The 57,671-nt window shown below is 72.7% G+C and carries 47 protein-coding genes (2 of these 47 only partly in view); 26 read left to right on the top strand and 21 right to left on the bottom strand.

From position 1 onward, the window contains the following. Nucleotides 1–36, bottom strand: partial view of an allantoicase gene (gene alc / locus ACQ9ZG_RS28215; protein WP_109915027.1) — the start only. 1,086 nt of this gene lie to the left of the window's left edge; the window shows 36 of its 1,122 coding nt (coding positions 1–36); it begins with the start codon at nt 34–36; its stop codon lies off the left edge, out of view. Nucleotides 37–101: 65 nt separating this feature from the next. Further along, a complete protein-coding gene (gene allB, locus ACQ9ZG_RS28210) occupies nt 102–1,445 on the bottom strand; it encodes an allantoinase AllB (RefSeq protein WP_109915026.1) in 1,344 nt (447 codons plus the stop codon). A 359-nt stretch (nt 1,446–1,804) separates the two neighbouring features. Here allB and ACQ9ZG_RS28205 point away from each other — a divergent pair, with 359 nt between their 5' ends. After that, the gene (locus ACQ9ZG_RS28205) at nt 1,805–2,605 is read left to right on the top strand and encodes an IclR family transcriptional regulator (protein WP_109915025.1); all 801 of its coding nucleotides are present in this window, start codon (nt 1,805–1,807) and stop codon (nt 2,603–2,605) included. A gap of 25 nt (nt 2,606–2,630) precedes the next feature. Here ACQ9ZG_RS28205 and ACQ9ZG_RS28200 read toward each other — a convergent pair whose 3' ends face one another. Then, complete coding sequence (locus tag ACQ9ZG_RS28200) at nt 2,631–3,311, bottom strand: ABC transporter ATP-binding protein (RefSeq protein ID WP_084991244.1); 681 nt, start codon at nt 3,309–3,311, stop codon at nt 2,631–2,633. After that, nucleotides 3,308–4,390 carry an ABC transporter permease gene (locus ACQ9ZG_RS28195; protein WP_109915024.1) on the bottom strand — a complete coding sequence of 361 codons (1,083 nt, stop codon included), beginning with the start codon at nt 4,388–4,390 and terminating at the stop codon, nt 3,308–3,310. Before ACQ9ZG_RS28195 ends, ACQ9ZG_RS28200 begins: the two co-directional genes overlap by 4 nt. A gap of 110 nt (nt 4,391–4,500) precedes the next feature. Between ACQ9ZG_RS28195 and ACQ9ZG_RS28190 the strand changes: the two genes are divergently transcribed. Beyond that, complete coding sequence (locus ACQ9ZG_RS28190) at nt 4,501–5,934, top strand: sensor histidine kinase (RefSeq protein WP_499281352.1); 1,434 nt, start codon at nt 4,501–4,503, stop codon at nt 5,932–5,934. Next, complete coding sequence (locus ACQ9ZG_RS28185) at nt 5,931–6,569, top strand: response regulator (protein WP_499281351.1); 639 nt, start codon at nt 5,931–5,933, stop codon at nt 6,567–6,569. Before ACQ9ZG_RS28190 ends, ACQ9ZG_RS28185 begins: the two co-directional genes overlap by 4 nt. Nucleotides 6,570–6,742: 173 nt before the next feature. On the opposite strand, the gene ACQ9ZG_RS28180 is transcribed toward ACQ9ZG_RS28185, so the two are convergent. Next, a complete protein-coding gene (locus ACQ9ZG_RS28180; RefSeq protein ID WP_019766325.1) occupies nt 6,743–7,057 on the bottom strand; it encodes a DUF5955 family protein in 315 nt (104 codons plus the stop codon). Between the two features lie 191 nt (nt 7,058–7,248). Between ACQ9ZG_RS28180 and ACQ9ZG_RS28175 the strand changes: the two genes are divergently transcribed. The 3 genes from ACQ9ZG_RS28175 to ACQ9ZG_RS28165 all read left to right on the top strand — a co-directional run bounded on the left by ACQ9ZG_RS28175 (nt 7,249) and on the right by ACQ9ZG_RS28165 (nt 15,012). Further along, nucleotides 7,249–7,854, top strand: a complete 606-nt coding sequence (locus ACQ9ZG_RS28175) for a nucleotidyltransferase family protein (protein WP_109915536.1) — start codon at nt 7,249–7,251, stop codon at nt 7,852–7,854. A gap of 267 nt (nt 7,855–8,121) precedes the next feature. Next, nucleotides 8,122–9,741 carry a malate synthase A gene (aceB, locus tag ACQ9ZG_RS28170; protein ID WP_018491508.1) on the top strand — a complete coding sequence of 540 codons (1,620 nt, stop codon included), beginning with the start codon at nt 8,122–8,124 and terminating at the stop codon, nt 9,739–9,741. Nucleotides 9,742–9,933: 192 nt separating this feature from the next. After that, nucleotides 9,934–15,012: a CHAT domain-containing protein gene (locus ACQ9ZG_RS28165; protein WP_499281350.1), complete on the top strand. Its 5,079-nt coding sequence runs from the start codon at nt 9,934–9,936 to the stop codon at nt 15,010–15,012. 105 nt (nt 15,013–15,117) lie between these two features. Here ACQ9ZG_RS28165 and ACQ9ZG_RS28160 read toward each other — a convergent pair whose 3' ends face one another. The 3 genes from ACQ9ZG_RS28160 to ACQ9ZG_RS28150 all read right to left on the bottom strand — a co-directional run bounded on the left by ACQ9ZG_RS28160 (nt 15,118) and on the right by ACQ9ZG_RS28150 (nt 17,105). Next, on the bottom strand, nt 15,118–15,339 hold the full coding sequence (locus tag ACQ9ZG_RS28160) for a hypothetical protein (RefSeq protein WP_084991252.1): 222 nt from the start codon (nt 15,337–15,339) through the stop codon (nt 15,118–15,120). Beyond that, nucleotides 15,336–15,971 (bottom strand): DUF6338 family protein, encoded by a 636-nt coding sequence (locus tag ACQ9ZG_RS28155; RefSeq protein WP_234018041.1) that lies wholly within the window; start codon nt 15,969–15,971, stop codon nt 15,336–15,338. The genes ACQ9ZG_RS28160 and ACQ9ZG_RS28155 overlap by 4 nt, the downstream gene beginning before the upstream one ends. A gap of 138 nt (nt 15,972–16,109) precedes the next feature. Continuing rightward, nucleotides 16,110–17,105, bottom strand: coding sequence for a fibronectin type III domain-containing protein (locus tag ACQ9ZG_RS28150; RefSeq protein WP_050451455.1), 996 nt, complete (start codon nt 17,103–17,105; stop codon nt 16,110–16,112). 161 nt (nt 17,106–17,266) lie between these two features. Here ACQ9ZG_RS28150 and ACQ9ZG_RS28145 point away from each other — a divergent pair, with 161 nt between their 5' ends. Next, nucleotides 17,267–17,884, top strand: a complete 618-nt coding sequence (locus ACQ9ZG_RS28145) for a TIGR03086 family metal-binding protein (protein ID WP_109917246.1) — start codon at nt 17,267–17,269, stop codon at nt 17,882–17,884. A gap of 129 nt (nt 17,885–18,013) precedes the next feature. Beyond that, entirely contained in the window at nt 18,014–18,391 is a 378-nt protein-coding gene (locus ACQ9ZG_RS28140; protein WP_109917245.1) for a VOC family protein, read from the top strand. On the opposite strand, the gene ACQ9ZG_RS28135 is transcribed toward ACQ9ZG_RS28140, so the two are convergent. The 12 genes from ACQ9ZG_RS28135 to ACQ9ZG_RS28080 all read right to left on the bottom strand — a co-directional run bounded on the left by ACQ9ZG_RS28135 (nt 18,378) and on the right by ACQ9ZG_RS28080 (nt 31,311). Continuing rightward, a complete protein-coding gene (locus ACQ9ZG_RS28135; RefSeq protein WP_499281349.1) occupies nt 18,378–20,807 on the bottom strand; it encodes a HEAT repeat domain-containing protein in 2,430 nt (809 codons plus the stop codon). The two genes, ACQ9ZG_RS28140 and ACQ9ZG_RS28135, sit on opposite strands and share 14 nt — an antisense overlap. A gap of 60 nt (nt 20,808–20,867) precedes the next feature. Then, nucleotides 20,868–21,551, bottom strand: coding sequence for an alpha/beta fold hydrolase (locus ACQ9ZG_RS28130; RefSeq protein WP_109914507.1), 684 nt, complete (start codon nt 21,549–21,551; stop codon nt 20,868–20,870). Nucleotides 21,552–21,734: 183 nt separating this feature from the next. Beyond that, on the bottom strand, nt 21,735–23,195 hold the full coding sequence (locus ACQ9ZG_RS28125; protein WP_109915037.1) for a nucleobase:cation symporter-2 family protein: 1,461 nt from the start codon (nt 23,193–23,195) through the stop codon (nt 21,735–21,737). A gap of 320 nt (nt 23,196–23,515) precedes the next feature. Next, nucleotides 23,516–24,904: an 8-oxoguanine deaminase gene (locus tag ACQ9ZG_RS28120; RefSeq protein WP_109915038.1), complete on the bottom strand. Its 1,389-nt coding sequence runs from the start codon at nt 24,902–24,904 to the stop codon at nt 23,516–23,518. Between the two features lie 45 nt (nt 24,905–24,949). After that, nucleotides 24,950–26,338 carry a nucleobase:cation symporter-2 family protein gene (locus ACQ9ZG_RS28115; protein ID WP_109915039.1) on the bottom strand — a complete coding sequence of 463 codons (1,389 nt, stop codon included), beginning with the start codon at nt 26,336–26,338 and terminating at the stop codon, nt 24,950–24,952. A 68-nt stretch (nt 26,339–26,406) separates the two neighbouring features. Further along, complete coding sequence (gene pucL / locus ACQ9ZG_RS28110) at nt 26,407–27,330, bottom strand: factor-independent urate hydroxylase (protein ID WP_109915040.1); 924 nt, start codon at nt 27,328–27,330, stop codon at nt 26,407–26,409. Nucleotides 27,331–27,337: 7 nt separating this feature from the next. After that, entirely contained in the window at nt 27,338–27,727 is a 390-nt protein-coding gene (uraH, locus tag ACQ9ZG_RS28105; protein ID WP_026238133.1) for a hydroxyisourate hydrolase, read from the bottom strand. A gap of 20 nt (nt 27,728–27,747) precedes the next feature. Then, the gene (gene uraD / locus ACQ9ZG_RS28100; RefSeq protein ID WP_109915041.1) at nt 27,748–28,284 is read right to left on the bottom strand and encodes a 2-oxo-4-hydroxy-4-carboxy-5-ureidoimidazoline decarboxylase; all 537 of its coding nucleotides are present in this window, start codon (nt 28,282–28,284) and stop codon (nt 27,748–27,750) included. Between the two features lie 155 nt (nt 28,285–28,439). Beyond that, entirely contained in the window at nt 28,440–28,838 is a 399-nt protein-coding gene (locus ACQ9ZG_RS28095; protein ID WP_028418223.1) for a helix-turn-helix domain-containing protein, read from the bottom strand. Beyond that, a complete protein-coding gene (locus ACQ9ZG_RS28090) occupies nt 28,835–29,074 on the bottom strand; it encodes a YkoF family thiamine-binding protein (RefSeq protein WP_070204543.1) in 240 nt (79 codons plus the stop codon). The genes ACQ9ZG_RS28095 and ACQ9ZG_RS28090 overlap by 4 nt, the downstream gene beginning before the upstream one ends. A gap of 96 nt (nt 29,075–29,170) precedes the next feature. Continuing rightward, on the bottom strand, nt 29,171–30,349 hold the full coding sequence (locus tag ACQ9ZG_RS28085; protein ID WP_499281348.1) for a lactonase family protein: 1,179 nt from the start codon (nt 30,347–30,349) through the stop codon (nt 29,171–29,173). Nucleotides 30,350–30,471: 122 nt separating this feature from the next. Beyond that, nucleotides 30,472–31,311, bottom strand: coding sequence for a GntR family transcriptional regulator (locus tag ACQ9ZG_RS28080; RefSeq protein WP_109916232.1), 840 nt, complete (start codon nt 31,309–31,311; stop codon nt 30,472–30,474). A gap of 279 nt (nt 31,312–31,590) precedes the next feature. Here ACQ9ZG_RS28080 and ACQ9ZG_RS28075 point away from each other — a divergent pair, with 279 nt between their 5' ends. The 17 genes from ACQ9ZG_RS28075 to ACQ9ZG_RS27995 all read left to right on the top strand — a co-directional run bounded on the left by ACQ9ZG_RS28075 (nt 31,591) and on the right by ACQ9ZG_RS27995 (nt 55,139). After that, nucleotides 31,591–32,853 (top strand): extracellular solute-binding protein, encoded by a 1,263-nt coding sequence (locus ACQ9ZG_RS28075; RefSeq protein ID WP_109916231.1) that lies wholly within the window; start codon nt 31,591–31,593, stop codon nt 32,851–32,853. A gap of 43 nt (nt 32,854–32,896) precedes the next feature. Next, nucleotides 32,897–33,877 (top strand): carbohydrate ABC transporter permease, encoded by a 981-nt coding sequence (locus ACQ9ZG_RS28070; RefSeq protein ID WP_499281347.1) that lies wholly within the window; start codon nt 32,897–32,899, stop codon nt 33,875–33,877. Continuing rightward, entirely contained in the window at nt 33,874–34,719 is an 846-nt protein-coding gene (locus ACQ9ZG_RS28065) for a carbohydrate ABC transporter permease (protein ID WP_109914556.1), read from the top strand. Before ACQ9ZG_RS28070 ends, ACQ9ZG_RS28065 begins: the two co-directional genes overlap by 4 nt. A gap of 51 nt (nt 34,720–34,770) precedes the next feature. After that, the gene (locus ACQ9ZG_RS28060; protein WP_499281346.1) at nt 34,771–36,357 is read left to right on the top strand and encodes a beta-N-acetylhexosaminidase; all 1,587 of its coding nucleotides are present in this window, start codon (nt 34,771–34,773) and stop codon (nt 36,355–36,357) included. 62 nt (nt 36,358–36,419) lie between these two features. After that, nucleotides 36,420–37,862 (top strand): cellulose binding domain-containing protein, encoded by a 1,443-nt coding sequence (locus ACQ9ZG_RS28055; RefSeq protein WP_499281345.1) that lies wholly within the window; start codon nt 36,420–36,422, stop codon nt 37,860–37,862. Nucleotides 37,863–38,078: 216 nt separating this feature from the next. Beyond that, entirely contained in the window at nt 38,079–38,918 is an 840-nt protein-coding gene (locus ACQ9ZG_RS28050; protein WP_109916897.1) for a TIM barrel protein, read from the top strand. Nucleotides 38,919–38,985: 67 nt separating this feature from the next. Beyond that, nucleotides 38,986–39,879 carry a 2-hydroxy-3-oxopropionate reductase gene (locus ACQ9ZG_RS28045; RefSeq protein ID WP_084991278.1) on the top strand — a complete coding sequence of 298 codons (894 nt, stop codon included), beginning with the start codon at nt 38,986–38,988 and terminating at the stop codon, nt 39,877–39,879. A gap of 211 nt (nt 39,880–40,090) precedes the next feature. Beyond that, nucleotides 40,091–41,548, top strand: a complete 1,458-nt coding sequence (locus ACQ9ZG_RS28040; protein WP_109916898.1) for a catalase — start codon at nt 40,091–40,093, stop codon at nt 41,546–41,548. A 561-nt stretch (nt 41,549–42,109) separates the two neighbouring features. Further along, nucleotides 42,110–43,156: an iron-containing redox enzyme family protein gene (locus tag ACQ9ZG_RS28035; protein WP_028418211.1), complete on the top strand. Its 1,047-nt coding sequence runs from the start codon at nt 42,110–42,112 to the stop codon at nt 43,154–43,156. 51 nt (nt 43,157–43,207) lie between these two features. Then, nucleotides 43,208–43,900, top strand: a complete 693-nt coding sequence (locus tag ACQ9ZG_RS28030; RefSeq protein ID WP_109916899.1) for a 2OG-Fe dioxygenase family protein — start codon at nt 43,208–43,210, stop codon at nt 43,898–43,900. Between the two features lie 74 nt (nt 43,901–43,974). Next, nucleotides 43,975–44,877: a diaminopimelate epimerase gene (dapF, locus tag ACQ9ZG_RS28025; protein WP_258312332.1), complete on the top strand. Its 903-nt coding sequence runs from the start codon at nt 43,975–43,977 to the stop codon at nt 44,875–44,877. After that, nucleotides 44,874–46,007 (top strand): pyridoxal phosphate-dependent aminotransferase, encoded by a 1,134-nt coding sequence (locus ACQ9ZG_RS28020; RefSeq protein WP_109916901.1) that lies wholly within the window; start codon nt 44,874–44,876, stop codon nt 46,005–46,007. Before dapF ends, ACQ9ZG_RS28020 begins: the two co-directional genes overlap by 4 nt. A gap of 2 nt (nt 46,008–46,009) precedes the next feature. Further along, entirely contained in the window at nt 46,010–49,189 is a 3,180-nt protein-coding gene (locus tag ACQ9ZG_RS28015) for a non-ribosomal peptide synthetase (protein WP_109916902.1), read from the top strand. Further along, complete coding sequence (glyA, locus tag ACQ9ZG_RS28010) at nt 49,182–50,630, top strand: serine hydroxymethyltransferase (protein ID WP_386698333.1); 1,449 nt, start codon at nt 49,182–49,184, stop codon at nt 50,628–50,630. The genes ACQ9ZG_RS28015 and glyA overlap by 8 nt, the downstream gene beginning before the upstream one ends. After that, nucleotides 50,627–53,011, top strand: coding sequence for a non-ribosomal peptide synthetase (locus ACQ9ZG_RS28005; protein WP_499281344.1), 2,385 nt, complete (start codon nt 50,627–50,629; stop codon nt 53,009–53,011). Before glyA ends, ACQ9ZG_RS28005 begins: the two co-directional genes overlap by 4 nt. Then, on the top strand, nt 53,008–53,823 hold the full coding sequence (locus tag ACQ9ZG_RS28000; RefSeq protein ID WP_028418204.1) for a thioesterase domain-containing protein: 816 nt from the start codon (nt 53,008–53,010) through the stop codon (nt 53,821–53,823). Before ACQ9ZG_RS28005 ends, ACQ9ZG_RS28000 begins: the two co-directional genes overlap by 4 nt. Continuing rightward, on the top strand, nt 53,820–55,139 hold the full coding sequence (locus ACQ9ZG_RS27995) for an MFS transporter (RefSeq protein ID WP_028418203.1): 1,320 nt from the start codon (nt 53,820–53,822) through the stop codon (nt 55,137–55,139). The genes ACQ9ZG_RS28000 and ACQ9ZG_RS27995 overlap by 4 nt, the downstream gene beginning before the upstream one ends. Before the next feature lie 71 nt (nt 55,140–55,210). On the opposite strand, the gene ACQ9ZG_RS27990 is transcribed toward ACQ9ZG_RS27995, so the two are convergent. Continuing rightward, a complete protein-coding gene (locus ACQ9ZG_RS27990) occupies nt 55,211–56,830 on the bottom strand; it encodes an AfsR/SARP family transcriptional regulator (RefSeq protein WP_499281343.1) in 1,620 nt (539 codons plus the stop codon). Between the two features lie 820 nt (nt 56,831–57,650). Between ACQ9ZG_RS27990 and ACQ9ZG_RS27985 the strand changes: the two genes are divergently transcribed. Next, a protein-coding gene (locus ACQ9ZG_RS27985; RefSeq protein WP_028418201.1) for a TetR/AcrR family transcriptional regulator crosses the window boundary here: on the top strand, nt 57,651–57,671 show its start. The gene runs 720 nt beyond the window's last position; the window shows 21 of its 741 coding nt (coding positions 1–21); its start codon is at nt 57,651–57,653; its stop codon lies beyond the right edge, outside the window.

The following is a 57,671-nucleotide window of genomic DNA, read 5'->3' as shown; positions in this document are numbered from 1 at the left end:
GTCACCGGTGAAGCGGGGTATCGCGGCGTCCGTCATGGGTGAGGGGTCCTTTCCGGGACGGTCGGTGGCCGCGTACGGGAGCGGGCGGCCGGATGACGCGGTCAGTGGTCGCGTTCGAGGAGACGGCCGGTGGGCTCGGTGAGTTCGCCGTCGGCGGCGATGCGGACCCCGCGCAGCCAGCTGGAGCGCACCACGCCGTGCAGGGTCTTCCCGGCGTAGGCGGTGACCTGGTTGCGGTGGAAGAGTTCGGCGGGGTCGACCGTGAAGGTCGCCTCGGGGGCGAGCACCGCGAAGTCCGCGTCCCGCCCGGCCTCGATGGCGCCCTTGCGGCTCAGCCCGGCCAGCTCCGCCGGGGCGGCGGACATCCAGCGGGCGACGTCGTCGAGCGAGTGGCCGCGCCTGCGGGCCTCGGTCCAGATGGCGGGCAGGCCGAGCTGGAGGGAGGAGATCCCGCCCCAGGCGGAGGCGAAGTCCGGGGTCTTGAGGTCGGTGGTGCACGGCGAGTGGTCGCTGACGATGCAGTCGATCGTGCCGTCCGCGAGCCCGGCCCACAGGGCGTCCTGGTTGGCGGCCTCGCGGATGGGCGGGCAGCATTTGAACTCCGTTGCCCCGTCCGGGACTTCCTCGGCGGTGAGGGTGAGGAAGTGCGGGCAGGACTCGACGGTGACGCGGACCCCCTCGCGCTTGGCGGCGGCGATCAGCGGCAGGGCGTCGGAGGACGACAGATGCAGGACGTGGACGCGGGCGTTCAGCCGCTTGGCGTGGGCGATGAGCCCCTCGATCGCGGTGTTCTCGGCGTCGCGCGGACGGGAGGCGAGGAAGTCGGCGTAGGCGGGGCCGGAGCGCTGCGGGGCGTCGGCCAGATGGTGCGGGTCCTCGGCGTGGACGATGAGCAGCCCGCCGAATCCGGCGATCTCCGCCATGGAGCGGGCCAGTTGCTCCTGGTCCAGCTCGGGGAACTCCTCCACCCCGGAGGGCGAGAGGAAGCACTTGAAGCCGAAGACCCCGGCCTCGTACAGCGGGCGCAGATCCTTGACGTTGGCGGGGATCGCCCCGCCCCAGAAGCCCGTGTCGACATGCGCCTTGGGGGCGGCTACCTGCTGCTTGATCCGCAGGTGCTCGACGGTGGTGGTGGGCGGGAGGGAGTTGAGCGGCATGTCCAGGAGCGTGGTGATCCCGCCGGCCGCCGCGGCGCGGGTGGCGGTCCAGAAGCCCTCCCACTCGGTGCGGCCGGGGTCGTTGACATGGACGTGGGTGTCGACCAGGCCCGGGAGCAGGACGTCGTCGCCCAGGTCCTCCAGGCGGGCGCCCGCGGGCACCTCGGTGTCGTACGGCAGGACCGCCTCGATGGTGCCGCCCGCGACGGCGACCGTCGCGGGGCGGGTGCCCTCGGGGGTGACGACGCGCGTCGAGCGCAGTACCAGGTTCACGGCCGGACCGGACACCCCATGCTCCTTCACTCCAGGAATCACTCCAGGAATTCAACGAACTGTTGAATCTTCCCAGGAGTCTTCACTCGGGAACCACCCTCGTCAAGACCCCACCTTCCTCCACGGAGGCCGGGCGGGCAGCCGGGGCGGGCCGACTGGAGATTTCCACAAAGTAAAAGTTCAATTTCGGAGCGCGGAACGTAGCATGGGCCAGGAGAGGCCGCACCGCACCCCCGCACCGACCGCCGCCACACCGTCGGCACCGGGACAAAACAGCCCCTGACCGGCACGGACGCCGGGCGGACAGCTGTGGGCCGATCGGGCGGCGCCCGGTAGGCTGCTGCCTTGCCTTCCGCTTCGAAAGGACCGTTGACGTGCCGCCGTCCCACGCCAGCACAGCCGACTCCAAGCCCTCCGGTGCCAGCGGCGGGGTGCAGTCGCTCGAGCGCGCCTTCGACCTCCTGGAGCGGATGGCCGACGCCGGGGGCGAGGTCGGGCTGAGCGAGCTGTCCGCCAGCAGCGGTCTGCCCCTGCCGACCATCCACCGGCTGATGCGCACGCTCGTCGTCTGCGGTTACGTACGCCAGCAGCCCAACCGCCGCTACGCCCTCGGCCCCCGCCTGATCCGGCTGGGCGAGTCCGCCTCCCGGCTGCTCGGCACCTGGGCCCGCCCCTACCTCCAGCGGCTGGTCGAGGAGACCGGCGAGACCGCCAACATGGCGCTGCTGGACGGCGACGAGATCGTGTACGTGGCCCAGGTACCGTCCAAGCACTCCATGCGGATGTTCACCGAGGTGGGGCGCCGGGTCCTCCCGCACTCCACCGGCGTGGGCAAGGCGCTCCTGGCCGACACCCCGGCCGACGAGGTCCGCGCGCTCCTCGCCCGGACCGGGATGCCGGCCGCCACCGAGAAGACGATCACCACCCCGGAAGGCTTCCTGGAGGCGCTGGAGCAGGTGCGCCGGGCCGGGTACGCGGTGGACGACAACGAGCAGGAGATCGGCGTCCGCTGCCTGGCGGTCTCCGTGCCCGACTCCCCCACCTCGGCCGCGCTCTCCATCTCGGGCCCGGCGGGCCGGGTCACGGAACAGGCGACGGAGCGGATCGTGCCGATCCTCCAGCAGGTCGCCAAGGAGCTGTCGGACGCGCTGGCCAGCAACGGCAGCGCGGGCTGACCTCCGGGGGATCCGGCCGCGGGGGTCAGACCTCCGCCGGTACGGTCAGCCGTCCGTCGTCCATCGTCACCGTGCGGTCCATCCGGTCCAGGTGCGCCAGGTCGTGCGTGACCAGCACCGTGGCGGTGGCGCGCTCCCGGGTCAGGGTGACCAGCAGGTCCAGCACGGCGGCCCCGCGCTCGTGGTCGAGGGCGCTGGTCGGCTCGTCGACGAGGAGCACCTCGGGCTCGTTCATCAGGGCGCGGGCGATGTTGATCCGCTGGCGCTGACCGCCCGAGAGCTGGTGCGGCCGCCGGTCCGCCCGGTCGGCCAGACCCACCGCGTCCAGCAGCTCCAGCGCCCGGCGGCGGGCCTCGCGGGTGCGCCCGCCCGCCAGATGGGCCATCACCTGGAGCTGCTCGGCGGCGGTGAGCGAGGGCAGCAGGTTGGGCTGCTGGAACACGATCCCCAGGTGCTCCCGGCGCAGGGCCGCCCGCGCCGCCGGGGAGAGTGGGCCCGTCCGCGTACCGGCCACGACGACCTCGCCGGAGTCCGGGGTGACCAGGGTCGCGGCGGCGGCGAGCAGGCTGGACTTGCCCGAGCCCGACGGTCCGACGACGGCGGTGAGCGTGCCCGCCGGGACCTCCAGCGAGACCCGGTCCAGGGCGGTGAGCCGTCCCTCGCCGTCCGGGTAGGTGAGGGTCACGTCGGTGAGGGTGAGCGTCATCGGGCACTCCCGAGTGCGGTGAGCGGGTCGACGGCGGTGATCCGCCGGATGGACAGGGCGGCGCCCAGGGCCCCCAGGGCGATCATGATCACGGCCGGGACCAGGACGGTGGCCGGCTCCAGCACGAACGGCACCGGCCCCCCGTCGATCAGGACCCCGGCCCCGGCGGCGAGCGCGGTGCCGAGCCCCGTACCGGTCACGAGCATCACCACGGCCTGCCCGAGCGCGTCCCGCAGGAGGTACGGGGTGGACGCGCCGAGCGCCTTGAGGACGGCGACGTCACCGCTGCGCTGGATGGTCCAGACGGTGAAGAAGGCGCCGATGACGAGGGCGGAGATGGCGAAGAGGAAGCCGCGCATGAGCTGCAGCGAGCCGTTCTCGGCCTGGTAGGAGCCGATCGCGGTGAGGGAGTCGTCGAGGGAGAGCGTCCGGGTCTCCGCCGCCTCGTCCCCGGCCGCCAGATCGGCGCCCGCGCTGGTGGTCAGGGCGATCACGGTGGCCTGCTCGGCGGGTCCGGCGCCGTCGTGGCCGATCTGCTGCCAGTCGTCGAGCGTCGTCCAGACGACGGGCGTGTGGCTGTACGAGGCGTCTCCCGCCACGGCGGCGACCTCGCGCTCCACCCGGCCGAGCGCGATCCTGTCGCCGGGCGCCGCGCCCAGCTCCTCGGCCGCCTTCCCGGAGAGCACGACGCGACCGGGGCCGATGCCCGGGGGCGCGAGCGTGCCGTCCGGTTCGGCGCCGAAGACGGAGACCGGGGCGCTACGTTCACCGGCGGCGGTGGCGTTCAGGGTCCGGATGCCCAGCGGCTGGGCGGCCTCGATCCCGGGGCGGTCGGCCCAGGCCCGCCAGTCGTCCTCGCGGACGGTGGAGTTGGTGAAGGACACCTCCTGGTCCCCGCGCGGGGCGGCGAACGCGAGGTGGTCGGCGTCGAGCCCGGTGACGGCCGAGATGTTCTCCCGGGCCAGACCGGCGGTCAGCCCGGACAACAGGCCCACGAGCAGCGTGATCAGGACCACGACCGACCCCATGAGCGCGAACCGGCCCTTGGCGAACCGGAGGTCTCTCCATGCGACGAACATGGCTCCATCGTCGGCTGTCCGGGGCGGGCGGACATCGCACGGGGGACGGTAACCGGATCAAACTTTCGATTGACCGCGGCCGCGGGGCCCGCGGCTACGCTGGACGGACCATGGATTCGCGTTCGCACACCCCTGTCACCGCCGCCCTGCGGCTCTGCCTGCACGCCCTGCTGACGGGGCTGCTGGCCCTGGTGGGGGTACGCGCGGTGGGCGGGGCCGCACCGCACGCCGGGGCGGTGGTGGCGCTGGTGGTGGTGATGGCGGCGGTGTACGCGGCGGGAGCGGTGGCGGGCACCCGCGGGGGTGCGCCCGCGGGCTCGGAAACGCGCGACGCCGCCGTACGGCCGGAAGGCGGGGCGGGAGCTCAGGCCCGGCCGGAAACAGGGGCGGGGGCTCAGGCGCGGCCGGCAACAGGGGCGGGGGCTCAGGCGCGGCCGGAGACGGAAACGGAGACTGAAGCGGAGGCCGAGGCGGGGGCGGAGGCGGAGCCCGTACGGTCTCGGGTCCGGGCGGGCTCCCCGTCCCTGCGCCCCGGCACCCGGGCCGCCGCCGTCTGGCTCGGCGGGCTCTGCGCGCTCTGGATCGTGCTGCTCGTCCTCTCCCCCGACGCCCTGTGGGTGGCCTTCCCGCTCTACTTCCTCCAGCTGCATCTGCTGCCCACCCGCTCGGGTGTGGCCGCCGTTCTCGTCACCGCCGCGGCCGCGATCACCAGCTTCGTCGCGCACCGGCAGGAGATCGCCCCCGGCGCGTTCATCGGCCCGCTGCTCGGCGCGGCCGTCGCCATCGCCACCGTCCTCGGGTACGACGCCCTGTTCCGGGAGAGCGAGCGGCGCCGGGAGCTGATCGTGGAGCTGGTCGCCACCCGGGCGGAGCTGGCCGAGGCGGAGCGGACGGCCGGCACCCTCGCCGAGCGGGAACGCCTCGCGCGGGAGATCCACGACACCCTCGCCCAGGGTCTGTCCAGCATCCAGCTCCTGCTGCGCGCGGCCGAGCGCACCCTGCCCGGCAACGCCCCGGCCACCGCCCACGTCCGCGCCGCCCGGGAGGCCGCCCAGGCCAACCTGGCCGAGGCGCGTTCCTTCGTACGGGCGCTGACGCCGCCGGACCTGGAGCGGGGTTCGCTGGCGGCCGCGCTGGAGCGGCTCTGCGCCCGGACGACCGGGCCGGGGCTCACCGTGCGGTTCGCGGTCAGCGGTACGCCGGTGGAGCTGCCGACGCCGTACGAGGTGGCGCTGCTGCGGACCGCCCAGTCGGCGCTGGCCAACACCGTGCGCCACGCGGGGGCGGGCCGGGCGGAGATCACGCTGAGCTTCATGGACACCTCCGTGGCGCTGGACGTCGTGGACGACGGCCGAGGATTCGACCCGGCGGCGGTGCCGGTGGACGAGCGGGGCGACGGCGGTTTCGGGCTGCCCGCGATGCGGTCGCGCGCCGCCACCCTGGGCGGCACGCTGAGCGTGGAGTCGGCGCCGGGCCAGGGCACGGCGCTGGCGGTCACGCTGCCCGTGGCGGGACCGGCCCTCGGAGCGGAGCGTGCCGCGTGAGCGAGGCCATCCGGCTGCTGCTGGCGGACGACCACCCCGTGGTGCGGGCGGGGCTGCGCGCGGTCCTGGACACCGAGCCGGACTTCCGGGTCGCGGGCGAGGCGGCCACCGCGGAGGAGGGCGTGGCGCTGGCGGCGGCGGGCGGCTTCGATGTCGTCCTGATGGACCTCCAGTTCGGCCCGGGCCCCGGAATGCACGGCTCCGAGGCCACGGCGGCGATCACCGCCGTCCCCGGCGGCCCCCGGGTCCTGATCCTGACCACGTACGACTCCGACGCGGACATCCTGGCGGCGGTGGAGGCGGGGGCCAGCGGCTATCTGCTCAAGGACGCGCCCCCGCAGGAGCTGGCGTCGGCGGTGCGGACGGCCGCGGCGGGCCGCTCGGCGCTGGCGCCCTCGGTGGCGCACCGGCTGATGGACCGGATGCGGACACCCGCCGAGGCGCTGACCCGGCGCGAGCTGGAGGTGCTGCAACTGGTCGGGGAGGGGCTGTCGAACCTGAGCATCAGCAAGGAGCTGTTCCTGAGCCAGGCCACGGTCAAGTCCCACCTGGTGCACATCTACGCGAAGCTGGGCGTCGACTCCCGTACGGCCGCGGTCGCGGCGGCGACGGCCCGCAGGCTGATCCGCCGCTGAGCCGAGGCGACCGACCGGGTCCGGCCGACCCGTTGAGCAGAACCTCTGAGGAGAACCTCTGAGCCGAGCCGAGCCGCCGAGCCGACCCGCCTGGTCCGGCCGGTCCGCTGCCGGACCGTGTGCCTCTGCTGCCGTGAGCCCCGGACCGGGCCGTCAACCGCCCGTGCTCCGCCTCACCCGCGTGGCGGCTCCCCGAAGAGGTCCACCGCGTTGCGTACGTCGCGCAGGGCGGCGGCGAGCGCGCTGACCGAGCCGATCGACCCCGCGATCAGCAGTAACGAGCTGCGCATACGGGGGATCTCGACGTCCCCGCCGATGGCCATGGCATCGAGTGCCGCGAGCTCCTCCTCGGCGATGGGGCGGTCGGAGAATTCGTAGGAGAGGGAGGCCAGTTCGCGGCGGAGCCGGGAGACGGCCGTACGCAGTTCCTCGACCCGTGGGTCCTCGCCGCTGCCGGTGACCCGCTTCTGCCCGACGCTTCGCAACACAGCACTCCCCCTCGCACGTCCTTGTGCCGGTGTGACCCCCCGAACCCCGGGCCGTGGCCAAGTACCCGGGTTCGCCCGCAAGTTAACGCCATGACAGGCAGTACGCGCCACTCCACGGACAGAAATCAGGGTGCCCCCTGAGAGTGACATGCGTGTCGCGTGTGCGAACGGCTCGGTGGTATCCAGGGCCCATGGCTTCTCAAGCGAAGAATCCCAAGGTGGCGGGGGTGCTGCTCGCCGCGGGCGGCGGCCGGCGGCTCGGCGGTCGCCCCAAGGCCCTGCTGGAGCACCGCGGCCGCCCCTTGGTCGAGCACGCCCTGCGGGCGCTGCGCAACGGCGGCTGCGGGCCGCTGCATGTGGTGCTGGGCGCGGCGGCCTCCGAGGTGCGGATCCGGGCCGATCTCTCGGGGGCGGCGGTCACCGTCAATCCGGGGTGGGAGGAGGGCATGGGCTCCTCGCTCCGGCTGGGCCTGGCCGCCCTGAGCGGTACGGGGGCGGACGCGGCGCTGGTCCTGCTGGTGGACCAGCCGGGGATCGGCGCGGAGGCGGTGGCGCGGGTACGGGGCGCGTACCGGTCGCGGACGAGCCTGGCGGCGGCCTCGTACGACGGGGAGCGCGGCCATCCGGTGCTGTTCGGGGCGGAGCTGTGGGGGGACATCGCGGCGGGGGCGGTGGGCGACCAGGGGGCCCGGGCGTATCTGCGGGAGCACCGCGCCGCGATCACACTGGTGGAGTGTGCGGATGTGGCACAGGCGTACGACATCGACACGGCACGGGATCTGGGCCATCTGGAGTGACCCGGGCGGCCGCCGCACGCCGTAGCGAACCCTCCGTGGCCGCCCTGGCACGGTGCGCCGCCACCGGCCCGTTTCTGTCGACCCGGAGAATCTCGACATCAACAAACCATTGAACTTCCACTATGAGGAAACTACTATCCACTGGTCAGAAGCCCTCTGAACCTCAGACGGCATCCACGGCCGTATCTCGGAGCCATGGCACGCCGTGCCGTCTCAGGCGACCCGGCGGCCCGGAGAGGCCGCCGCCCGCTGAAGGAGTGACAGCTCATGTCCGCACCAGCGCCGTCCACGCTGGCCATCGTCGATGCCGAGCCCCTGCCCCGGCAGGAGGAGGTCCTGACCGACGCGGCCCTCGCGTTCGTGGCCGAGCTGCACCGGCAGTTCACCCCGCGCCGCAATGAGCTGCTCGCCCGGCGCGGTGAGCGCCGCGCCGAGATCGCCCGCACCTCCACGCTGGACTTCCTGCCGGAGACGGCGGCGGTCCGCGCGGACGACTCCTGGAAGGTCGCCCCGGCCCCGGCCGCGCTGAACGACCGCCGGGTGGAGATCACCGGTCCGACCGACCGCAAGATGACCATCAACGCGCTGAACTCGGGCGCGAAGGTCTGGCTCGCCGACTTCGAGGACGCCTCCGCCCCCACCTGGGAGAACGTCGTCCTCGGCCAGCTCAACCTGACCGACGCCTACGAGCGCCGCATCGACTTCACCGACCCGAGGTCCGGCAAGTCGTACGCGCTCAAGCCCGCCGACGAGCTGGCCACCGTCGTCATGCGCCCGCGCGGCTGGCACCTGGAGGAGCGCCACCTCCAGCTGGACGGCGTCTCCGTCCCCGGCGCGCTGGTCGACTTCGGCCTCTACTTCTTCCACAACGCCCAGCGTCTGATCGACCTCGGCAAGGGCCCGTACTTCTACCTCCCGAAGACGGAGTCGCACCTGGAGGCCCGCCTCTGGAACGACGTCTTCGTCTTCGCCCAGGACTACGTGGGCATCCCGCAGGGCACGGTCCGCGCGACCGTCCTGATCGAGACGATCACCGCCGCGTACGAGATGGAGGAGATCCTGTACGAGCTGCGCGACCACGCCGCCGGGCTGAACGCGGGCCGCTGGGACTACCTCTTCTCCATCGTCAAGAACTTCCGTGACGGCGGCGCCAAGTTCGTCCTGCCGGACCGCAACGCGGTGACGATGACCGCCCCGTTCATGCGGGCGTACACCGAACTCCTGGTCCGCACCTGCCACAAGCGCGGCGCGCACGCGATCGGCGGCATGGCGGCCTTCATCCCCTCGCGCCGTGACGCCGAGGTCAACAAGGTGGCCTTCGAGAAGGTCAAGGCGGACAAGGACCGCGAGGCGACCGACGGCTTCGACGGCTCCTGGGTCGCCCACCCGGACCTGGTCCCGATCGCGCTGGCCTCCTTCGACGCGGTCCTCGGCGAGAAGCCCAACCAGAAGGACCGGCTGCGCGAGGACGTCTCGGTGGCGGCGGGCGACCTGATCGCCATCGACACGCTCGACGCCAAGCCCACGTACGAGGGTCTGCGCAACGCCGTCGCGGTCGGCATCCGCTACATCGAGGCCTGGCTGCGCGGCCTGGGCGCGGTCGCCATCTTCAACCTGATGGAGGACGCGGCCACCGCCGAGATCTCCCGCTCCCAGATCTGGCAGTGGATCAACGCCGACGTCGTCTTCGAGAACGGCGAGCACGCGACCGCGGAGCTGGCCCGCAAGGTCGCCGCCGAGGAACTGGCCGCGATCCGCGCGGAGATCGGCGAGGAGGCCTTCGCCGCCGGCACCTGGCAGCAGGCCCACGACCTGCTGCTCCAGGTCTCCCTGGACCAGGACTACGCGGACTTCCTGACCCTGCCCGCGTACGAGCAGCTGCGCTGACCCGGTCCGGGTGGACGCACCCGACCGCCCCGCTCCCGGTACCGCACAGCACCGGGAGCGGGGCAGTGGCGCTGCCCGAAGCCCGACGACCACGCCAACGCACCCCCCATGGCCGGAAATTGACGGGTCGGCAGATCGACCGTGCGTCACTAGGGTGATCCCGGTACCGGCGGCCGACACGACGGGGAAGCGATGACGCAGGCGGGGGCCGAGGAGGCGGCGCACCGCATCCTGCGGCAGGTCGAACGCGCGGCGGCGGAGGGGGACGCCCAGGAGCGGGACGCCCTGGAGTGGTTCGCCGGACCGGAGGCCGCGCGGGCGGCGGACGAGGTGCTCGGTGCCGTCGCCCTGCCCGACGGCACCGTGTGGCGCCTCGGCGCGCTGGCCCTCGGGTACGCCGATCTGTTCCGCTACGCCGCCCGGGGCGCGGCCGACCGGGGCGCGCTCGCCGGGGCCGTACTCCGGTTCGGCACGCTCCACGAGGAGGACCCCGGGCAGGTGCCGCCCGTGCTGCTCCCGCTCTACGCCACGCTGGCCGGCGCGCCGGAGGGTGCCGACACCCCGCCCGCGCTCGCGTACGACGCCGCCGTCGGGATGACGACGGTGTTCCAGCAGAGCCGCGACCCCGAGGTCCTGCGCCCGGCCGAGATCCTGCTGCGGCACGCCGTGGCGGCCGTCGGTGAGGGCAGCGCCGAGCAGGGCATCTGCCTGTCGGACCTCGGGCTCGTCCTCTTCTACGGATTCCAGGACGGCGCCGGGCTCCCGGCGCTCTCCGAAGCCGTCGCCATGGGCCGCGCGGCCGTGGCCTGCGCCCCCGGCGTCCCGGACGAACAGGCCCGCAGACACGGCAACTTCGGGCACACACTCCGGAACTGGGCCGAGGTGGCCGAGGACCCGGGCGCGCTGCGGGAGGCGGTCACCGCGCTGCGTACGGCGGCCGGACTCTCCACCGCCGCCGATCCGCTCCGCGTCCAGCACAGCGCCACCCTCGGTTCGGCGCTCTGCGGCGCCGCCGAGCCGCTGGAGGAGCCCGCGCTGCGCTCCGAGGGCATCGCCCTGCTGCGCGCGGCGCTCTCGGAACCGGGCGCCGCCCTGCCCGGCCGGGCCGCGCTCCTCTCCGACCTGGGGGTCGCCCTCTTCGCGGAAGCCGGGACGGGAGGGGGCGGCGGCGGACTCACCGAGGAGGGCGCCGCCGCCTGCCGCCGGGCAGCCGACCTGGCCCCGAACGACTTCGAGCGCGCCGCGTACCTCGCCAACTACGCCCTGCTGCTCACCGGTTCGGCCGCCCGCACCGGCCGTGCGGCGGCCCTCGACGACGCGTACGAGGCGGTGAACAAGGCCCTCGACTGCGCCCCGCCGGGACATCCGGTGCGCGCCCAGGTCCACTTCACCCTCGCCCAGGTGCTGGACGGGCGGCACGCGGCGACGGGCTCCCCGGCCGACCTGGACGGGGCGGTCGCCCAGGCCCACCGGGCGGCGGAGTGCGTCCAGCCCCACGACGTGGCCCGGCGCGTGCTGTACGCCACCTCGCTCGCGGAGCTGCTGTGGAAGCGCGCCGCCCGTCGGCCGCCGGGCGCCGGGGAGTCCGGGGATCCCGGCGAACTCGGCGCCCCCGTGGCCCTGTTGCGAAAGCTCGCGTCGGAGCTGCCGGCCCGCTCAGCGCAGCGCGCCCGGGTCCTGCTCGCGCTCGGGCGCTGCCTGCGGGTCCCGGGGGACGCCGAGGGGATCGACGAGGCCGTCGACTGCTTCCGCAAGTGCCTGGTCCTGCCCGCTCCCGCCACCGGCTTCACGGCGACCGTGCGCTTCGCCCTCGGGGCGGCGCTGGCCCAGCGCGCCGGGGCGGACGGAGCGGGCCGGCGGGAGGCCGCCGACGAGATGGCCCGGGCGCTCGGCATGTTCCGGGCGGACGACCCGGAACGCTGGGAGTGCCACGCGGAGTACACGCAGGCCGTCATGGAGCAGGCCGACGCGACCGACGACATCGCGCTCTTCGAGGAGGCGGTGAGGCTGCTCCGCGAGGAGGTGCGGGGGGCTCCGCTCTCCCGTACCGAGAGCGCCGTGCGCCGGTCGAACATCGGTTTCGGCCTGATGGGCGTCGCCCTGCGCTCCGGCCGCACCGAGACCCTGGCCGAGGCCGTGGCCGCCCACCGGGAGGCCGTCGCCCTGGCGGGGCCGGGCACCCCCTTCACCGCCCATCTGCTCCTGGGGCTCGGGGAAAGCCTGATGGTCCTGGCCGAGTTCGGCGCGGACCGTGCGGCGCCCGCGGAGGGCATCGAGGTGCTGCGTACGGCCGTGGCGGCGTCCGGCACGGCCACGTACAGCGGGGCCGACTGCCGTACGGCCCTGGGGGACGCCCTGCGCAACCTCGCCCGGCTCACCGCCGACCCCGCCCCGCTGGAGGAGTCCGTACGGTGGCACCGGGAGGCGGTCGCCATGGCGGCCGGACCGCCCCCGCCGACCGCCCTGCTCGGCCTGGCCAACGCTCTGGGCGCCCTCTACCAGCACACCCGTGACGTGGCCCAGAGCGACGAGGCCGTGCGCCATTACGAGGCGGCCCTGGCCTCCCCGCAGGCCGCCAGGCCCGGCCTGCGGGGCTCCCTCCTCACCGGTCTCGGCTACCTCCAGTGGACCCGGGCCATGGAGAGCGGCGACGAGACGCTCATGGACCGGGCCGTCGCCACGCTGCGCGAGGCCGTGGCCCAACTGCCCGCGCTGCGGCGCGGGATGGGGCTCACCAACCTGGGCAGCGCCCTGATGAACCGCGGCCTGGCCACCGGCAACCGCGTCTGGCTGGCCGAGGCGGTGACGGTGCTGCGCCGCGCGCTGGAGGGCAGCCCGCCGACGGCGATGGAACGGTCCCTGCATCTGAACAACCTGGCCGAGTCGCTGCGTTGCTGGTACGAGACGGTCGGCGACGCGGCCGCCGCGGACGAGGCGGCCGGGCTGCTGCGCGAGGCGATGGCCCTGGGGCACGGCGACCGCGCGGGGGCCGACCTGGCGGCCGTCGGCCTGGGCTCCCTCCTGCTCGACCGGGCCCAGGGCGAACGGGATCCGCGACTGGCCGAGGAGTCCCGGCGGGTGCTGGAGGAGGTGGTCGCCGGGTTCGGGGAACGCCATCCGTCGCGGCCCTACGCCCTGCAGAAGCTCGCGACCGCCTGTCTGCTCGCCGCCCGCGCGGCGGCGGAGACCGCCGGGGCCCCGGCGCGGCAGGCGCTGCACCGGGCGGAGAGCGCCGCCCGGGACTCCCTCGCGGCCATGCCCACCAGCCACGCCCTGTACGGGTCCTGCCAAGTGATCCTGGTCAACGCGCAGTTGGACCGGGCCCGGCTGGGCGAGCCGGTCGATCTGCCGGCGACGGCCCGTACCGCCCGCGACTGCGCGCGCAATCCGGTCGCCCACATCGGCGCCCGGATCCGGGCCGCCCGGGTCTGGGGGATGGCCTCGGCATGGGCGGGGCGTGACGCCGAGGCCCTGGAGGGATACGCGTACGCCGTCGGCCTGTTGCCGCGCATCGCACCGCGCAGCCTCGCCCGCGCGGACCAGGAGGCGCGGCTGCTGGTCAGCGAGGGCCTGGCGAGCGACGCCGCCGCGCTGGCGATCGGCCGGGGGGAGGTCGACCGCGCCCTGGCCCTCCTCGAACAGGGCCGGGGCGTCCTGCTGGCCCAGGGCGTGGAGAACCGCACCGATGTGTCACGGCTGCAGGCCCTCGCCCCGGACCTCGCCGCCGAGTTCGAGCGGATACGCGACCGGCTGGACGGACCGCCCGGCCCCTCCCCCGCGCCGGACCTCACCCCGGGCGGCCCGGGGGTGGCGTTCCGGGGTGCCCATGAGGCGGCGGCGGTGGCGGAGGAACGGCTCACCCTCGCCCGGCGCTGGGACGAACTCCTCGAAGAGATAAGGGTGTTGCCCGGTCTGGAGGGTTTCCTGCGCCCGCCCTCCGTACCGGAGCTGACGGCCGCCGCGACCGGGGGTCCGGTCGTGGTCGTCAACGTGAGCCCCTACCGCTGTGACGCGCTCGTCGTGACGGCCGGGGCCGGGATCGACGTGGTCCCGCTGCCCCGTCTCACCCTGGACGACACGGTGGCCCGGGCGGCGGAGTTCGTCGAGGGCGTGGGCACGGCGTACGGGGAGAACGGCGTCGACGACGCCGTGGCCATGATGCGGACGCTCTCCGGCACGCTGGCCTGGCTCTGGGACACGGTGGCCGCGCGGGTCCTGGAGCACCTGGGGCTGGACGCCGTACCGGGCGACGGTGGCGGGGCGGGCTCGGTGACGGGTGACGGTGGCCGGACGGGATCGGTAACAGGTGACGGTCGTCGGACGGGATCCGTAACGGGTGGCAGTGGCCTGGCGGGATCCGTAACAGGTGGCAGTGGCCGGGCGGGCGCCGCACCGGGTGACGGGGGCCTGGCGGACTCCGCAGCGAGTGGCGGTGGCCGGGTGCGTTCTGTGGCCCGTGACGGTGGTCCGGTGGACTCCGTGGCGGGGGCGGGCGATGGCCTGCCCCGGCTGTGGTGGTGCCCCACCGGGAGGCTGTCGTTCCTGCCGCTGCACGCGGCGGGGCGGGGGGCCGCGGATTCCGGCACCTGGGTGGTCGACCGAGCCGTCTCCTCGTACACCCCGACCCTGCGGGCGCTGGTGCGGGCCCGCGACGGCCTGGCTGCCGGACCCAGCGCCCGGCCCGGCCCGCTGGTCGTCGCCCTCGCCGAGACACCGGGGGCCGCCCCGCTGGCCGGGGTCGCGCGGGAGGTGGAGGTGATCACGGAGCTGTTCCCGGAGAGGCGGCTGCTGAGCGGTCCCGATGCCACGGTGGCGGCGGTCGGCCGGGCGCTGGAGGACCACCCCTGGGTCCACTTCAGCTGCCACGGCGTCAGCGAGCCGCTGAACCCCTCACGGAGCGGGCTGATCCTGTACGACGGCCGGCTCACCGCCTCCGACGCGGCGACCCGGCGTCCGAGGAACCCGCAGCTCGCCGTGGTCTCCGCCTGCTCCACGGCCCAGGGCGGCACCACGCTGTCGGACGAGGCGGTCCAGCTGGTCGCCTCCCTCCAACTGGCCGGGTACCCCCATGTGATCGGCACCCTGTGGCCGGTGGCGGACAGACTGGCGACCCATCTCACCGAGGAGTTCTACCGGGCGCTCTCCGAGGACATCGCGCGGGGCCGCCCCATCGATCCGGCGATGGCCCTGCACCTGACGGTCAGGTCCCTGCGCGACCGCTACGCACGGGCGCCGCATCTGTGGGCCGCGCACATCCACACGGGCCCGTAAGGGGGTTCGGGCGGTTTCCGGAGGCGTCCCCCTCCACAGGTTCGGGCCGGCCTCCCCACCGGCTCGGGTCGCCCCCCACTGGCTCGGGCCGGCCTCCTCGCCGGCTCAGGGGGCGTCCGGGGCCGCCGATCCGTGGACCGGGGACGGGCCGTCGCCGATCGCCGTGCCCGAAGGACCGTGCGGCATCTCGTCCGGCTCGGCCAGCTCGTCGGTGGGCCGGTAGGTCCTGCGGAAGGAGAACTCCTCGACCAGAGCCGCCAACTCGGCGTCATCGGGCGTTCCTCGGTCCCCGCTCCCGCTCTCTCCCGTGCCCGGCTTCCTCGTCATCCGTCGCTCCTTCCGGCCGCTCCCGCGGGCGGCGGGAGCAGCACCTCCAGGACGTCCATGTCCTCCGCCCGGATGTACACCCCCGCGGTGCCCGGCACCCGGCCGAGGAACGCGCCGTCGGGCCCCATCCGGTACTGGGCCTGCAAGTAGAGGTCGCCCGGCTGCGGGTACGCCGAGACGGCCGACCGGGAGCCGAGCCAACCCCCCACCCACAGACCGCTCTTGAGCCGCACCCGGACGAAGCAGGAGCCCCGGTCCCTGAAGAGGGCGTCCCAGGCGGTCGGCGTCGGCTCGTACCGCGCCCGGGCCCGCCGCCTGCCCCACGCCGCCTCCGCCCAGGCCAGCGCGGACGGCACGGCGACGATCAGCAGCAGCGCGGCCAGACCCGCCTGGCGCGGCTGGCGCAGCACACCGGCGACGGGTCCCTCCCCGCCCCCGGCCAGCAGCCGCACCAGCCACGGTCCGGCGGCCACCGCGTACAGGGTGTCGAGCAGGGCGCCCGCCGCGAGGGCCCGCACGAGCCGGTTCTGCGGCTCCTGCTCGCTGGCGAGGGCGCCGCGCAGCCGTTCCCGTACCGCCTGGTAGAAGACGCCGGGCAGCACGAGGATCAGCAGGATGGTCAGCTGCTCCACCGTCCCCGGAACCATCGCGGTGCCGCACCCCCGTACGCGTCAGTCCGTGCCTGTGGTCCGGGCCCGCAGCCGGTCGACCGTGGCCGGCGGCCCGTACGCAAGGATGGCGTACGGCGGCGTCCGCGTCAGGGGATCGGCTCAGTCCGCCAGGACGATCGTGGGCTGGGCCGAGAAGTCACCCCACTTGCCGTCCGGGAGCTTGGCCCTGAGCTTGACCGAGTAACGGGTCCCCTCCGGGTCGGAGAGGTTCAGCCGGTAGGTGGCCCTCCCCTGGGGAGGCGTGCCGCCCCAGACGATGGTGGTGGTCAGCTTGCCGTTCAGATAGAGCTCGTAGGCGGGGATCTCGCCGCCCGTGTCGGGCTGGTCCCAGGAGAGGTCGACGGTGAACTCGCCGCCCTCCCTGCCGATCTCGGAGCGCAGCCCGGTGGGGGCGGTGCTCGCGGGGGCGCCGGGGGCGGACGCGGTGGTGAGGTCGAGGGCGTTGCTGTCGGGCGAGGACTTGTCGGAGGCGTCCCGGGCCCGGACGGTGAACGTGTACACGGTCCCCGGGCGCAGGCCGGTGAGCTTCGCCGTGGTCTCGGAGGCGGGGACGCTGTGGATCCGGGAGTCCTCCTGGTAGATGTCGTACGAGGTCACGCCGACGTCGTCCGTGGACTTGCCCCAGCTGAGGGTGGCGGCCCGACCGCCGTCGGCGGTGCCGGTGAGCTTGGTGGGGGCGGTGGGGGGCTTGTCGTCCTTGGCCGGGGTGGCCTGGGTGGTGACGGGGACGGCCTTGCTGGGCGCGGAGAGGTTCCCGGCCGTGTCCTTGGAGCGGACGGTGAAGGTGTAGTCCGTCGAGGCGGTCAGCCCGTCGACGTCGATCATGGTCTTGGTCGCCGGAACGCTCCTGACCTTCTCCTTCCCCCGGTAGACCTCGTAGCCGGCGACCGTCTTGTTGTCGGAGGCCGCCTCCCACATGACGTGCACCGAGGTGGAGCTGCTGGCCTGGGCGGTCACCCCGGCGGGGACGCTGGGGGGCTGGGTGTCGGCCTCGGCCGTGCCGCCGCAGCCGGCGAGGAGGGGCGCGAGGAGCAGGGCGGCGGAACAGGTCAACGCGGCAGATATGTGGGGGCGTTGCACGGTGGTGCCTTCCATCCGGACAGCATTGGTCCAGACCTGTATGACATGGCGTGGGGGTTGCCGACAAGAGGACGGCGGGGAACCTTCCGCTATGTGGCGGTGTGTGCGCCCGGCCGGGGGCGGGAACGGGGGCGCCGCGACCGATGAGTTCCCGGGCGCCGGGCGGTCTGCCCTGTATGGACACCGACGCCACGCCCACCCCTGCCTCCGCTCCCGCCCTCGGTCTGGAGCCGGCCGCCCGGCGGATCGCGGCGCTGCTCGACGGGGTCGACGACTCCTCTCTGGGCGGCCCCACCCCCTGCCCCGACTACGCCGTACGGGAGCTGCTCGGCCATCTCGCTATGCTCGCCGCCGCCTTCCGCGACGCGGCCCGCAAGGACCTCGGGCCGGGCACGGCCACCGCCCCGGACGCCGCCCCTCCCGTCCTGGACGACGACTGGCGCGAGACCCTGCCCCGGCGGCTGGAGGAGCTGACCGCGGCCTGGCGCTCCCCCGACGCCTGGACCGGGATGACCCGGGCGGGTGGGGTGGAGCTGCCCGGCGAGGCGGCGGGGGCCGTCGCGCTGGACGAACTCGTCGTCCACGGCTGGGACCTGGCCCGCTCGACCGGTCGGCCCTACGCGGCCGGGGAGGACGAACTGCGCGCCTGTGCGGCCCTGCTCGCCCCGGACGAGGTCGATCCGGACCGCGGAGGCATCTTCGGCCCGCCCGTCCCGGTGAAGGACGGCGCCCCGCTGCTGGACCGCGTGATCGGCCTCAGCGGCCGCCGCCCGGACTGGCGGCCGGAGGGCTGAGGAGAGCACCGGCATGTGCCGCCCGGTTCCGTCGCGGTGCCTTTCTCACCAGAAAGTGCGTTCTTCCGCGTCGGCGCCCTGCCCGCCTACGGTCTTCCCGTATCCACGAGAGACCACGGGAGCACCGTCATGGCCGTCCTCAAGACCTACGCACGCCTCTGGACCGACGATCTCGACCGGGCACTGCCCCTGCTGGAGGAGCTGACCGGCGAGCAGCCCCATCTGCGGCTGGCGTTCGAGCAGGTCGCCCTCGCGGCCATCGGGAACTTCCTGGTCATCGCGGGACCGGCCGGGGAGCGCGCACGCTACAGCCACGCCTCGGCCACCGTGGTCGTCGACGACCTCGACGCCCTGCTGGCCACGCTGACCTCCGCCGGGGCCACCGTGACCACGCCCACGACCGGCGGCCCGACGGGGCGGTTCCTCTACGCACGCCACGCCGACGGGGCGGAGATCGAGTACGTCGAGTGGACCCCGGAGCTGGTCCGCCGGATCATCCCCGGCTGACCTCCGCCGTACGGATCCGGGCGCGGAGCCGCTCGTCGGCGGCCTCGATCGTGCCGCTCAGCCCGAACCGCACCACCCGCGGATCCCGCTCCCCCAGTGCCGTCAGCCGCGCTCGGTGCTCGTCGGACAGCGTGTCCACGCCGAGCGCCACCAGCCCGTCCACGGCTTCGGCGGGGGCGGCGCCCGCCTCCGCCGCGTCCAGCAGGAGTCCGGCCGACCGGTCGGTGTCCAGCGCGTCGGGGGCGACGGCCCGCAGGGCGAGGACCGCCGACGGTACCTGCTCCGGGTCGGTCAGCAGCGCCGTCAGCACAGGGACGAGCGGGCGTCCCGCCGGGCCCAGGCCCGCCGCCGCCTCGGCAGCCCGTACGAGCGTCCAGCGCCGCCAGAGCCCGTGGCCGTCACCGAGCACCCCGGCCAGCACCGGGACAGCCTCCGCCGCATCGCCGGTGACGCGGTGCAGGGCGACGGCGATCGCGATGTCGGCGTCCATCTGCGGGTTGTTCCGGTCGGCGCCGGGGGTGTTGAGCGCGGCGCGCAGGGCGGGTACGAGCGGCTCGGCGGCCGGGCCGAGCGCGGCGGCGGCCGTCGCCGACTCCCGTAGCGCGCCGTCCCCTCCCCCGGCGCCCGCAGCGAGCCGTTCGGCCAGCAGGGAGAGCAACGGGCCGTGGTCACCGGTCAGTCGGTGGAGGGCGCGGGCGGCCTCGAACCGGTCGTCCGCCGGTGCGGTCCGGACCAGGGAGCCGAGCGCCTGGGCCACCTCGGCACGCTGCTCGGGCGCGCAGACGGCGGCCAGCACCTTCGGCAGCAGACAGGCGTACGCGGGGAGCGCGGCGAGCAGTTCGGGCACGGCGGGGCCCGCGTCCGGACCCCAGGAGAGAAGCAGCGCCGCCAGCCGGGGCACGGTGGTGACCGGGCCGGGCTCCGCCAGGGCGAGCCGCCGCCGGGCCGCCGCCAGCAACTCGGGGTCGTACGGCAGGGTCGGGAGGACTCCGGCGGGCCCGCCGCACGCCGTCGCGAACGCCCTGGGCCGGTTCTCCAGGTCCCGGGCGAGCAGCGGTGCCGCCCGCACCGGGTCGACGGCCACCAGCGCCTCGAGGGCCCGGTCCGCCGTCTCCCCCGCCCCCGCCGCGCGGGACGCCAGCAGATCGGCCGCGGGCTCCCCGTACGGACCGAGCCTCCCGAGCGCCGACAACGCACCGGACACATCACCGGAAGCCGGACCCGAACCCGCAGTCGCAGTCGCAGTCGCAGTCGCAGTCGCAGTCGCAGTAGCAACACCGTCGCCACCCGAACCGGAAGAGGCACCGGCACCCCCACCGTCCGCCTCAGCCGCCGCCATCAGCGCTCCGACCAGCCGCGCGGGCGCACCGCGCGACAGCTCGCACGCCGTCAGGGCCGCCCACACCGCCTCGGTCCGGGCCTCGGGGTCCGGGTGGCGCAGCGCTCCGTCGAGCAGCGCGTACACCGCCTCCCGGTCCGGACCGGCGTCCCGGAGCAGGAGGGTGACGGTGAGATGGTGCAGAGGCTCGTTGCGGACCTGGTCGAACCGGTCGGCGACCAGCCGGTCCAGGGGCAGCAGGGCGAGCGCCGCTTCGTGGTGGGCCGGGGTCCAGGGCAGCCCGATGTCCGCGGAGGCGAGCAGGGCCGCGATCCGCAGCTCCGGCGGGCTGCCGTCCGGGCCGATGGCCTCCGTCACCGCCCGCGCCGCACCCTCGGGGTCCAACTGGGCCAGGGACGACAGCAGTTCGGCGCGGACGAGCGGGTCCGTCTCGACGGCCGCCCGGTCGCGCAGCGCCGGAGCGGCCGTGTCCGCCCCGGCCGCTCCCGTCCACCCCGCAGCCCAGACCGCGGCCTGGCGCACCGCGCGATCCTGGTGGTCCAGCGCCCCCAGGAGCAGGGGCAGTTGGGCGACGGCGGCGCGGCGGCAGGCGACTTCGTCGCTCTCCCCCGCTTCGCCGCTCCCCCTTGCCGGAACCTCGTCGCCCGCTTCCGCCGGAGGTCCGCCACCCTCTTCCGCCGGAGGTCCGTCACCCGCCTCCGCCGGGGACCCGTCGCCCCCTTCCGCCGGGGATTCGTGACCCGCCTCGGCCGGAGGTCCGTCGACCGCCTCCGTGGACGGGTCCTCGCCGCCCTCGGCTATGCCGCCGATGAGCAGGAGCACGTCTGCCGTGCGGATGTCCGCGGCGGCGATCCGGGCCAGGAACGGCACGGCCTTCGCGGACGCCTCGTACACCGAGCCCTGGTGCAGGATGCTCCCGTACAGCTCGCTCTGCGCCTCCTCGGCGGCCGCGTCGTCGTCCCCGGCGAGGGCGCGCAGGCAGCCGGGGACGTCCTCGGCGCTGCCGTAGGCGTGGCCGTAGGACGCCCAGGGCAGGGCGTCCAGGTCGGCGCGGAACAGGGCGTGGTCGAAGTCCATGCTCCCGATCATGGCAGCCACCACTGACAACGCCCCGAGCCCCGTCCGTGGAGCGGCCCGTCAGCTGGTGAAGAACTCCGTGATGTGGCCGGCCACCTGGTCGGCCCGGGTCTCGTGCGGGCGGTGGCCGCCCGGGACCGTGATCAGCCGGCAGTCCGGGACCAGGGCCGCCACGTCGGCCTGGCGGTGCTGCTCCATCGCGCTCTCCGGGCCGCCGGTGATGATCAGCGTCGGGGCGACGATCTCGCCCAGGCCGTCGGCCGCCTCCGGCCCCGGGTCGGCGAGCTGGTCCCGTACGGCGGGGACCGCGTGCTCGTCGTAGTCCACCGGGCCCTCGGGGGCCCCGGCCGGTCCCGGGTCACCGGGGAACGGCGCCGGGGTCTCCACCAGCACCAGCCGCTCCACCCGGTCGGCGTGCTCCTGGGCCAGCAGCCGGGCGACGGCCCCTCCCATGCCGTGGCCGACGAGGCCCACCCGGTCCAGCTCCAGTTCGTCGAGGAAGCCCGCGACGTCCTCGGCCATCAGTTCCAGGTCGTACGCGTCGGGCCAGTCGCTCTCGCCGTGGCCGCGCAGGTCCAGGGCGTAGACCCGCCACTCCTGGCCCAGCAGGGCGCCGGCCGCCTCCCAGTCCCCGGCGGACCCGCCGAGGCCGTGCAGCAGCACGACGGGGGAGCCGAACGCGTCGCCCCAGGCCCGGTACGCGAGGCGCACATCACCGACATCCACAACCGACCGATCTTCCATACCCCTGACGCTACAGCCGCCCGACCGCCACCCGCGCCACGGCCCCCGGCCCGCCCGCGCCACGGCCCGGATCCGGGCCCCGCCCCCGTACGCCCCGAAACGCGCGCCGGCCCGGCGGGACCGTGCGGGGTCCCACCGGGCCGCAGAAGGAGCGGGGTCGGTGCACGCCGGAAGCGGCGGGGATCAGTGCACGCCCACCCCGGCGGCAGCCGGCACCACGTGTTCGCCGTCCCGCCGCTCCTCGTCCTCCGCGTCCGGCCCGCGGCCGATGTGGTTGAAGGCGAGGTTCAGCACGATGGCCACGACACAGCCGGTCGAGATGCCGGAGTCGAGGACGACCAGCAGGCTCTCCGGGAAGGCGTGGTAGAACTGCGGCGCCGCGATCGGGATCAGGCCGATGCCGAGGGCCGCCGCCACGATCAGCGCGTTCTCGCCCTTCTCCAGGGCGGCGGTGGCCAGGGTCTGGATGCCGCTGGAGGCGACCGTGCCGAAGAGGACGATGCCCGCGCCGCCCAGCACCGGCAGCGGTACGAGGGCGATGACGGAGGCGGCCACGGGGACCAGGCCGAGCACGATGAGGATGCCGCCGCCCGCCGCGACGACGAAGCGGCTGCGGATCTTCGTCATGGCGACCAGGCCGACGTTCTGGGCGAAGGCGCTGCACATGAACCCGTTGAAGACCGGGCTGATGGCGCTGCCCAGGGTGTCGGCGCGCAGCCCGCCCTCGATGATCTTCTCGTCGGCCGGGCGGCCGACGATCTTCCCGAGGGCGAGCATGTCGGCGGTGGACTCGGTCATGCAGACGAGCATCACGATGCACATGGAGATGATCGCGGCGATCTCGAACTGCGGGCCGCCGAAGGCGAACGGGGTGGGGAAGCCGACCACGTCGGCGTTCTTGATGGCGCTGAAGTCGGTGATGCCCGCCGGGATGGCGATCAGGGTGCCGATCACCAGGCCGAGCAGGATCGCGATCTGCTGGAGGAAGCCGCGCAGCAGTTTGCGCAGGGCCAGCACGATCACCAGGGTGACGGCGGCCATGGTGATGTTGGTCATCGAACCGTAGTCGTCCGCCGCCGCGTTGCCGCCCTGGGACCAGTTGAAGGCGACCGGCAGGAGCGAGGCGCCGATCAGGGTGATCACGGTGCCGGTGACGACCGGCGGGAAGAAGCGGACCAGCTTGCAGAAGTACGGGGCGAGGACGAAGCCGAGGAGGCTCGCGACGATGATCGCGCCGAAGATCACGGCTATCCCGTCGTGTCCCCGGTCCTTGCCTATCGCGATCATCGGGGCGACACCGGCGAAGGAGACGCCGTTGACGAAGGGCAGCCGGGCGCCGACCTTCCAGAAGCCGATGGTCTGGAGCAGGGTGGCGATACCCGCGGTGAAGAGGCTCGCCCCCATCAGGAAGGCGGTCTCCTTGGCGGTGAGGCCGACGGCCGGCCCCACGATGAGCGGCGGGGCCACCACGCCCGCGTACATGGCGGCCACGTGCTGCAGGCCGCTGGTGAACATCTTCAGTGGGGGAAGGGTCTCGTCGACCGGATGTTTCCGGTCCTCTGCCGCGCTCTCGGCGACGGTGTCGTCCGTCGTCCCGGGGGCGGCTGGGTCTGCGTCTTTGCGAAACCTGGGCTTAGCGGCCACGGCGGTTCCTCCGGTCGGTTACACGTCGTCGGCGACGCGGGTGTCAGGGAGGTGATGCGGAAGTGGTGCGGTGGTGCTTGCGGCTCTCTCAGGTGGTGCAGGTCGTGCAGAGGGGGGTGCGGGGGGCGCGCACGGTGGGTGTGCGGGCAGGGTTCGTCACCGGTCCGGCGGACGCCCACCATCGGGTGCGCGTCCGCCGGACCGGCTGCCGTGGACCCCGCTCGGGCCCACGGCGGCCGGTCTCGGGCCGTCCCCCTCGACCGGCCGGTCGGGGATTCCGCCGGGTCAGTGGCTGACCGGCGGCCGGGATGCCTCCGGGGTCAGGCCCCGGCGGCGATCTGCGCGAGGCGGCGGGCCTCGTCGCGGGTGGTGCGGGCGATGGCGTCCTCGTCCACCGTGGTGAGGTGGTTGCCCTCGACGACCGTCTTGCCGTCGACGAGGGAGAGGGTCACCGGGGCGGCCGCGCCGAAGATGAGCGCGGTCACCGGGTCGGCGATCGAGGAGTGGGCCAGGGTGTCGAGCTTCCACAGGACGAGGTCGGCGAGCTTGCCGGCCTCCAGGGAGCCGATCTGGTCGGCGCGGCCCAGCACCTGGGCCCCGCCGAAGGTCCCGAGGCGCAGGGCCTGACGGGCGTTCAGGGCGGCCTCGCGGTGGGCTCCGAGGCGGTTGATGAGCAGGGCGTTGCGCAGCTCGGTGTGGAGTTCGCCGGACTCGTTGGAGGCGGTGCCGTCCACGCCGAGGCCGACCGGGACACCGGCGGCGAGCATGTCGGGGACCCGGGCGATGCCTGCCGCCAGGCGGGCGTTGGAGGAGGGGCAGTGGGCGACGCCGGTTCCGGTGCGGGCGAAGGCGGCGATGTCGGAGTCGTTCATGTGGACGCAGTGGGCCATCCACACATCGCTGCCGAGCCAGCCGGTGGACTCGAAGTAGTCGGTCGGGCCCATCCCGAACAGCTCCTTGCAGAACTGCTCCTCCTCGACGGTCTCCGAGCCGTGGGTGTGCAGCCGTACGTTCTTGCGCCGGGCCAGCTCGGCGCCCTGGCGCATCAGTTCGGTGGAGACCGAGAACGGCGAGCAGGGGGCGACGGCGACCTGGGTCATGGCGTCGAAGGAGGCGTCGTGGTGGGCGTCGATGGTGGCCTCGGTGGCGGCGAGCGCGCCTTCGAGGGTCTCGACGGCGAAGTCCGGGGGCAGGCCGCCGTCCTTCTCGCTGCGGTCCATGGAGCCCCGGGCGAGGGTGAACCGTACGCCCATCTCGCGGGCGGCCCCGATGATGGCCCCGGAGAGGTCGCCGGAGTCCTTGGGGAAGACGTAGTGGTGGTCCATGGCGGTGGTGACACCGCCGCGGGCCATCATGGCGAGCGAGCCCTGCGCGGCGGCGCGGGCCATCGGCTCGTCGATGCGCGCCCAGGTCGGGTAGAGGGCGACCAGCCAGTTGAAGAGGTTGTGGTCGGTGGCCAGGCCCCGGGTGATCCACTGGTAGAAGTGGTGGTGGGTGTTGACCAGGCCCGGCGTGGCGAGGTGCCCGGTGGCGTCGATGCGCCGCACGACACCGGTGAGGCCCTCCGGGGCCTTGCCCGCGCCGACGGACTCGATGCGGTTGTCCGCCACGACGATGTACCCGGACGCGTACTCCGTGTCCTGGGCGTCGACCGTGGCGATCGAACAGTTCTCGATGACGGTGCGCTGAGGGTCTGCCGAAGCTGCCATGGCGCTTCCTTCTTCTCTCTGTGGCGATGTGGGCACGGCAGGACCCTAGGAGGATTTGAGTGCCACAGCGGGGCGGCTGTGGGTGCCGAGATGGTGGAAGAACAGGTTGAGCACGACCGCGACCAGTGCTCCCGCGCTGATTCCGGAGCCGAGGACGGTCTGCGCCCAGGCCGGGAATCCGGCGTAGAAGGTGGGCGCGGCGAGCGGGATGATGCCCGCGCCGAGTGCGACGGCGACCAGGATGATGTTGGAGCTGTCGTCGAGCCCGGCCTCGGAGAGCGTACGGATGCCGCTCACCGCGATGGAGCCGAAGAGGACGATCCCGGCGCCGCCGAGGACGGGCATGGGCACGAGCGAGACGACCGCACCGAGCACCGGGAAGGCGCCCAGGATCAGCAGGGCGCCGCCCGCCGCCGCGACGACGTACCGGCTGCGCACCCGGGTCAGCGAGACGACGCCGACGTTCTGGGCGAAGGCGCTGGTGGGGAAGCCCCCGAAGACCGGGCCGACGAGCGTGGCGATGCCGTCCGTACGGAGCCCGCGGGTGATCGTACGGCCGTCGGTGCGGCGGTCGCAGATCTCGCCCAGGGCCAGCATCCCGGCCGAGGACTCGGTCATCAGGACGAGCATGACGATGCAGAGGGAGAGGATCGCGGCCGGGTGGAACTCCGGTGCGCCGAAGGCGAAGGGGGTCGGCAGGGCGGCGAGGGGCGCGGACTTCAGCGCGGAGAAGTCCGCGAGTCCGAACGGGATCGCTGCCAGCGTGCCGACGAACATCCCCACCAGCAGGGCGACCTGCTTGAGGAAACCGCGGCCGAACCGCTGGATGAGCAGGATGACGACGAGCGTGAAGGCGGCCAGTGCCAGGTACTTCATGGCGCCGAAGTCGGCGGCGGTGGCGTCGCCGCCCTGCGCCCAGGCGACCGGCACGGGCATGAGGGTGACGCCGATGAGGGTGATGACCACCCCGGTGACCAGCGGTGGGAAGAAGCGCAGCAGCCGGCCGAAGAACGGTCCGACGGTCAGGCAGAAGGCTCCGGCGACGAGCACCGCCCCGTAGATCGCGGGGAGTTGGTGGCCGGGCGCGCTGGTCTCGGCGATGGCGAGCATCGGGGCGATGCCGGCGGAGGAGGCGGCGTTGACGAAGGGGAGCCGGTTTCCGGCGAACGCGCCGATGCCGATGGTCTGGAGGAGGGTGGCGAGTCCGGCGATCAGGAGACTCGCGGCGATGAGCCGGGTCATCCCGGCGGTGTCCAGGCCGACGGCCTGGCCGATGATCAGCGGAGGGGTGACGACGCCCGCGTACATGGCGGCGATGTGCTGGAGGGCCGCGGGGACGAGCCGCGCGGCGGGGAGCTTCTCGTCGACCGGGTGAACTGCCGTGGTGGTGACGGGTTTCGGGGCCTCGGCCGGCCCCGTTGCAGGCTGTGCCATGGGTGTTTCCTCCGGGATGACCGGCCCCCGCCCGACGGTGGGCGGACGGGGGCCGGTTCAGTTCCGCGTCAGAGGTTGGTCATGTCGACCGGGATCTTCGGCTCGACGCCGTCCCGGAGCACGGTGGCCTCGATCAGACCGTAGGGACGGTCCGCGGCGAAGTAGACCTCGTTGTCGTTCTTGAGGCCGAACGGTTCGAGGTCCACCAGGAAGTGGTGGTTGTTCGGCAGCGAGAAGCGGATCTCGTCGATCTCGCTGCGGCTGTTGATGATGCGCGAACCCATCTGGTACAGGGTCTGCTGGAGCGAGAGGGAGTACGTCTCGGCGAAGGCCTGGAGCATGTGCTTGCGCGCCTGCTCGTAGGACTTCTCCCAGTTCGGCATGCGCTGCTCGTCGCTGGTCCAGTTGTACCGCCAGCGGGCGGAGACGTCGGTCGCCAGGATGCGGTCGTACGCCTCCTTCAGCGTCGTGTACCTGTCCTTGACGTAGCCCCAGAACTCGGAGTTGGTCGAGTTCATCACGGTGAGGTCCTTGAGGCCCGAGATGACCTCCCAGTTCTCACCGTCGTAGGTGATCTGGGTGACCCGGGTCTCCATGCCCTTGCGGGCGAAGGAGTGCTTGACCTCGTCGGCGCCGATGAACCTGGAGTTGCCGTCGGAGGTCGCGATGCGCTCCCAGGCGTACTCCTCGATCCGGATCCGGGCCCGGTGGATCGGCTCCTGCGAGGAGACGAAGTGGCGGGCGAGGTGGATGCCGAACTGCTCGGCGGACTCGATCCCGTGCTCCTTGGCGAACGCGAACACCGTGTTCTTGGTGGTGTCGGTCGGCAGGACGTTGGCGTTGGAGCCGGAGTAGTGGACGTCGTCCATGTCGCCGGAGAGGGCGACCGAGACGTTGAGGTCCTTGATGTGGTGGGTGTCGCCGTCCCGCGTGATCTTTACGACGCGGTTCTCTGCTTTGCCGTACTGGTTCTGGCCGAGAATCGTGGGCATGTCGGTGCTAGCTCCCTCGGTAAACGGAGTAGCCGAACGGGTTGAGCAGCAGCGGTACGTGGTAGTGCTCGCCCGGCACGACCGCGAAGGCGATCGTCACTTCCGGGAAGAACGCGCCGCTGTCCCTTACGCGGGGGGCGTCCTGCTGCGCCTCGGCTTGCTTCTTGGAAAAGTACGTCTCGGTGTCGAAGGCGAGACGCACATGGCTTGTTCCTTCCGGCAGCGCCGGCAGGTCCTTGCAGCGCCCGTCCGCATCGGTCGCGGAGGCCCCGAGCGTCACGTACGGCGCGTCGCCGCCGCTGCGGGCGGCGAGCGAGACGGTGACGGACGCGGCGGGGCGGCCGATGCTGGTGTCCAGGATGTGCGTGGACACCGATGCGGTCGTGTCGGTACTCAAGACCGTCACTCTCCTTGCTCTCAAGAGTCCTGTACGGGAGCTTCCTCTGCGAGGGTCTCCCGTACGAGACGGGTCAGCCGGATGCGGTTGATCTTGCCCAGTTCGGTGCGCACGATCTCCCGCTCCTGCTCGGGCGAGTTCCCGATGCGGGACTTCACCGCGTCGCGCATCTGCTCACCGGTGGCCCCGGTGGCGCAGATCAGGAAGACATGTCCGAACCGCTCCTGGTAGGCCAGGTTCAGTTCGAGCATCTCGGTCTTGAGCTCCTCGGAGGCACCGGCCATCCCCCGCTGCTCGCGGGCGGAGGTCGGGTCACCGGGCTTCGGGCGTCCGATCGGCGGGTGTCCCGCCATCGCGTCGGCCAGGTCCGCCGCGGTCAGCTCCGCCATGGCGGCGTCGCTCGCGGCGAGCAGGGCTTCCTCGGTGGCGTACGGACGACCGGCGAGGACGGTCTCGCCCCAGGCCGCACTGGCACAGACCTCGTGCAGTGCGGGGGCGGCCTCGCCGTCCGCCAGGGTGTTGAACCGGGTGAGGCCCGGTGTGAAGCTCGAAGTCACGGGAGCCTCCGTGGCTGTTTTTCGCTGTGCGTTGTTCGGGCTGCGGATAGCTAACGCCCTCCGCAACACGACGTCAACACTTTGTTGAAATCTCGCGAACGAAGAAAGCCGCCGTCCCGGCATACGGACGGCGGCTTTCCTGCGTGTTCGGCCAACTACTCACCCTTGGCCGAATGTTCCCGGTTCAGGTAGTTGTAAACGGTGAACCGGGAGACGCCCAGGGCGCCGGCCACGGTCTCCACCCCGTGCCGTACGGAGAAGGCACCGCGTGCCTCCAGGGTCCGGACGACGGACTGCTTGGTCTTCCGGTCCAGGTCGGCGAGCGGCATCCCGTGCCGTCTCTCCAGCGCGGCGAGGATGTGGTCCAGCGAGTCGGAGAGCTGGGGCAGCCGTACGGCTATGACGTCCCGGCCCTCCCAGGCGAGCACGACGTCGTCGGGCTGGGCCTGCTCGGGGCCGAGCAGCTCGGCGCCCATCGCGTCGACGAGCGGTTTGACGGCCGATACGAAGGGGTGGTCGACGGTGACCGGAGAGTGATCGGCGGATTCGGTCACCGTACCTCCTCCCCGATCACATTGACCTGGAGCGAGACCCGGGTGGCACCCGAGGCCAGGGCCCGGCGCAGCAGGGAGTCCACGGCGGTGAGCACCTGGTCCGCGCCCCCTTCCGCCGTGTTGCCGAACGGGCCGACGTCCACGGCGTCGAGTTCGGCGCTCTGGATGACCTCGCGGGCCACCACCGCGTGGGCGGGCGCCTCGTCGAGATCGAAGGGCTCGGTGGTGAATTCCACCCTCAAGCGCACTGTGCCTCCCTGATGTCCTCGCCGCGGGTGCGGGCGCGCGGCCGGGGCACGACTGTAACCGCTGGAACGGGCCCGCCCCGGGCGTCACGGCAGCGGCAGGACGCAGACCGCGACCGGCGCCGGGAGCGCGTCGCCCGCCGGGGCCAGGGAGCCGTCGTCGCCCACCCGGAAGGCGGTGACGGTGGCGGAGCGCTGGTTGGCGGCGAAGAGCAGGGAGCTGTCCGGGGAGAGGGCGAGCTGGCGCGGCCAGTCCCCGCCGACGGGCACGGTGTCCAGCAGTCGCAGGGCCGCTCCGCCGTCCTCCACCGCGTAACGGGTGAGGCAGTCGGGGCCCCGGTTGGCGAGGTACGCGTACGAGCCGTCGCCGGTGACGACCAGCTGGGCCGGGTAGCCGGTCTCCGACCCGGTGGACCGGCCGGGGCCGGGCGTGAGGGTTCCGCTCCCGGGGTCGTACGCGCAGACGACCGTGGTGTTGTCCAGCTCGCAGGCCAGATAGGCGGAGCGCCCGCCGGGGTGGAAGGTGAGGTGGCGCGGGCCGGAGCCGGGGGCCAGGGCGGCGCGGGAGACCTCGGTGAGCGTTCCGGCGGAGGTGTCGAGTCGGTACGTGTACACCGTGTCGGTGCCGAGGTCGACGGCGAGGACGTGGCCGCCGTCGGGCGAGGTGACGACCTGGTGGGCGTGCGGCCCGCTCTGGCCGGGACCGGGCGGCGGGGAGCTGTGCGTGACCAGGTCGGTGCGCTCGCCGAGCGAGCCGTCCGCCGCGATGGGGTGCACGGCCACGCTGCCGGAGGTGTAGTTCGCGCTGAGGAGCCAGTCCCCGGACGGGTGGACGGAGAGGTGGGTGGGGCCGGAGCCGCCGGTGGGGCGGGTGCCGAGCACGTCGTACGTCCCGTCCGGCGCGAGCGCCACGGCGGTGACCGCGCCCGCGTCCTGCTCGGCGACGGCGTAGACGGTGGAGCCGGAAGGGTGGAGGGCCAGGTAGGAGGGGTTCTCGACGCCGGTGATCACGGCCCCTGGGGTCATCGCTCCGGTGGCGGTGTCGTACGTGGCGGTGCCGATGCCGGTGCCGCCGCCCTCGGCGGAGGTGTAGGTGCCGAGCAGGAGGCGGCGGGTGGCGGTGGGGGCAGGCCGGGCGGCGGCGTGGGCCGATGCGGAGAGGGCGGGGGCGGCCACCAGGGCGGCGGTTCCCGCCAGCAGGCCGCCGAGGAGGCTTCGGCGGCCGACGCTCGGGCGCCCGGAGGCAGGGCTGGGTACGGCGTTCATGCGAGGCACCTCGTGGGGGGATCGGTCGCTTCGGATGTGCCGCCACCTTGGCCCGCCGAGCCGCCAACGGCAAGAGGCGCAACCGGAGTTGCACTCTGCGCAACGCTGTCCGGGGGTGCGGCTCAGGCCCCCGTCTGGATGTCCCCCCTGGTGGAGGAGGTGATCGTGTCGCCGTGGGCGAAGTCGCCGGGCGGGATGCCGGGGTGGTGGCCCTCCCGGTCCGGGGCGACCTCGGCGGCCGGGCCGAGGGCGAGGCGGGAGACGATCCGGTAGCGGTCGCCCCGGTAGAGCGAGTGGACGTACTCCACCGGGCGGCCGGTCGTGTCGGAGGTCAGCCGCTCGAAGAGCAGGGCCGGGGAGAGCTCGGGGACATCGAGCAGCTTCGCCTCGGCGCGGGTGACGACGGTGGGTTCGATCGCCTGGACCGCCTCGTGGACGTGCACGTCATGGGTGGTGCGCAGGTGCTCGTAGAGATCCCCGCTCTCCAGCTCCTGCGCGCTGAGGCCGGGCACCAGCTCGGCCCGGATGTGCAGGTGCTCGATGGCCATCGGCGCCCCGTCGACCAGCCGCAGCCGGGCCACGTAGACGATCTCGGCGGCGGGTGACATCCGCAGCTTGCGGCCGACCCGGGCCCCCGCCTGGAGGGTGGTGAACTCCAGCAGCCGGCTCGACCAGGCGCCCGCCGCCTGCGGCACGGCCAGCGACCGGTCCCCCGCCACCAGCTCCTGGGTGATCTTGGCGGGGGCGACGAACATCCCCCGGCCGTGCTCGCGCACCAGGAGCCCGGCGGCGACCAGCTCGTCGACCGCCGCGCGCACGGTGGGCCGCGACACACCCAGCAGGGAGCACAGGGCCCGCTCCGAGGGAATCGCGTCGCCGGGGCTGCGCGACTCGATCAGCTCCAGGACCGCATCGCGCGTCCGCTCCCGTTTGAGCACCGTCCCCGGCACATCCGCGTCCATGCGCTCCCCTCCCGACGGATTCACCTTCCTTACCAGTTGACCGGACTGCCGGACCAACTGGCCTGCTGGTCAGGCGAAGTGTAGCGCCTACTGCGGTCAGCAAGGGCGAGCATGTTACGCACCGATCACCAAATCGCCTTTGTACGCAGGGGGTTGACGACCTCATTGGTCTATGCCACCTTCAACCCCCATCGAGAGGTGAGCTGTCCAGTGGACATCACTGGTCAGGTGGTCAGGTCGGACTCAGGTCGGGCTCAGTTCTGCTTTCCGAGGTGAACCGTGAAGTACCGCTTGCTTGCCGGTGGGTCCGTGCTCGTTCTGGCCGCCGCGCTCAGTTCCTGTAGTTCGCCGTCCGGCTCCGCGAGCGGGGACGGGCGGACGAGGGTGGACGTCTGGCTGATGCGCGACAGCGTGTCGGAGACCTTTCAGAAGGAGTTCACGGCCGACTTCGCGAAGCGCCACCCGGAGATCGATGTGAAGATCCAGATCCAGGAGTGGGACGGCATCGGCCAGAAGATCACCGCCGCCCTGGCCAGCAACGACGCCCCGGACATCATCGAGGCGGGCAACACCCAGGTGGCGCAGTACGCCGAGAGCGGCGGGCTTCTCGACCTCAGCGACCGCAAGGACGAGCTGAACGGCGCGGACTGGCTGAGCGGCCTGGCCGAGCCGGGGGCGTACGAGGGGAAGCAGTACGGCATCCCGTACTACGCGGCCAACCGGGTGGTCATCCACCGCACCGACCTCTTCGAGAAGGCGGGCGTCGACGCGAAGGCGATCAAGACCCGCGAGCAGTGGATCGACGCCACGACCAAGCTCAACACCGGCGGTACACAGGGCATCTACCTGCCCGGCCAGATGTGGTACGCGCTGGCCGGCTTCATCTGGGACGAGGGCGGCGACCTCGCCACCGAGTCCGGGGAGAAGTGGTCCGGCGCGCTGGACACCCCCGAGGCCCTGCGCGGTATGGCGTTCTACGAGGAGCTCCAGGCGCTCGGCAAGGGGCCCAAGGACTCCGACGAGGACGACCCGCCGCAGGCCGAGGTGATGGCGCAGGGGCAGGTGGCCCAGATCATCTCCACCCCCGGCGGGGCCAACGTCATCGTGGAGAAGAACCCCGGACTCAAGGGCAAGCTCGCCTTCTTCCCCATCCCGGGCAAGACAGCCGACACCCCCGGTGCGGTCTTCACCGGCGGCTCGGACCTCGTCGTACCGGCCGCCGCCGCCCACCCCGAGGAGGCGGTCACCTTCATCAAGGAGCTGACCGGCAACGCCTGGCAGAAGAAGCTCGCCGTCGCCATGAGCTACGTACCGAACCGCACCTCGCTCGCCTCCGCCGTGGCCGGTGACCCGGGGGCGGCGGCGATGGCGGTCGGCGCCGCCAACGGCCACGCCACGCCCAACACCCCGGGGTGGGCGGCGGTCGAGGCGGAGAACCCGATCAAGGACTACATGACCGCCGTGCTCACCGGGCGCGACCCGGCCAAGGAGGCGGCGAAGGCCTCGCAGGACATCAGCCGGGCCATGAACGCCGGTTCCTGACCCGGCCCGCACCCGATCACCAGCCACAGGAAGGAGGCGTACCGTGCCGGTCGTCGCCGAACGGACCCCCGTACCCCGCACCCCCCGGCGGCGGCCGGTCCCGCCCCCCGCCCCACGCACCGGGCCGACGGGCCGGGCACACGGCCTCTGGCCGTACGCGCTGATCGCCCCCGCCGTCGGCGGCATGCTCTGTCTGCTGGTCTATCCGCTGGCGCGGGCCGTCCTGATCTCCTTCCAGGACTTCCGGCTGCGCCAGCTGATCAGCGGTGACGCGGAGTTCGTCGGGTTGCGGAACTACCGGACACTGCTGTCGGACCCGCGGTTCTGGGAGGTGGTCCGCCGCACCTTCCTGTTCATGGCCGTCAACGTCGTCCTGATCATGGTGATCGCCACGCTGGTCGCCCTGATGGTGGAGCGGCTGCGACGGGTGGGCCGGACGGTGGTGCTCTGCTCGCTGGTGCTGGCCTGGGCGATGCCGGTGGTGGCGGCGACCACGGTGTTCCAGTGGCTGTTCCACTCGGAGTTCGGCATCGTCAACTGGGCGCTGACCTCGATCGGCCTCGACTCCTTCGACCGCTACCCGTGGTTCGCCAACGGGAGCGCCGCCTTCGCCATCCTGGTGACGCTGATCGTCTGGCAGTCGGTGCCGTTCGCCGCGATCACCCTGTACTCCGCCCTGACCACCGTGCCGCCGGAGCTGTACGAGTCGGCGCGGCTGGACGGGGCGGGGGCGGGGCGGATCTTCCGCTCGGTGACCTTCCCGATGCTCCGGCCGATCTTCCTGCTGGTCTTCTCGCTGGAGGTGATCTGGACGTTCAAGGCCTTCGTCCAGATCTGGGTGATGACCCGGGGCGGGCCGGGCGACGCCACCACGATCCTGCCGGTCTACGCGGTGCAGACGGCCCTCTCCAGCCAGCGGTACGACCTGGGTTCGGCCGCCTCGATGATCACCGTGGTCCTGATGTCCGGGGTGCTCGTCCTCTACTTCCGCCAGATGTTCCGCCAGGAGGACGAGACCCGGTGAACGCCCGTACCGTACGCCCCCGACTGCGCCGCCAGCCGCTGAACATCGCCGCCGCCGTGACCGTCGTCGTCTGCCTCTTCCCCGTGTACTGGATGATCTCCACGGCGTTCAAGCCGTCCAAGGACATCCAGTCGGCCGACCCGCAGCTCCTCCCGCACACCTGGACCCTCACCCACTTCCAACGGGCCGTGGACGCCGACGGGTTCGCGCTGTTCTGGCGCAACAGCATCCTCGTCACGCTGGGCGCGGTCCTGCTCGCGCTGCTGGTGGCGCTGGGCGCGGCGTTCGCCGTGGCGCGGATGCGGTGGAAGGGCCGGCGGCAGTTCATGCTGATGGTCTTCATCGCGCAGATGGCGCCCTGGGAGTCGCTGATCATCCCGGTCTACATCATCTCCCGGGACACGAACATGCTGGACCGGCTGCCGACGCTGACGCTGATCTACTTCATGATCACACTGCCGTTCACCCTCGTGGTGCTGCGGGGCTTCATCGGGACGATCCCGCCGGAGCTGGAGGAGGCCGCCCAGGTCGACGGCTGCACCCGGACCGGGGCGTTCTGGCGGGTGGCGATGCCGCTGCTGGCGCCGGGGCTGATGGCGACCTCGCTGTTCGGCTTCATCACGGCGTGGAACGAGTTCGCCTACGCCAACTTCCTGATCATCAAGCAGCAGGACAACCGGACCCTGCCGGTCTGGCTGTCGTCCTTCCAGAACACCTTCGGCACCGACTGGGGCGCCACGATGGCCGCGTCCACGCTCTTCGCGCTGCCCGCCCTGGTGATCTTCCTGCTGCTCCAGCGCCATGTGACCTCCGGCTTCGCCGCCGGTGCCGTCAAGGGCTGAGAGGCCGGACCGCCCACCCCCGTAAGCCCGCGAACCGAACCCGGAGACCCCGTGCCCGCATCGCGCCCCGACCTCGCCCTCCTTCCCCGGCCCAGCAGGATGTCCGCCCTGGGCGGCCGGCTCACCCTCGACCGCGACACCGCCGTCCGCGCTCTCCCGGGCGCCGAACCGGCGGCCGACCTGCTGCGCTCCCTGGTCGGCCCGGCCGCCGGGCTGCCGCTGGCCCCGTCGCCGGAGGGCCGGATCGTGCTCGCGCTGGACGAGCAGCTCGGCGGCCTCGGGGAGGAGGGGTACGGCCTGACGGTCGGCCCGCAGGCGCTCCTGCTGCGCGCCGCCCACCCGACGGGGCTGCTCCGGGGCGTACAGACCGTCCGCCAACTCCTGCCCGCCGAGGCGCTGTCGGGCGGGGCGCGGGGTTCCGGCTCCTGGGAGCTGCCGTGCGTCGAGATCACCGACGTACCGGAGCTGCCCTGGCGCGGTTCGCTGCTGGACGTGGCACGGCACTTCCGGCCGATGGACTATCTGCTCCGGTACGTGGACCTGCTGGCGCTGCACAAGCTGAACGTCCTGCACCTCCACCTGACCGACGACCAGGGCTGGCGGATGCCGGTCGACGCCTACCCCAGGCTGACCACGGTCGGAGCCCGGCGGGCCCGGTCGCAGCGGGGGCCCGAGGGCCCGGGCCGAACGCGGTTCGACGCGACACCTCACGAAGGGGCCTACACCAAGGCCGAGTTGCGCGGGCTCGTGCGGTACGCGGCGGAGCGCGGCATCACCGTCGTGCCGGAGATCGAGATGCCCGGCCATGTGCGGGCGGCACTCGCGGCCTATCCGGAGCTGGGCAACCATCCGGAGCGCCGGCTGGAGGTGTGGGACCGCTGGGGCGTCTGCGAGACGATCCTCGGGGTGCACGAGGAGGTCTTCGCCTTCTGCCGGGCGGTGCTGGAGGAGGTCATGGACGTCTTCCCGTCCCCGTACATCCACATCGGCGGTGAGGAGTGCCCGACCTCCGAATGGGAGAGCAGCCCGGCCGCCCGGGAGCGGGCGGCGGCCGAGGGGCTGGCGGACCCGGCGGCGCTGCACGGCTGGTTCATGGGCCGGATCGGCGCGTTCCTCGTGGAGCACGGGCGGACACCGGTCGGCTGGGCGGTGTCCGGAACCGAACTCCCGCTGGACTTCACGGTGATGGCCTGGCGGGATGCCTCGCACGCCCGGGCCGCCGCACGGCGCGGGCACCGGGTGGTCGCCGCCTACCACCGGACGACCTACCTCGACTACGTCCAGTCCGAAGCCTCCTTCGAGCCCGTGGCCCAGCCGGGCGATCCCGTCACTCTCCGCACGGTCCACGACTACGAACCCGCCCCCGCGGAGTGGTCGCCGGAGGAGCGGGACCGGATCCTCGGGACGCAGGCCCAGCTGTGGACGGAGTACGTCCGCACGCCCGAGGAGATCGAGTACCTCAGCTACCCGCGGCTCTGCGCGCTGGCCGACCGCTCCTGGTCCGGCGGGCGCGGCGACTGGCCGGGGTTCGTCGGGCGGCTGCGCCACCACACCGCCCGGCTGGACGCCCTGGGCGTCCCCTACCGCCCGCTGGACGCACGGTCGCTCGCGACGACCGCGTACGCGTCCCCCTCCTGAGGAACAGCGCGACCCCGCTCGTCACCACTCCCCCACCACCGTTCCGGAGAGGAACTGAACCCGTGAACACATCACGCAGGAAGCACCAGAGGTCCGGGCTGCGCACCGCCGCCGCCTCCGCCGCCGCCGTGGCCCTGGCCGCCACCGGGCTGGCCGCCCTGCCGTCCTCGGCGGTCGCGGCGGCGGACGGGATCGTCGTCCAGTACCGCACGAGCGCGTCGGGCGCGAGCGCCGACCAGAGCGAGCCGTGGCTGAAGGTGCGCAACGCCGGCTCCACCTCCGTACCGCTGAGCAGTGTCAAGGTGCGGTACTACTTCAAGGCCGACTCGGCGTCCGCCGCCTACCGGTTCGCCTGCTCCTGGGCGGTGAAGGGGTGCGCGAACATCACCGGCACGTTCGGCACGCTCGCCAACCCGACGGCCACCGCCGACCGTTACCTGGAGATCGGCTTCACCCCGGGCGCGGGCTCGCTGGCGCCGGGGGCGGACACCGGGGACCTGCAGCTCCGCTTCCACCAGGCGTCCTGGGCCTCGCTGATCCAGTCCGACGACTACTCCTTCGGCCCGGAGCGGACGACGTACGGCGACTGGTCGAAGGTGACGGCCCAGGTGAACGGCTCCCTCGTCTGGGGTCAGGCTCCCGGAGGCAACAACCCCACCGACCCGCCCACGAACCCGCCCACCGACCCGCCGGGAGACGGGGCCCGGCTCTTCGACGACTTCAACTACAGCTCGCACACCGACCCGAAGATCAGCGCCAACGGCTGGTCCGTGCGGTCCAACTCCGGCGGTCCGGGCGTGCCGGGGGCGACCTGGGCGCCGGAGAACGTCACCTTCGCCTCGCAGAGCGGGAATTCGGTGATGAACCTGGAGACCTCCACGGCCGGGACGGGGGCCTCGACCAAGCACACCGAGATCCTGACGAAGTCGATGAAGTTCAAGAACGGGACGTACGCGTCCCGGGTGAGGTTCAGCGACGCGCCGCGCTCGGGACCGGACGGCGACCGGATCGTGCAGACGTTCTTCACGATCAACGACCTCACGGCGCCGATGGCGAAGGACTACGCGGAGTACGACTTCGAGTACCTGCCCAACGGCGGCTGGGGCGAGCCCGCCAACATCCTCTACACCACCTCGTGGGACACCTACCGGCCCGATCCGTGGGAGGCGGTCAACCAGCACTCCTCGGACCGGCGGTCGTACGCGGGGTGGCACGACCTGGTGGTGACCATCGACGACAACCAGATCACGTACTACGTCGACGGTCAGCACTTCGGGACGCACGGGGCGGCCTTCCTGCCCGAGCGGCCGATGTCGATCAACTTCAACCAGTGGCTGATCGACCTGGAGGGGCAGCCGAGCACCACGCCCCGCGCCTACGACCAGCAGGTGGACTACGTCCTGCACGTGAAGGACCAGGTACTCACCCCGGCGCAGGTGAACGCGATGGTCGGGTCGTACCGCAGTGCGGGGAAGACCTTCGAGGACACGGTGCCGGGCAGCTAGGAGCTCTGACCACGGCGTGAGAGCCGGGCGGGGCGGGGGCCGAGGGCGGCCGCCGCCCCGCTTCCGTGTGTCCGGATCCGCCCCCTCCACCGCCCTCGTACGCCGCTGACCGGGGCGAATTTTGCGGTGCCCCCTTGACAGCCCCGCCACCCCCCAGGCAATCTTCCGTTAAGCAGAAACTAACTTCCGCAATACGGAAGGAGCGCCGAAATCCTCATGGGATACCCGGACCAGCGCTTCGATGTGAACCTTTCGATCCTCTTCACGGAACTCCCGCTCCTGGAGCGTCCCGCGGCAGCCGCCGCGGCGGGCTTCACGGCGGTCGAGCTGTGGTGGCCCTGGATCGAGACCCCCACCCCCATCCGGGCGGAGCTCGACGCCCTCAAGAAGGCGCTCGACTACGCCGGCACCCAGCTGGTGGGGCTGAACTTCTACGCCGGACAGCTGCCCGGCCCCGACCGCGGCGCGCTCTCCGTGCCCGGTGAGGAGTCCGACCGCTTCCGCGAGAACATCGAGGTGGCGGCCGACTTCGCCGCCTCGGTCGGCTGCAAGGCGCTCAACGCGCTGTACGGCAACCGCGTCGAGGGCGTGGACCCGCAGACGCAGGACGCGCTCGCCCTGGAGAACCTGGTGCTGGCCGCCCGCGCGGCGGACCGCGTCGGCGCGATCCTCCTGGTCGAGACCCTGAACAAGCCGGAGTCGCCGCTCTATCCGCTGGTCAGCGCACCGGCCGCGATCGAGGTCGTCGACAAGGTCAACGCGGCGACGGGTCTGGGGAACGCCAAGTTCCTGCTGGACCTCTACCACCTGTCGATGAACGGCGAGGACCTGAGCCAGGTCATCAAGGCGTACGCCGCCAGGACCGGCCACGTCCAGATCGCCGACAACCCGGGGCGCGGCGCGCCGGGCACCGGCACCCTCCCGCTGGAGCGGCTGCTCGACGAGCTGAAGGACGCCGGTTACGCGGGCTGGGTCGGCCTGGAGTACAAGCCGGGCGACCGGCCGAGCGCGGAGGCCTTCGACTGGCTCCCGGCCTCCGCCCGAGCGGCCCGCTGACCGGCCGATTCCACCACGGGGTGAGCCCGGCCCCCTACGTACACACGTTTTTCAGGAAGGCACCCTCATGAGCAACAACCTCCCCAAGGTCGCCTGGATCGGTCTCGGCATCATGGGCTCCCCCATGTCGGAGAACCTGATCAAGGCCGGTTACTCCGTCACCGGATACACCCTGGAGCAGGACAAGATCGACCGGCTGGTCGCGGCCGGCGGCACCGGCGCCTCCTCGATCGCGGACGCGGTCGCGGACGCGGATGTCGTCATCACGATGGTGCCCGCCTCCCCGCAGGTCGAGGCCATCGCCTACGGCCCCGACGGCATCCTGGAGAACGCGAAGCGCGGGGCGCTGCTGGTGGACATGTCCTCCATCACCCCGCAGACATCGGTGGACCTCGCGAAGAAGGCGGCCGAGAAGGGCATCCGGGTCCTGGACGCGCCGGTCTCCGGCGGCGAGGCCGGGGCCGTCGAGGCGGTGCTCTCCATCATGGTCGGCGGCGAGCAGGCGGACTTCGACGCCGCGAAGCCGCTCCTGGAGGCGCTCGGCAAGACGATCGTGCTCTGCGGCCCGCACGGCTCCGGCCAGACGGTGAAGGCGGCCAACCAGCTGATCGTCGCGGTGAACATCCAGGCCTGTGCCGAGGCCGTGGTCTTCCTGGAGAAGTCCGGGGTGGACCTCACCGCCGCGCTGGACGTCCTCAACGGCGGGCTCGCCGGCTCGACCGTGCTGACCCGCAAGAAGGACAACTTCCTGAAGCGGGACTTCGCCCCAGGCTTCCGGATCGACCTGCACCACAAGGACATGGGCATCGTGACCGACGCCGCCCGCAACGTCGGCGCGGCCCTGCCGGTCGGCGCCGTGGTCGCCCAGCTGGTCGCCTCGCTGCGCGCCCAGGGCGACGGCGGGCTGGACCACTCGGCGCTGCTGCGCTCGGTCGAGCGGCTCTCCGGCTCCCAGGTCTGACCCTCCCCGGGTGCCGCGAGGCGCCCCGGCCCGCACGGCGGGCCCCCTGATCTCCGGGCCGCGGTGGCGCTGACACCTGTCCTGTCGCGCCCAGGCGCTGCCGCGGCCCGGAACCACACACTTCGTTTTCAACAAACTGTTGACGTCCTCTCCGCGGCGAACCTACGCTCCTCAAGCCGTCAGCAGCTCGTACGAAAGGTCATCCCGCCACATGGCTAAGCGTGTGCTCACGACCGAGTCAGGCGCCCCGGTCGCCGACAACCAGAACTCCGCCACCGCCGGTGTCGGTGGACCGATCCTCCTCCAGGACCAGCACCTCCTGGAGAAGCTCGCCCGCTTCAACCGTGAGCGCATCCCGGAGCGCGTGGTCCACGCCCGCGGCTCCGGCGCGTACGGCTACTTCGAGGTGACCGACGACGTCACCGGCTTCACCCGCGCCGACTTCCTCTCCGCGGTGGGCAAGCGCACCGAGACGTTCCTCCGCTTCTCCACCGTGGCGGACTCCCTCGGCGGCGCGGACGCGGTCCGCGACCCGCGCGGCTTCGCCCTCAAGTTCTATACCGAAGAGGGCAATTACGACCTCGTCGGGAACAACACCCCGGTGTTCTTCATCAAGGACCCGATCAAGTTCCCCGACTTCATCCACTCGCAGAAGCGCGACCCCTTCACGGGCAAGCAGGAGCCGGACAACGTCTGGGACTTCTGGGCGCACGCCCCCGAGGCGACGCACCAGGTCACCTGGCTGATGGGCGACCGGGGCATCCCCGCCTCGTACCGCCACATGAACGGCTACGGCTCGCACACCTACCAGTGGACGAACGCCGAGGGCGAGGCCTTCTTCGTCAAGTACCACTTCAAGACCAACCAGGGCGTGCGCTCCCTCTCCGCCGAGCAGGCCGCCGAGCTGGTGGGCAAGGACGCCAACTCGCACCAGACGGACCTCCTCCAGGCCATCGAGCGGGGTGTCAACCCGTCCTGGACGCTCTACGTCCAGGTGATGCCGGCCGCCGAGGCCGCCGACTACCGGTTCAACCCGTTCGACCTCACCAAGGTGTGGCCGCACGCGGACTACCCGCTCCAGCGGGTCGGCCGGCTGGTGCTGGACCGGAACCCGGACAACGTCTTCGCCGAGGTCGAGCAGGCCGCCTTCTCGCCGAACAACTTCGTGCCCGGCATCGGCCCGTCCCCGGACAAGATGCTCCAGGGCCGGCTCTTCGCCTACGCCGACGCGCACCGCTACCGCCTGGGCGTCAACCACACCCAGCTGCCGGTCAACGCCCCCAGGGCGACCCAGGCCGACAACTACGGCCGGGACGGACTGCACGCCACCCGGTACGGCTCGCGCCACGACAAGAACTACGAGCCCAACTCGTACGCCGGTCCGGCCCAGACCGACGCGGCGCTCGGCGCCCCGCTCGCCATCCACGGCTGGACGGGCACCTACGGGACGGCCGCCCACGTCAAGGACGACGACTTCTTCCAGGCGGGCGAGCTGTACCGGCTGATGTCCGAGGACGAGAAGGGCCGTCTGGTCGCCAATATCGCCGGAGGCCTCTCGCAGGTCACCCGCGACGACGTGATCGAGAAGAACCTCGCCCACTTCCACGCCGCCGACGCCGACTACGGCAAGCGCGTGGAGGAGGCCGTCCGCGCCCTGCGCGAGGACTGAGCCTCCCACAGACCCCTGCCCGTACCGCGCACCCGGATGAGGGGTACCGCGCGGGACGGGCAGGACGACGAGGCCGCGGCGGCTGTGCGATGCCAGTGCGGTGGTGAAGGTCCCGGGGACCGTCTTCTGACCTGAAGGAGACGCCCTCCCCCGGCTCCGATCGCCGCCGCCGCGGTCCCTGTCACTCAGGGCTCACCCCAGCACCACCTTCGCAACACCCCTGAACGAGGGCGCGGAGTACGGATACGGTCCCGTACTGCGCGCCCTCTTTGCCATGCCTTGACCCGGGGCCCGGCGCGCTCCCCCCGCCTCCCGCCCGGTGGCTTGAATCCATATAGACCGCGTACAGAGTCTGCCCAGAGACCTGCGTGCAGTATGGGCGGCGCATTGACCGCCTCTGCCGTTCTGGCACACACCCTGCCCGCACCCTCAAGGGACGTGTGCGGTGCGATCCCCCTTCCTCCTCCCTCCCCCGCTCCTTTCCTCCGCAGCGCGACAGACGGCTACCCGCACGACACGTACGGCACGTCACAGTCATCAGGTGAATACAAGGGGAAGCAGATGCTCGAAGTTGGTACTTCCCGGGCCGGTACCGAGCCCGCCAGCCGCTTTCTGACCACGGTCGACGAGGTCACCGTGCTGCTGGGGACGGCGGCCGACAAGGCCGACTCCCAGTACTCCGGCGACGCGCGGACCGCCCTGCTCGGCCGGGTGGCCGAGATCAACAAGGCCGCCGCCGCGGGCGACCAACAGGCCCTGTACGTACAGCAGTTCCTGCTCGACCGGATCTACCGGCTGCACACCAAGCTGTCGGACGGGGAGACCGCCGAGGGCTCGGTCGTGGCGCACGAGATCGGCCGGCTGCTGGAGACCGCCACCGCCGAGGCGCAGGACCGGCTGATCGAGCCGGGGCTGCTGGAGGAGGCGCCCACCGAACCGCGCGCCTACCTCTCCTGGCTGAAGAAGACCGCCCGTGAGCACCGGGTCTACAAGCACCCGTACTACCACGAGTTCATCCGCAACCGGGCCACCGAGGCCGACCTGCGCAACTACGTGATGCAGGAGTCGGTGGTCGACGGCCGCTTCGACGATCTGCTGGCGATGATGCAGGTCGGCACGGCGGGTGCGGCGAAGATGGAGATCGCCGCCAACTTCTGGGACGAGATGGGCAACGGCGACCACGCCCAGGTCCACACCACCCTCTTCAACAAGATCTTCGAGGTCTTCCAGATCCCCGACGAGGAGCTGGAGCGCTCGCTCACCGCCAACTCCCTCCTCAACGGCAACCTCGCGGTGCTGCTGTGCCGCTACCGCTCGCTGTACCCGGAGGCCGTCGGCTTCCTCGGGATGACCGAGTGGATGGCGCCGGACCGGTTCGTCCAGGTCGTGCACGCCTGGGAGCGGCTCGGCCTGCCCGAGGTCGGCATCGTCTACCACCGCCTCCACATCACCATCGACTCCCAGCACGCCCAGGGCTGGTTCCACAACGTGGTGCTGCCCGCCGCCGAGTCCCCGCGGATGCGCCGGGCCATCGCCCGCGGCATCCTCTGGCGGCTCAACGCCTCGGCGACCTATCTGGACGAGCGGATGCCGTCGGTCACCGGCTGAGACCCCGCCACCGCCCGCCAGGAGCCACCACCCACCAGGAGGGGAGAGCACATGCCGCTCGGCACCGAAGGATTCACCGTCATCGACCTGCCCGAGGTCGCGCCCGACATCCTGCCCAGCTACGACCGCTGCCCGGTCGACGACTACATGGGCAACGGCACCCGCTTCAAGCGGTTCTCGCAGTACAAGCTCACTCCGGCCGAGGACGACGCCTGGTCGTTCAAGCGGCTGCCGCACCGGGACTACACCACGTACAAGAAGTTCAACCCGGTCGGCGGCGGCATCCGCCGCGTCTACGAGCCGATCGAGGTGGACTTCACCCCGCTGATCGCCGAGGGCATCCGCGAACTGGGCCTGGACCGGTCCGAGCCGTGGCAGATCAACGTCCACCAGAACCGGACCCGCGCCGACGGCGGGCGGCCCGGCCCGCTCACCCCGGAAGGGGTGCACCACGACGGCCACGAGTTCGTCATGATCGCCATCCTGAACAAGGTGAACGTGGCGGGCGGCACCACCCGGCTCTGGAAGCCGGAGGCCGACGCGCCCTTCTGGTCGGAGACGCTCGAAGCCGGCCAGGCGGTCCTCCTCGACGACCGGGGGCTCGCCCACGACGTCACGGACGTCCTCTCCGCCGACGGCGGGCCGGGCCACCGCGACATCGTGATCATCGCCTTCTCCCGCTGGGCGGAGAAGTGGTACGGCGACGAGCACGACGCGGCGGCGCTCGAAGAGCAAGAGGCCTGATGTACGGGGCCGTTCCCGGCCGCACCGCGCGGCCGGGGGCGGCCCTGTCCCCCGCCACCTACCTGAGACGAGTCATGACCGACTTCTTCAAGTATCAGGCACTGGGCAACGACTACGTGGTGATCGACCCCCGCTCCACCGACCTCCCCGTCACCCCGGAGACCGTACGGCGCGTCTGCGACCGGCACTTCGGCATCGGCGCGGACGGCGTGGTGCACGGCCCGCTGACCGAACCCCGCCCAGGGGTCCCGGTCCCGCTGGCCCTCTTCAACTCCGACGGCTCGGTCTGCGGGCGCAGCGGCAACGGGCTGCGCATGTTCGCCCTGCACCTGGCCGACCGGGACGCGGGCAGCTGGGCGACGGGGGAGCCGTTCACCCTCCGGACGTCTGCGGGCGACAGCCCCGTACGGATTCTGGACCGGGCGGCCGGAGACGTCCAAGTGGGCCTGGGCAGGCCCGTGTTCGACGCCGCCGCCCTGCCTCTGCTGAACGAGGACGGCACCCCCGCCGAGGGCTCCACGCTCTCCGTGCCGCTCACGGTCGGAGAGCACCGGCTCACGGTGACCGCCCTCGACAACGGCAACCCGCACACCGTCGTCCCCGTCGACGAGCCGACCCCGGAACTCGCGCGCGACCTGGGCCCCCGGATCGCCGGGCACGTCCGCTTCCCGCACCGCACCAACGTGCAGTTCCTGCGCGTGGCGAGCCGGGACGTGCTGGAGATCGAGGTGTACGAGCGGGGCGCCGGCTACGCGCTGGCCTCGGGCAGCAGCGCCTGCGCCGCCGCGTCGGCCGCCCGCCGGCTCGGGCTCTGCGAGGACCGGGTGGAGGTCCGGATGCCCGGCGGCAGTGTCACCGTGACCCTCGCGGCCGACGGGTCGGTGACCCTGACCGGCGAGGTCCGGCAGGTGGCGACCGGTGACTTCGCCCCGGCCCTGCGCGCCCTGCTCGACCGCACCCCGGAGGCCGTCCGATGACCACCACCACCGGCGAATACCCCATGCAGAAGTGGGTCTTCGAGGACGCCGCCGGACGCTTCGACATCGACCTCGGGGACAGCAACATGCTCCCCGGCCGGCTCGACCAGCTCTCCGTCCCCCCGGGTCTGGAGCTGGACTACGGGCACGACCGGGGCATCGGCCCGCTGCGCGACCGGGTCGCGGACCTCTACGGCGGCGACTCCGCCTCCGTCCTCATCACGCAGGGGGCGCAGCAGGCCCTCTATCTCGTCTACGCCGCCCTGCTCGCGCCAGGCGCCCAGGTGATCGTCTACCGGCCGGGGTGGCAGCAGTCCTGGGACATCACCGCCGATCTGGGCTGCCGGGTCGACTGCGCCCCCTACCGCGAGGACCTCACCTTCGACGTGGAGGCCGCCGCCGCGCTGGCCGGACCCGGGCTGCGGCTGATCGTCGCCAACTCCCCCTGCAACCCGACCGGTCGGCGGATCGCGGACAGCGACCTCAAGGGGCTGCTGGCGCTGGCCGAGCGGCACGACGCCCATCTGCTGCTCGACGAGGAGTACGCGCTCGACCTCAGGGACTCCCCCGCCGTCGGCGGCGACCGGGTGATCTCGGTCTCCAGCCTCTCCAAGGTGTACGGCTTCCCCGGGCTGCGGGTCGGCTGGCTGTACGGTCCGCCGGAAGTGGTCGAGGCGTGCGCGCGGCGCAAGTTCCTCTCCACCATCGCCAATTCGGTGCTCTGCGAGACGCTGGCCTGCGATGTGCTGGACCACCGGGACCACTATCTGCGCCGGTACACCGAGATCACCCGCCAAGGACTGGATCTCGTACGGGAGTTCGCGCGGCGCAACGCGGACGCGGTGGAGCTGGTGGAGCCCGAGGACACCCCGTTCGCCTGGCTCCGGCTGACCACCGGGGAGCAGCCGCTCGCGCTCTGCCGCCGGGTGCTGGACGCCGGGGTGCTGCTGATGCCCGGCGAGACCCTCGGCGCGTCGGACGGCTTCCGGATCTGCTTCGCCCGCGACCCCGGGGCCGTGACCGAGGGGCTGCGGCGGCTCGAACCGCTGCTCCGCCCCGCCCCACAAGTCCCCCCGTCCGCCGGACCGCACGGTGGACGGAACAGCAACCTGCCGAACGGAGTCCTGTGACCATGAGCGCGTCGGACGCTGCCGAGCCCCGTATGCACCTCTCCTTCGGGCAGGAGCAGTTGTGGTTCCTGGACCAGATGAACCCCGGGGAGACCACCTACAACGTCCCCACCGCCTACCGGCTGCGCGGCCCGCTGGACCTGCCCGCGCTGGAGGGGGCGCTCCGGCTGCTGGTCGCCCGCCACGAACAGCTGCGGGTGACCCTGCACGCGGCGGACGGTGTGCCGTACCAGGTCGTCGCCCCGGTCGAGGACACCCCGCTGCCGGTCACCGATCTCTCCGGGCTCTCCCCCGAGGAGCGGGAGCAGGCGCTCGACGCGGCGCTGAAGGCGGAGGCGGACACCCCGTTCGATCTGGCGGCGGGTCCGGTGCGCCGGTTCCAGCTGTTCCGGCTGGCCGACGAGGAGCACGTCCTCTCCCTGAACTACCACCACATCGTCACCGACGGCTGGTCCGGTGGGGTGATCAGCCGGGACATCACCGAGGCCTACCGGCAGCTGCGCGCCGGGCGCACCCCGGAGCTGCCCGCCCCGGCCGCCACCTACGCCGACCATGTGGAGCGCCAGCGGGAGCAGCGCGCCTCGGGGCAGTGGGAGAGCGAGCTGGACTTCTGGCAGGAGCGGCTGGCCGGTCTGGAGGCGCTGGAGCTGCCCGCCGACCGGGTCCGCCCGGCTGAGCCGACCCGCAACGGGGAGACGTTCACCGTCGCCTTCCCCGCCGAGCTGCTGGAGCAGGCGCGCGCGCTCGCCCAGGAGCAGGGCGCCTCGCTCTACATGGTGGTGGCCGCCGCGCTGAAGGTGGTGCTGGCCCGGTACAGCGGGCAGGACGACATCGCGATCGGGGTGCCGATGCTCGGCCGTACCGATCCCGAACTGGAGGACGTCGTCGGCCTGTTCATCAACATGACGGTCCTGCGCTCGGACCTGTCGGGCGGGATCACGTTCGCGGAGCTGATCGAGCGGATCGCGGACAACAACCTGGATGTGTACGACAACCAGGACGTGCCCTTCGACCATGTCGTCGACCGGGTGCAGCCGGTGCGGGACGCGGGACGCAACCCGCTCTTCCAGATCGCCGTGCAGCTGCTGGGTGAGACGACGACCGGGGACGCGCTCCAGCTGGACGGGCTGGAGACGGAGTCGATCCTGGTCTCCGGGGGCCGCTCCCGCTTCGACCTCTCCTTCAGCTTCATCGAGGGCCCGGACCGGCTGCGGCTGATCGTGGAGTACGCCACCGACCTGTACGACCGCCGCCGGGTGGAGGCGATGGTCCGGCACTTCCGGACGGTGCTGGGAGCGGCCGCCGCCGACCCCGACACCCCCGTCGCGAAGCTGCCGCTGCTGACCGAGGAGGAGAGGCAGGAGCTGCTGGCGGTCGGGCGGGGGGCCGACTTCGACTACCCGACCGAGCCGGTGCACGCCACCATCGCCCGGATCGCGCGGGACCACCCGGACCTGGTCGCCGCCGTCTGCCGGGGCAAGGAGATGACGTACGCGGAGCTGGTCCGGCGGGCCGACAAGCTGGCGCGCCACATCCGCTCGCGCGGGCTCAAGCAGGAGCAGGTCGTGGCCATCGCCATGGACCGGGACCTGGACGCGCTGGTGGCGATCGTCGGCGTGATGGTCTCCGGGGCCGCGTACACGATCATCGATCCCTCGCACCCGAACGCGCGCCTGGACCACATGCTGCGGGACACCGCCGCCCCGCTCGTCATCACCCGGGACGCCGACGTCGGCGATCTGCCGCCGTCCAGCGGGTGGGAGGTGCTGCGGATCGACACCGAGTGGGAGGCGGTCGAGGCCGAGCCCACCGACGTACCGCTGGAGGAGTGGACCGAGCCGACCTCGCTCGTCTACGTCCTCTACACCTCCGGGTCGACCGGCATGCCCAAGGGCGTGATGATCGAGCAGCGCGGGCTGCGGATGTTCGTCGAGGCCTACCGGCGCACCTTCGGGGAGTGGGGCCACACCGACCGGCTGCTCCAGCTGCCCGCGCTCACCTTCGACATGTCGCAGGGCGAGATCTTCGCGGGGCTGATCAGCGGCTCCGCGATGGTGCTGGTGGCGCCCGAGGACGCGTCCTCGCCGGAGTCGCTGGGGTCGCTGATGCGCGAGCAGCGGGTGACGTACGCGGGGCTGTCCCCGGCGATCCTGTCGCTGGTGAAGGCGGAGCCGTACCCGGACCTCAAGTACATCATGGGCGGGGCGGAGGCCCTGCCGGCCGAGCTGGTGAACAAGTGGAACCTGCCGGGCCGGATGTTCGTGAACCTGTACGGGCCGACCGAGGCGTCGATCGCGACCACCGAGTACCTCTGCGAACACCGCGAGTGGAAGTCCTCGCCGCCGATCGGGCGCCCGGAGTTCAGCCGGCTGCACTACGTCGTCGACAAGGAGTTCAACCTGGTGCCGGTCGGTGTCCCGGGCGAGCTGCTGATCGGCGGGGACGAGGGGCTCTCGCGCGGCTACCTCAACCTGCCGGAGCTGACGGACGAGAAGTTCGTGCCCGACCCGTTCCTCGGTGAGGGGCGCGTCTACCGCACGGGCGACCTGGTGCGCTGGACGCCCGACCTCCAGATCGACTTCATCGGGCGGCTCGACAACCAGGTGAAGCTGCGCGGTCTGCGGATCGAGCTGGGCGAGATCGAGTCGGGGCTCCTGACCCACCCGAAGGTCCGGATGGCGCTGGTGCTGCTCCGCGAGGACGACGGGGAGAAGCAGCTGGTCGGCTACTACACCGTCCTCGGGGACACCTCCCCGACGGTGGCGGAGCTGCGGGACCACCTGGGGCGGACGATGCCCGAGTACATGGTGCCGACGGCATGGGTGGAGCTGGAGGAGTTCCCGCTCACCCCGGCCCGCAAGATCAACCGGGCGGCGCTGCCGGCCCCGGTGGGCGCGGGCGGTGCGGCGGACTCGTACATCGCGCCGGCCACCCCGACCGAGGAGAAGGTCGTCGAGGTCTTCGGGACCGTCCTCAGCCAGGAGCGGGTGGGCACCGGGGCCAGCTTCTTCGAGCTGGGCGGCAACTCGCTCCAGGCGATGCGGGCGGTGAGCCGGCTCAACAAGCACTTCAAGGTGAAGGTCAACGTCCGGCTGCTGTACGGCGGTGCCACGGTCGGCGCGCTCGCGACGGCCATCGACGAGCTGGTGGCCAAGGCCGGAAAGGCGGCCTCCCGTGCCTGAACACGTCCCGCCCCAGGCGGAGTTGGCACAGCGCGGGGCCGCCGCGCTGCGGGCGGCCGACCCGGAGCTGGCGCGGCTGCTGGACACCGAGGTGGTGCAGCAGCGGGAGACACTGGCCATGGTGGCGTCGACCAGCATCGCGGACCCCTCGGTGCTGGCGGCCGCCGGATCGGCGCTGTCCAATGTGACGGCCGAGGGGTATCCGGGGGCCCGCTACCACCCGGGGGCCGCGCAGTTCGACCTGGTGGAGCGGCTGGCGGTGGAGCGGGCCAAGCACGCCTTCGGCGCGGTGTACGCCAATGTGCAGCCGCACTCGTGCTCCTCGGCCAACCAGGCGGTGCTGGCCGCGCTGGTCCGCCCCGGCGGGACGATCCTCGCCCTGGACCTGGACTCCGGGGGGCACCTCACCCACGGCTCCCCGGCCTCGGTGACCGGGATGCACTACAAGGCCGTGCACTACGGGCTGGACGCGGCGGGGCGGATCGACTACGGGCAGGTGGCAGCGCTGGCGGGGCGCCACCGGCCGAGCGTGCTCATCGCGGGGGCCAGTGCCCACCCCCGTACGCTCGACTTCGCGCGCTTCCGGGCCATCGCGGACTCGGTGGGCGCCTATCTGGTCGCGGACATCTCGCACATCGCGGGGCTGGTGGCGGCCGGGGAGCACCCGACGCCGGTCGACCTGGCGCACGCCACGACCACCAGTACGTACAAGCAGCTCGGCGGGCCGCGCGGCGGGCTCATCCTGATCGGGCGCGAGCACGCCACGCCCGGACCGGACGGCCGCACCCCGCTGTCCCGGCTGATGCAGCGGGCGGTCTTCCCGCTCTCGCAGGGCACCCCGAACCCGGCGGCCATCGCGGCGAAGGCGCGGGCGCTGGCGCTGGTGGCGGAGCCCGCGTTCAAGGAGACCATGCGGCTGGTGGTCGACAACGCGGCGGCGCTCGCGGACGCCCTGTCGGCGCTGGGCCACCGGGTGCTGACCGGGGGCACCGACAACCACATGGTGCTCATCGACCTGACGGGCGGCGCGATGACCGGGGTGGTCGCGGAACGGGCGCTGGAGGAGTGCGGCATCCTCGCCAACCGGAACCGGGTCCCGGACGACACCCGGCCGCCGCTCGTCACCAGCGGGCTGCGGCTGGGCACCAACATCCTGGCCCAGCGGGGCATGGGCCCGGCGGCGATGCGCAGCTGCGCGGCGCTGCTGCACCGGGTGCTGGAGGCGACCACGGTCCGGGGCGAGCGGGAGTACGTGCTCGATGCCGGTGAGCGGGACGCGGTCCGGGCGGGGGTGGCGGAGCTGTGCGCACGCCATCCGCTGCCGGGGGCGCTCGTGCCGCCGGTCGCCGGGGGCGGGGTGCTCCCCCGGCTCGCCCCGGCGGGCTCCGGGGGCACGGCCTCGACGGCGGTCTCCGGCGCGCGGGCGGGAGGGGCGGCGTGACGCTTCACGAGCGGGGCGTCCCGGCGCCCCCCGCGCTGCTGCCCACCGACCGGCCGCGGCAGAGCGAGGGGGCCGGGTGCACCGCCCGGCAGCGGGTGGTGCTCGACCAGGCGGCCGGAGCGGCGTCGGAGGAGCTGCTGCTCGCCGGGTTCGCCGCGCTCCTTCACCGGTACACCGGCCAGGAGGAGTTCGCCTTCCGCGCGCGCACCCCCGGCGCCGGCTCCTTCCGGCTGAGCTGTGAGATCGGTGCGGAGACGACCCCCGCCGGCCTCGCCCGGTCCGGCCGGGAGCGCCGCGAGCCGGTGGCGGACGGCGAGGAGCGGACCGACTTCGAACTGGTGCTGCTGGAGCGCAGCGGGGGCTCCTATCCTCATCGCACCGTCCAACTCCGCTACGACGGAACCCTGTTCGACCAGGAGACCGTACTGCGGCTGCTCACCCACTTCCGTACGCTCGTGGAGGACGCCCTCGTCCGCCCCGAGGTGCCCGTGGCCCGGCTGCGGCTCCTCACCGACGGCGAGCTGCGCCACACGCTGGTGGAGTGGAACGACACGGCGGCCGAACTCCCCTACGAGCGCTGCCTGCACGAGGCGTTCGAGGCGCGGGCGTCCGCAGATCCGGGGGCCGTGGCGCTGGTCCGGGGCGCGGAGGAGTGGACGTACGGCGAGGTCAACGCGGCGGCGAACCGGCTGGCGCGTCATCTGCGCGGGCTCGGCGCGGGGGTCGGCGGCCGGGTGGGGATCTGCCTGGACCGCTCGCCGGAGCTGCTGGTGGCGGTGCTCGGTGTCCTCAAGTCCGGTTCCGCCTATGTGCCGTTGGACCCGGACTATCCCCAGCAGCGGATCGCGGCGATGGTCACCGGCACCTCGTGCGCGGTGATCGTCTCCCGGAGCGGTCTCGCCACCCACCTGGCGGAGGTGGGGCCCCGGATCGTGGAGCTGGACCGGGACGCGGAGCAGTGGGCGGACGCCCCGCCCGGGAACGTGTCCAGCGGGGTGGCGCCCGGGGATCTCGCGTACGTGATCCACACCTCGGGGTCGACCGGTGCGCCCAAGCCGATCGCGCTGCGCCACCGCGGGGTGATGAACAACATCGCCGACCTCAACTCCCGCTACTCCGTGGGCCCCGGGGACCGGGTGCTCGCGCTCTCCTCGCCCAGCTTCGACATGTCGGTCTACGAGTTCCTGGGGCTGACGACCGCCGGGGGCACCGTCGTCCTGCCGGAGCCCTCGCTCGCCAAGGACCCGGGGCACTGGGCGGAGTTGCTGGCAACGCACCGGATCACCGTGTGGAACTCGGCGCCCGCCCTCCTCGAACTGGTGGTGGAGCAGCTGGAGTCGGGCGGCACACCGCCGCTCGACGGCCTGCGGCTGGCACTGCTGGGCGGGGACTGGGTGCCGCTCTCCCTGCCCGGCCGGACCCGGAAGGTGGCCCCCGGACTGCGGTTCGTCGCGCTGGGCGGGGCCACCGAGTCCTCGATCCACTCGACGGTGTACGAGGTGGGCGAGGTCGACCCGGGGTGGACGAGCATCCCCTACGGGCGGCCGATGGCCAACCAGCGTACGTACATCCTGGACGCCGCCCTCCAGCCGGTGCCGCCGGGGGTCGCGGGCGAACTCCATCTGGCGGGGATCGGCCTGGCCACCGGCTATCTCGACCGGCCCGAGCTGACCGGGGAGCGGTTCTTCGACTGGTCCTGCGGCGAGGTCACCGGGGAGCGGCTCTACCGGACGGGCGATGTGGCCCGGTACGGCCCCGACGGGCTGATCGAGCTGCTGGGCCGGTCCGACTTCCAGGTCAAGGTGCACGGCCACCGCATCGAACTGGGCGAGATCGAGGCCGTGTTGCGGTCGCACGACGCGGTGAAGGACGCGGTGGTCGCCACCCGCGGGAGCACGGCCGGTGATCTCCGGCTGGTCGCCTACGTGGTGCCGCGGCCGGGCCGCACGGTCCGGCCCCGGGTGATCAGCACCCATCTCGCGGGCGCGCTACCGAAGTTCATGGTGCCGGGGGCCGTCCTCGTCCTGGACCGGCTGCCGCTCTCACCCAACGGCAAGACCGACCGCACGGCGCTGCCGGACCCGCCGCCGGAGGACGGCGAGGCGGCGTTCGTCGCACCGAACACCCCCACCGAGAAGGCCGTTGCGGATATCTTCGCCACCGTGCTGCCGAACCCGAAGATCGGGGCGAACACCTCCTTCCTCGCGGCCGGCGGCGATTCGCTCCAGTCCATGCGGGCGGTCAGCCGGCTCAGCAAACACTTCGGGATCAAGGTGAACGTACGTCTGCTCCACGGCGGGGACACCGTCAGCGGTGTCGCCGCCGCCATCGACCGGCTCCTGAACACCGCACCCCTGAACGACGGAGGCCGCACACGGTGACCGCCCCATCCACCGAGAGCCTGGTCCCGCTCCGCGCGGGCGGTGACAGCCCGCCCGTGTACTGCGTCCACCCGGTCTCCGGCTCGCCGTACTGCTACACCGACCTGGCCTCACGGCTCGATGCCGGCACCCCCGTGTTCGGCTTCGAGGCGCCCGGCTTCGACGGGTTCGACGAGCCGGCCGGGTCGATCAGGGAGCTGGCCGAGGTGCACACGGCCACGCTCCGGGCCGCCCGCCCGCACGGGCCCTACCGGCTGCTCGGCTGGTCCCTGGGCGGGGTGGTGGCCTTCGAGATGGCCCGGCTGCTGGCGGCCGAGGGCGAGGAGGTGCCGCTGCTGGTGGTGATCGACGCGGCGCTCCCCGGCACCCAGCCCTTCCCGCCGGGGCCCGCGCTGGTGCGCTACTTCCTCCACGACTTCCTGGGGCTGGTGAGCGGCGGGGCCCCCGAGCTGGACCGGGCGCTCGCGAAGCTCGACCCGGAGGCGGGACCGCAGGAGCGGCTGGAGGCCATCGCGGAGTCGGGGACGGTGCCGGAGGAGTTCGACGCGGAGTTCCTGCTGGAGCGGTTCACCCTCTTCCGGGCCCATGCCCACGCGATGGTGGACCATGTGATCGACGGGGTCCACGACGGCCCGACCACCCTGGTCAGGGCCGAGAGATCGGAGCCGCGCCTGCTGCTCTGGGAGCCGTACGCGAGCCGGCTCGCCCAGCACACGGTGCCGGGCGACCACCACTCCATCTGGCGGGAGCCGGGGCTCGTGGCCATCGCGGACATCGTCAACCAGGCGCTGCGCGGAGGGGTTTCGGCGTGAGCGAGGACAGCGGCCGGACGGAATCCGGCACCGCCACGGCGAAGGGGGCCGAGCCCCCGCCACCGCGCAGCCTCTGGCACAACCGGGACTTCATGGTCTTCTGGGTGGGCGAGGGACTGTCCCTGTACGGCACCCAGATAGCCAACCTCGCCCTGCCGCTCACCGCGGTCCTGGTCTTCCAGGTCGGGCCCGAGGAGCTGGGACTCCTCCGCTTCGCCCAGCTGGTGCCGTTCCTGGCGCTCGCCCTGGTCTTCGGGGTCTGGGTGGACCGGGTGCGCAAACGCCCGGTGATGCTCTGGGCGAACGTCGTCCGGATGGTCCTCATCGGGCTGGTGCCGCTGCTGTACTACGCGGAGCTGCTCACCCTGCCGATGCTGTACGCGCTGGCGTTCGGGGTCGGCACGGCGGCGGTGCTCTTCGACGTCAGCTGGATGAGTTACGTACCGGTGCTGGTGAAGGACAGGCGCAGTCTGCTGGAGGCCAACACCAAGCTCAACGCCACCCTCTCGTCGGCCGATGTGGCCGGGCCCGGGATCGCGGGGACGCTGGTCACCGCCTTCTCGGCGCCCGCCGCGATGGCCGCCAACGCGTTCTCCTACGCCCTGTCGGTGATCTCGCTGCTGCTGGTGCGGGCGCCCGAGCCGGACCCGCCGCCCCGCACCGAGAAGCGGCGGCTCAGGGCCGAGCTGGCGGAGGGGCTGCGCTGGGTCTTCGGCAACCGGTGGCTGCGGGCGATCGGGCTGGTCGGCTGCTCCTGCAACTTCTTCCTGACCATGGTGCAGTCGCTGTTCCTGCTGTACGCGGTGCGGGACAAGGAGCTGTCGGCGGCGACCATCGGCTTCGTGATGGGCGCCGCGGCGGTGGGCGGGCTGCTCGGGGCGCTGATCTCCGGGATGGTGGTGCGCCGGCTCTCGGTGGGGACGGCCTACCGGGTCTCGGTCTCGATCATCTTCCTGGGCCCGCTGCTGATCCCGGCGGCGGGCGGCCCCTCGTGGCTGCTGGTGGGGCTCTTCGTGGCCTCGTTCTTCCTGGAGTACTTCGGCTCCAGCATCTCCAACGTGATCATCGTGAGTCTGCGGCAGAGCATCACCCCGCAGCCGCTGATGGGCCGGATGACGGCCGCGATGCGGATGCTGCTGTACGGCGGCGGGGCGCTCGGCGGGCCGGTCGGCGGGGTGCTGGCCGGGGTGCTGGGGCTGCACGCGGCGCTCTGGGTGGCGGGGGTGCTGTCGGCGGCGATGCTCGTGCCGATCATCCTGTCGCCGGTCGGGAAGCTGCGCACGATGCCGACGGGTCCGGAGGAGCTGCCCGCCTGACCGCGGCGGAGGTGCCGGTGGGGCGGGCTCGGCTCTCCGGGTCCGCCCCACCGGCCTTCGGCTCTCGCACGTCAGCGCAGGGCCGCGGTGCGGAGGCCCGCCCGCACGCGGGTCGGTGGCGCCGGGGTCGACCGCCCGGTTCCGGCCTCCCACTCGACCAGCCGGATCAGGGCCGCCTCGCGGTGCCGGGGCGACTCGCGCTCCGCGCAGGCGGTGGCGAACCCCTCGACGAGGACGGCGAGCGGGACGGCGGGGTTGGCGGCCAGTTCCTCGGCGGCGATGCGCAGGGCCAGGGGCAGTCCGGCGCAGAGCCGTACCAGCCGCACCGCGGCCGTCTCCTGGGCCCGGAGCCTGCCGCCGCAGAGGCTGGTGAGCAGGGTCACCGCGTCGTGGTCGGCGAGCGGGCCCATCGTGAGGACGTGGGCGCCGTCGCGGGCGGCCAGTCCGCTGAACCGCTGCCGGCTGGTGGCCAGCACGCAGGACGAGCCGCGCGGTATGAGAGGCCTCAACTGGTCGGCGCCGAGCGCCTCGTCCAGCACCACGAGCATCCGGCGGCCGTGCAGCAGGCTCCGGTAGAGCGTGGTGCGCCCGGCCGCGTCGGCGGGCATCCGGGAGCGCTCGACACCGAGGCTGGCCAGCAGCTGTTCCAGGGCGTCCGAGGCGGTCAGCGGTCTCCCCTGGCGGCCCGTGCCGCACAGGTCCACATAGAGCTGTCCGTCCGGGAAGCGGTCCAGCAGCCGGTGGGCCAGCTCCAGCACGAACGCCGTCTTGCCCACGCCCGGGGGCCCGTCGACGACGGCGATGGGGGTGCCGGCACCGTATCCGCCCCGCTCGTCGTCCAACAGGTCGGCGAGTTGGTCCAGTTCTCGGGTTCTGCCGACGAATCCCCTTGCCTGCGGAGGGAGTTGGACCGGACGGGAGAGGTCGGGGGCGGTGCTCGCGGGACGTAAGGGGCGGGGTGGCCCGGCCGGTCCGCCGCCCCGGCCGAGCCGGGGGTGGCCGGCCAGCATCTGCTGGTGGAGGCTGCGCAGTTCGGCGCCGGGTTCGATGCCCAGCTCCCGGTTGAGCAGCCGCCGGGTCTCGGTGTAGACGGCCAGGGCGTGTGCCTGGCGGCCGCTGCGGTAGAGGGTGAGCATCAGCAGCCAGCGCAGCTTCTCGCGCAGCGGCTCCTCGCCCACGGCGGCGGAGAGTTCGGTGACCGCCTCCGCGTGGCGGCCGGCCTCCAGCATGTCGGCGGCCCACTCCTCGACGGCGGTCAGCCGCAGGTCCCGCAGCCGGGTGCGCTCCACGGCGGCGAAGGGGCCCGGCACCCCCGCGTACGCGTCGCCGTGCCAGAGCGCGAGGGCTTCCTCGTACCGCTGTACGGCCTCGTCCGGGCTTCCCCCGGCCCGGGCTCTGCGGGCCCGTGCGTGGCGCCGGACGAAGAGCGTGGCGTCCACCTGCTCGGGGTCCATCCGCAGGCAGTAGCCGCCGGAGACCGAGGTGAGGATCGACCCGGCCGCCCGTCTCCCGCGCCCGGGTTCCAGGGCGCGGCGCAGCCCGGCCACATAGGTGTGGACGCCGTTCGTCGCGGTCTGCGGGATGTCACCGTCCCAGAGGGCGTCGATGATGTGGTCGACCCCGACCACCTCGCCCGCCCGGCTGGCGAGCAGGGCGAGCACCGCGCGCTGTTTGGGAGGGCCGAGAGGCACCTCCTGGCCGTCCCGCCAGACACGTACCGGCCCCAAGAGCTGTATGCGCAACGGTTCCCCCGACGTGGCCAACACTCGGTCGCCTCCTGTGATCGTGTTGCGTGCGCACGGCACCGTCTCGGTACGGTGGCCGGCAGCCGGTGTCCGGGGTGCGGCTCGCGCCAGGTCCCGGTGGGGCGCCCCGGGAGGCGCCGCGACGGAGCTCCGGACCCATGGGGCGGCTCCGGGTGGTCGTGCCCGGCATCCGGGCACGCACGGCTCAGGGCCGGTGAGCCGGACACATCCGCGGAATCACGATCCGGGTGGCCGTCTCCCCGGCGGTTTCCCGGCGGGTCGAAGGACATCGGGTGGAATGCAGACACCCGACGGGATTCGGGGCGGCACAATTCCTATTCCGATCCGAACTCGCCCCGAAGATCAACACGGCCTCGCCGTCGATGACCACTTCAGGCGCCTCTCTTCCGGCCATTCCTGTATCCCTGAAACGTACGCGTAAGGTAACAGTAGCGGGGCGATAGTGGGTTGTCACTGACGTCTTTTCCGCGCCGCCTCAAGGGTCCAACTCGCCCTGAGGGGCGGCTCTGTGGCGGTTCGCGAGGTGATCCCGACGCGTTCGCGCACGTCATCGGGGATGGCCGGATATACCCCGGCCGTCCAGTTTATGTGCAGCACGCTTCTGTCAAGCTTTCCTTCCAAGCTATTCGCCCGAACGGCATATGCCCCCGCCTTCCCTGCCCTGGACACGGATTCGCCCCCATGGCCGGAAAATTCGGCCCGATCCGGCCGGTTCGCAGGTTGCCTCGCGAAGAAAGATGAATGTATGGAGCCCAGCGGACAACGC

The organism is Streptomyces araujoniae, assembly GCF_050871195.1.
GTDB lineage: Bacteria > Actinomycetota > Actinomycetes > Streptomycetales > Streptomycetaceae > Streptomyces > Streptomyces bacillaris.
Note: the sequence above shows the minus strand (reverse complement) of the source record. Positions and strands in the feature narration are given on the sequence as shown.

Coding starts and splice junctions, on each gene's coding strand:
- ACQ9ZG_RS28130 (WP_109914507.1), bottom strand. CDS start 21,551: ATGGAAGATCGGTCGGTTGTGGATGTCGGTGATGTGCGCCTCGCGTAC.
- aceB (WP_018491508.1), top strand. CDS start 8,122: ATGTCCGCACCAGCGCCGTCCACGCTGGCCATCGTCGATGCCGAGCCC.
- ACQ9ZG_RS28165 (WP_499281350.1), top strand. CDS start 9,934: ATGACGCAGGCGGGGGCCGAGGAGGCGGCGCACCGCATCCTGCGGCAG.
- ACQ9ZG_RS28115 (WP_109915039.1), bottom strand. CDS start 26,338: ATGGCACAGCCTGCAACGGGGCCGGCCGAGGCCCCGAAACCCGTCACC.
- ACQ9ZG_RS28195 (WP_109915024.1), bottom strand. CDS start 4,390: ATGTTCGTCGCATGGAGAGACCTCCGGTTCGCCAAGGGCCGGTTCGCG.
- ACQ9ZG_RS28160 (WP_084991252.1), bottom strand. CDS start 15,339: ATGACGAGGAAGCCGGGCACGGGAGAGAGCGGGAGCGGGGACCGAGGA.
- ACQ9ZG_RS28045 (WP_084991278.1), top strand. CDS start 38,986: ATGAGCAACAACCTCCCCAAGGTCGCCTGGATCGGTCTCGGCATCATG.
- ACQ9ZG_RS28120 (WP_109915038.1), bottom strand. CDS start 24,904: ATGGCAGCTTCGGCAGACCCTCAGCGCACCGTCATCGAGAACTGTTCG.
- ACQ9ZG_RS28175 (WP_109915536.1), top strand. CDS start 7,249: ATGGCTTCTCAAGCGAAGAATCCCAAGGTGGCGGGGGTGCTGCTCGCC.
- ACQ9ZG_RS28145 (WP_109917246.1), top strand. CDS start 17,267: ATGGACACCGACGCCACGCCCACCCCTGCCTCCGCTCCCGCCCTCGGT.
- ACQ9ZG_RS28190 (WP_499281352.1), top strand. CDS start 4,501: ATGGATTCGCGTTCGCACACCCCTGTCACCGCCGCCCTGCGGCTCTGC.
- dapF (WP_258312332.1), top strand. CDS start 43,975: ATGACCGACTTCTTCAAGTATCAGGCACTGGGCAACGACTACGTGGTG.
- ACQ9ZG_RS28015 (WP_109916902.1), top strand. CDS start 46,010: ATGAGCGCGTCGGACGCTGCCGAGCCCCGTATGCACCTCTCCTTCGGG.
- ACQ9ZG_RS28050 (WP_109916897.1), top strand. CDS start 38,079: ATGGGATACCCGGACCAGCGCTTCGATGTGAACCTTTCGATCCTCTTC.
- ACQ9ZG_RS28150 (WP_050451455.1), bottom strand. CDS start 17,105: ATGGAAGGCACCACCGTGCAACGCCCCCACATATCTGCCGCGTTGACC.
- ACQ9ZG_RS28135 (WP_499281349.1), bottom strand. CDS start 20,807: ATGGACTTCGACCACGCCCTGTTCCGCGCCGACCTGGACGCCCTGCCC.
- ACQ9ZG_RS28080 (WP_109916232.1), bottom strand. CDS start 31,311: ATGGACGCGGATGTGCCGGGGACGGTGCTCAAACGGGAGCGGACGCGC.
- ACQ9ZG_RS28020 (WP_109916901.1), top strand. CDS start 44,874: ATGACCACCACCACCGGCGAATACCCCATGCAGAAGTGGGTCTTCGAG.
- ACQ9ZG_RS28200 (WP_084991244.1), bottom strand. CDS start 3,311: ATGACGCTCACCCTCACCGACGTGACCCTCACCTACCCGGACGGCGAG.
- ACQ9ZG_RS28040 (WP_109916898.1), top strand. CDS start 40,091: ATGGCTAAGCGTGTGCTCACGACCGAGTCAGGCGCCCCGGTCGCCGAC.
- ACQ9ZG_RS28030 (WP_109916899.1), top strand. CDS start 43,208: ATGCCGCTCGGCACCGAAGGATTCACCGTCATCGACCTGCCCGAGGTC.
- ACQ9ZG_RS28140 (WP_109917245.1), top strand. CDS start 18,014: ATGGCCGTCCTCAAGACCTACGCACGCCTCTGGACCGACGATCTCGAC.
- ACQ9ZG_RS28035 (WP_028418211.1), top strand. CDS start 42,110: ATGCTCGAAGTTGGTACTTCCCGGGCCGGTACCGAGCCCGCCAGCCGC.
- pucL (WP_109915040.1), bottom strand. CDS start 27,330: ATGCCCACGATTCTCGGCCAGAACCAGTACGGCAAAGCAGAGAACCGC.
- ACQ9ZG_RS28085 (WP_499281348.1), bottom strand. CDS start 30,349: ATGAACGCCGTACCCAGCCCTGCCTCCGGGCGCCCGAGCGTCGGCCGC.